The sequence below is a fragment of the Trueperella sp. LYQ143 genome (genome assembly GCF_046599595.1).
Classification (GTDB): domain Bacteria; phylum Actinomycetota; class Actinomycetes; order Actinomycetales; family Actinomycetaceae; genus Trueperella.
On sequence record NZ_JBKIWR010000011.1, the window covers coordinates 1 to 46,791 of the forward strand.

The following is a 46,791-nucleotide window of genomic DNA, read 5'->3' on the forward strand; positions in this document are numbered from 1 at the left end:
GGGGTGCAGGCGGGGCGGCGCGAGTACCATATTTTACTCGCGCCGCCTGCCCGCTATTTCGTAGCGAGCGCTTGCGCGATTGTTGTGACGTTGTGTTCTAGCACGCCGAGGTAGGTGTTCACCGGAGCTGCCTCCCCCAGGGAGTCTGCGTATAGTTCCGCGTTAGAGATCTCTACTTTCCAGCCGCGCGATTCGACGGCTTCTTTCAGCGAGGCAATTGCTTGCGGGTTGGCGAGATTATCCTGGAAGATAACCGGAAGTTTCGCTTTGGCGATGGTATCGGCGAGCGCGGATAATTCGGCCGGATCGAGTTTGGCTTCTGAGGAGACGAAGTCCGTCGCGTGTACTTCTAGGTTGAAATACTTACCGAAGTAGTTGAATGCGTCATGCCCGGTGATAAGTATGCGTTTTTCTGCAGGGATAGCTGCCAATTTTTCTTGTGAGGATTTCGCCAGGGCATCGATTTTGGCGTTGTATGCTTTAGCGTTGTCCTGGTAGGCCTGCGCGTTATCGGGATCGTATTCGGCAAATTTATCGGCAACCATATTCACCACGAGTTGCCAGCCTTCGGGGTTGTTCCAGATATGTGGATCGTGCAGTGGTTTTCCATGTGAATCTGTTTCTGGCCACGGCAGTAGGTACTTTTCGGGCAGTTGATCGCCGACGGCAAGCTGTTTATCTCCGAGGGATTCGAGCTGGTCGATCATCATTGCTTCGAGGTGAAGCCCGTTCCAGAACACGAGGTCGGCGTTGTGGATTTTTTCAATGTCTTGCGTGGAGGGCTGATATGTGTGGGGGTCACCGCCGGGTCCAACCATTGTGGTGACTTCTGCTCCTGGCGCGATATTGGCAACTGCGTCGGCCAAATATCCGGTGGTTGCGTAGACGGAAACTCCTGATCCGACTTCTCCTGTCGTGCTGTGTGAGGAGCTTGAGGTGGTCTGCTGTTGTGATGATTCGTTTTCTGATCCAGAGCACCCGACGAGCGCCCCGAGGGCGAGGGTGACTATTGCGCAGAGTGCGGCAGGTGTGTGACGCGACATGCTTTTCCTTTCGTGAGCTGCGGGGAGCCGCAACCTCTCGTCGTAAAAAGAAAAATCTATCTTTCTTAATTAGGTTAGCCTAACCTTTATCAGAGCGTACTGGATGACAGCCAACTTGTCTACTACGCACCCACAAAACCTTGTCACACGGCGAAAAATCAGGAATTCCGCCGCAAAACCCAACATCACCCAATCGCCGCGTATCGAGAACGCGAGAATAACCCGCACGCCGAAATAGCAACTCAGCCTCTACACACAGCCCTGCCCAAAACCAGCAGGCACAACTAAAACCTGCTCACCCACCGCGCCAATAAGAACACCCAATAAGAACCGACGCCTACCAGCATCTGACTTAGAGCGGCATACAACAATCCCCTACTACCAACTGTTCATCAAATAAAAGTAGCAATGTAACTAATCTTCTACATGTCCTCCGGGTCAACAAGAACATAAGGAGATTCATACGGCTCATCATCTGCTATCTCATCAAGAAACCCCATAACCTCCACCATGTTCGTAGACGTAAACTGTGTGCGCCCCGGATTGGAAGCAAACAAGGCGGCTAACGCACCAATGGGATCGCTTTCACTAGCCTCAATCGCATAGCCAAACACTGGCACAAGATCACCACATAAAGCTGCATATTTTGCCGGTTCAGCAATCTCTCTATCCCCAGTGAAAGACACGTTGCCATTGCCCCTATGACGAGTCCACGCCGCTGTTTTCCCGTCACATTCCACGCAGATAATGTCAAACTCGTCGCTTGCCATGAAAGAGCACTCCTTCTTAACGCTACTTTTCGTTATCTAATACGACATCTTTTAGTAAAAGCAATAACGGAAAGGCATAATCCGTGCCATGAGATTACCAATACATACTCTTATCCACGGCATACCTGGCACTGGCAAAACGGTGAGAATCATAAGCAGTCAAAGCCAATGTCCAACGCTTACGACCATACTTCTTGTTAACCTTGTCGTAGACGACTGACGGATAACCTAAAGAGCGCAGCAGAAGTTGAACATCGTCAATAAGCCCGCGCGAAATAGAACCATAGTTTGCAGTGCCTTTAACCTCAAACCAGCCACCGCCCAATCGCCGCGTATCAAGAACGCGAGAATACCCGGCACGAAAACGCACGCAAAACGCACAGCCAGCTAACAGCAGCGCTGTATAAACCGCCTGTCAACCAGCACACCACATAGCACTAAACAGCCAGCAATACACGAGGCAACTAGCCACCGATGACCACGCCCAATAGCCACAGCGCACCAACAGCAAAAGCAAACCCCGCGCTACGCCCCAGGGCACGCCACCACATCCGCAACTATTAACATCATCCCAATAATTTAATGTGCGCCACCAACCATCCGCGACATCAACGGGCGAACCGGCAGATAGTACGTCCCCACAAACTCTTCGACATAGCCACGCAAAGATCTCTTAAACGCAATCACCGGCGCATCCGGAGCCGAATCATCCCAAATCCCCGAGACGCCAAACGTATTATAAATATCCATCTCCCGCTCACAGGAGTACTTCAAAATCGCCTGCTCAATAGGGTAATCACGAGTGAACTTAAAGAATCGCTTATCCATAGCACCAAGCATCTGGATTACTTCACGATCAACAATAAACGTCACCGAACAAGCAATCGGAATTTCGGCCCCATGCTCCGCCAAAACCTCCTGCGCCTCAGTCTGCTGGCCAACCAACGAATCCCACTGCTTATCCAGCTCACCCAACAAGCGCTCATTCTTTGCACTCGACGGGCGAGCCATAATCTGCTCCCGCTTTGCCGCCAATTCATCCATCAACTGCGCAATTTGCTCCAAATACACCTGAGGACGCAAAAATGCCACCGCAATCATTGATGACTCCGGCCCCATCTCCCGCATAAGCTGCGGATAGAACGTATGCATATCCTCGGTGTATGCACTCATTCCTGTGCGTTCAATCGTCCCGCCCAGTAGCTGTTGAAAAATTGGCCACGCCGCGGCATCTAAGAAACGCACCTCGATACCGTACTGACCTTCCCGTCGGAACCGACGCCGAATACCCTTCGCCAAAGAGGCCACCGCCGCCTCATAATCCATCCCGGAAATATCTTTTGAATAGATAAAACGGATAGGAACAGCCGGATCATCGTAATATTCAGCCGTTTCTCGCTGCGCCCCCAACTGATCCATCACCGCCTGGAAATGCTGAGCCTCCGGCGTGACCTCCTCACTAATGCGCTCAATATCTGCATAGTGATACTTCGCAATAAGCGGGTTGACAATCAACTCCAACACATTGCCTTGGCGGCGCAAATACTGGCGTAACTGGAGGAAAAACTCCCGCACAACATCCGGCTCATTCCACGGAGCAAGCGGACCATACGGCAAAGACGCCCCCCGAAAGAACTTCCGCCAACGCCGGTACGTCACCACACTGGCCGCACGAATCTGCCCAGAAGCATCAACCAGACCCACAACATCAACGTGCGCCCCACATGCCCGACGCGCCCGCACATACGGAATCGTCTGCGTCTGAAACCGCCGCCCATAATGCTGGGCAAACTCTTCGAACTGCGCCTCCGTCAGCTCAACTAACTTCATCTCGCCCACTGCAACGCTCCGCTCCTCATTAGCCTGATACGCCATCGTGATGAATGACCCCTTGAGTTATACCCGACCCAAAGATTGCCGCAACTGCGCAATATGTAATTGGCCGGGAGCCGTCTGTTTATCAATAGCAGCAAAAGTTGCCACTGAGCCATACTGCCACCCTTCCACCCGAGAGCGAACCCCAGCTTCACCCATAGCGATGCCAATTAATGGACGCCCCGAAGCCGCCGCCACCTGGCGTGTAACCTCCAACAACCGCTGAGTATCCTCCGGCGAATGAGCCATCACCGCAAGCTTCACCACCGCATTATCAATGGCCAACATATCGTCATACAAGACGTGCATAACCTCATCATCTGGAGTCTCTCCCCATTCGTGATGTGAAATCACCGGAGTAAAACCCAAGGAATGTGCCCGAGCAGCCAAATCTGGCGTTGCCGCAGAATGAAACTCCAAATCAATTCCGATGCGATCAGCCGGTAATTCTTCTTGCATCATCAGATCAAGCACGGTGGCAAGCATAACCCGATAGCGGAACTCCGACAGATCAACCTCGCCGCCCTCCGGTCCAGTGCGCACAGTAAATAACACCGGAATCTCAATCGTCTCAAACAGATCCCGCAACAGCTCTCGACCCATTGCGGAAAAAGTTGTCTCAGGATGGGCGCCAATCATGTAATCCGCCCGAAACTCCACCACATCCGCGCCAGCCTGCTCAGCCTCCTGCGCCGCCTGCAACAAAGTCTGCGGAGTCGTTGCCGTCAACGGAACAATGATCGCCGGCTGCGAGCCAACCACCCGCTCCTCACACGCATCAGAATCTACGCCGTTTATTACCGAGAAAATCACCAGTTCACCTCAATATCTCCGGTTGTACGCTGGTTAAAATCGCTGTTTACTCGCTGTCGATGTGCGCGCAACGCCTCTTGCGTGCGCCGCTGCAACTCTTGCTGGCGCAACTGTTCATCCGTCATATTCTCCAATGGATTCGGGCGTGCCTGCTGAGGTGATCCATTCGTCGGATTCTGCGAATGCCCTGACGGATTTTCGACATTAACCGACGAGCGCCCCGCATCGCGTTGCCGCTTCTCATCCTCCGTTTGCTGCTGCTTACGATGCGCAGAATCGCGTTGCTCCTGCGCCTGACCGTGTGCCGAGCTGCACTTTTCCACCATAACAGAGGCTTCGCGATAGGTGGAGATAGCCTGGTCTAATCGGCCAGCCGCACGCTGGTCATCACCCAACATCTCCAAACCAATACTGAGATTTATCCGCACCTGACACTGCGCAGGTATCTGCGAAGTATCCTGCGTATCTTCCGAAAGGTGATCGGCTTGCGCGTCCTGCGTCGGTGCAACTGCTAATGCATGGCGCAACGTCTCAACACCAGGCTCTATCGCACCGGCCCGTAACTGTGCCGTCCCATAGCCGAACAACACATCCCATCGGGCATAACGATCCGGAAAAACCATTGCCGCAACTCGGTACGCCTGCGCCGAATCCGAATCCCGCCCACTGCGATAGTAATGCTCCCCCATGTTCATGCCATACACCACGAGAGCACAAAAGACGCTGACACATGCACAAAGCACCGCCAGCACAAGCGACAATACCTGATGCACTTTCATCTGTGCCGCCCCCGCTTCACCCCAGAAGAACGCCCCATACCGCTAGCGCGCAGCCGCGGCATCAAGGAAACCAGCTCCCAGGCCATTAACACAGTAAAAATTGCGGCAATAGGCCAGATAACTGCGGCAGATAGCTCCGAGGTGCTTTCCTGTGTCTCGTAAGAAAACCTCGATAGCGCCTCGGTTACCTCGCTGATCCCCGCCGGAGTGCTCCGATGAATATACGTTCCCCCAAGCTGGCTGGCAATAAGCCGCAAATTCCCCTCATCAATACGGGAAATAGCTGGAGTACCTGCCGGGAACTCTACATAATCTTGCGCGTCAGCCCACGTCTCATTCAGCTTCATCTTCCCGCCAGATTCCGTGCCATAGCCGAGAACAAAAGCACCTTCGATTTTTCCGGCAAGTAAACGATAATCCGGCTCAGTCGCACTAGCTTCCGTGTGATCTGACGCCCCCGTAGTCGCCCTGGTCTGCGTCTCCCCGTCGGACATCACAATCACAACCGGACGATACTGATGCGTACTAGGACCTCGATCCAGTAGATGCGCCACCACGTCCACCGGCAAATTAAGGTTCGAGCCCCGAGAATAGCTGGAAAATTCCCGATCAAAGACGGCTGCCCACGAACGCACCGCATTTCGATCACGAGTCAGCGGTAACTGGACAGACGCCGACGCAGCAAACTCCACAATGGCATAATGCGCCGCCGGCAGATCTTCAACAATTCGCGTCATATCCTCGCGTACCCCCACTAACCGTGGGTGATTCCCGTCGTAATCTTCCGCTGCCATAGAGCCAGTCCCGTCCACCACAAAAATGATGGCCAGATCCGAAACAATATGATTAGCTCCGACCACGATTGCCGGAGTTGCCGCCATAAGACTCGCTAACACCAGCAAGGCTATGCGTCGTATCCACATAATCGGTTGGGTCCGACGAATTAACGCCACAATACCTATTGCGCCGCCAAGGATTAGCACAGTAAAAACAACAACTGGCGGAACGCTCCACATCCAGGTCATATCCGGAACCTCCCCGCCATCACAAGAAAGACCGCCAGTGCCGCTAGCACAATAGCGGGCAGTGGGCCCACCTGGTCAATCTCCACAGTTTGCGACATCGCATCCAGATCAACCGCTTCTTGACGCTGGATCTCATCGACAATATTCGCCGCCGCAGATGACGTCGCCGCCGGATAAAAATGCATCCCTGCGGCTGTCAAACCTCTCTCCATTGCCTGCACATCGGGAGAATCCTTACTGCCAGCCGCAATCCCGTAGAGGTTAATATGATGCTGTTTTGCCAGGTCAACCGCCTGATTGAACGGATAAATCGGAGCCCCAGAAAGCTCATTATCCGTTGCCAAAATAATGGAACGTGAACGCGCCTCTTCCAGCGCATCAAAACTGAAAACACATGAGGCCAAACCGTCACCGATAAGTGAAGAGCCAAACATATTGCTCCCCACCCAAGTTCCCTCAAGCAAATGCAACTCGTCTGCCTGAAGATCATGCGGGCTATGCAATACCTGAGAAAGATACGTCAATCTTTCCTGAATAACCTCATAGTCGTCAGTCAGCGGGAACACCAGCAAAGAATCCGAATTAAAAATCGACAGGGCCACACGTTCCCCTTGAAATTTCTCTGCTATCTGTGCGAACCGATCTAACAACTGCGAATCCACATCCGCCATTGATTCTGAAACATCTAGACACAAGACGATGTCCCGCGTGGCCAAGGGGCTACTGGCCGTATCAAAACGAACTGGGCGACCAGCCAGGATCGCCGCGCTCGCCCCCATCACCACAGCACATCCCACCATCGCCAACAAAGCAATCCGCCAAATCAGCAGCCGCGCGCGAAAACGTGGGTGCCGCTGCGCGGTAGCAGTATGCGCGACCCATGCACCCTCACGTGAGGTGGCTGTGGGCGTCCGGCGCACCCAGCCCAACAGCGCTGCCGCCGCTAAGAGGCACCCTAATACGATGGCGACTATCGGATTCACCATGCGCGGACCACCTCAATCGCCTTATCCCGCGCAGCCCATACATCTGCAATAGCCGAAGCAGCAAAGGACGGTTTCTCCCACTGCGCAATGACCTCAGCCGCCGCAACAAAATCTGGGACTTGGCTCAATGCCGCAACCGACCAGGATTCAACTGAGACGCTACTGCGTTCGGACATCATGCGACGCAATGCAGCCGCTAATTCCAAATGAATCTGACGCCCTTGCGGATCAGCCGGATCGTAGCCATCAACGATTTCACGAATCTGGCGGATCCATCTCTCTCGCTGAGTACGAGCAACTGCAGAAAGGACGACGCTGCGCGGGCGCGGGCGCGATCCGCGACGATACGAAAAGACCGCCCACCACAGGCATACACACATCAAGATCAGCGATACCACCAGCACAATTACCCACAACACCGGCGCTGATGGCGGGGCAATGAGACGATCACCTGGCATGGCGACCTCGCAACAGTTCAAACAAAGCCGGCACGACGTGATCCATCGCGTCAACCCGCACCGAACGCACCCCGAAAGATCGCAACACCACCCGCGTATAGGCTTCCCGCTGGCGCTGATCACGTACCAGATCCTCATGGAGCACCCGATCGGCTCGCAAGAAAGCCGGAACGGAGAAATCGTGGTCAACATCGTGCATGTGCGCAATACTCGGCTGAGTGAGAAGCATATCGGCAACCTGCACCACGATCAGTTCGTGGCGGGTACGAATCCGCCGAATAGCAGCAATATCGAACTGATTAGCTACCGCAGGAAAATACTCATCCGTTATCGCGACCACTAAGGAACGCGGCTGTGGCAAGCGAATCAGCTCATTAAAAAGTACCGCGCACGCACTTTCTCCGGCACTGCCCATCTCCTCAGCGCTATTTGCCATCTGTGCCCGCACAGAATCTAAGGCGTAATCCAGATGTGAATTGCCGTGCCGCGCCGGAATACGCAGATAGCCTCGATTATCGCCCGCCATAACAGCCAGCCGATCGCCGCGCTGAATTGCAAGATACCCCAACAAATCCGCCACACATAAGGCAATATCTGCTTTTCGTGAACCATCGGGAGCATCTGCACACATCTGACGCCCAGTATCGACGACAATCTGCATAATAGTTTCAGATTCGCGTTCAAAACGACGAATAATTGGCATGCCAGCTCGCGCCGAGCTTTTCCAATCAATATCGCTTACATCGTCACCAAAACTGTATTCAACCAGGTCTTTGAAATCGTGACCGTGGCCGGTGAGTACCGAGGTATGGCGACCTTCCAATACCCCCGATGCCCGACGGATGACCGGAAGCGATAGGCGCGCCCGCACCAAAGCCATCCGCGTCACATTCGATCTCATCGTTGTATCCTCACCTGCGTTCGCTTCGCATTATGCCGCACGGGGCGTCTTGTTTGACCACTTTAGGGGATCGGAACAGCGTGAAAAACCGCGTCGATAATAGACTCCACCGACACATCATTCGCCAGTGCCTCGTAAGTGCGCACAAAACGATGGCGCAAAACGTCATAGCGCAACTGCAGCACATCATCTGGGATGACGTACTCACGCCCAGCTTGCACGGCAAGCGCCTGGGCTACCTGCAATAACGCCAAGCCACCTCGCGGTGAGGAGCCGAGCCGCACGTGCCGAGAAAGATCTGGAACCGGCCGCGGCCCACGCCCACGGGTCGTATTGACAATATCCACAATGTATTTCTTGATGGACTCATCGACATATACCCGTCGGGCAACTTCCTGCATAACCATCACATCGCTCGGGGTAATCGGCTCAATGCCGGCAGGAGCAGCAAAGTGCCCCTGAGCAAAGCGGCTGAGAATCTCCAGCTCCTCCGTCGGCTCTGGATAACCAATCACAACTTTGAGCAAAAACCGATCCATCTGAGCTTCCGGCAATATGTATGTGCCTTCTTCGTCAATCGGATTTTGGGTAGCTATCACCATGAACGGCTCTGGAAGACGATAAATCGTTCCACCAATGGAGGTTTGCCGTTCCTGCATAGCCTCCAGCATTGCCGATTGAGTCTTTGCTGACGAACGATTAATTTCGTCAAGCAACACCATATTGGCGTGTACTGGGCCTAACTGGGTGCTGAATTTGCCTGTCTCATACGAATAAATCTGCGTGCCGACGATATCTGAGGGCATCAGATCGGGAGTGCATTGAATCCGCGCAAAGCTGCCAGATATTGCCTGGGCTAAGGTGGTCGCCGCCGTCGTCTTTGCCAATCCTGGCACAGATTCTAGGAGCACATGACCACGGGAAATAAGGCACGTCAGCAGGGCTTGCGATAATCTGTGCTGCCCAACGAGATGACCGCCAAGAATCGCCCGCACCCGACCTAACAGCTCATGAACATGGCAAAGTTCCTCGTCAGAAATCTGACCGCTCGCGGCGCTGCCCATCTGCCCTCCCTGTTTTCCTCGTGCTAGCCCATCGCGTCTCCGCTCACCTCGGGTAATTATCGGGTATGCGCACTGCTTGTTCCGCTATCCTTGCACATACTTTCACGCGATACTGTTCCCAGTTTAGAGAATCGTTGAAATGAATATATCCACCTGCAATGGGAGACAAAGCGAAAACTCCTCCCCTAGGATAGAGAGGCACAGTGAAGTTTCTCCATTTGGTGAACCTTTCATAGATTCTCTGAATAACGATAAGGATCGAGATGAGTGACCAGTGGCTTCCGAACGGGGCGTTCAACACTCCCCCGCGCCCGCGACCAAGCTCCTCACGGGGGCCGCTATATTTTCTTCTTTCTGGCGCGGCCACTCTCTTTATCGTTCTTATCGCCATCTTCTTCTATCTGATGGTCAACCACGGCAAAGAACTCGGAGAGCTTCCTCAACACGAGGCAGAATCAGAGCAGACGACAACGGCCACCGATAAGCCCACCCCGGAGCAATCCCCGGTCGCATCGGATGATTCCAGCGCTGCTGCCCCCAGCGCCGCCCCAGAACCAGCAGCACCGGCACGTCCTGCCCCTGCGGGCGCTCTTCCGGCAACGCTGTTCACCACCCCAGCGCAAAATATTATGTGCCAAATCAACGCCGATAACGTGGAATGCACCATCCACGTCTACGATTACCCCTCTCCGGGTCAGTGCGAGGGAATCGCGGCAACATACGGGGTTAAAGCTGACGGTCATACCTACGCTGGCTGCGATCATCACATCAACCAGGCGCAGGTCTACCCGTATAAGACTGCCGTCGCCAGCAACGGATTTGCCTGCACCTTAGAGGAAAGCTCGGTAACGTGCTGGGAAGAAAAAACTGGTCACGGATTTGAGCTGAAGCGTTCGGCGGAACGTCTGTTTTAACTCATTTTTATGTCTACCTTGGCTTCACGCGGTTGGCTGCCGAATTATCACGGCGCGTGGGCGATGGTCACATTGCCCATTCTTTCCGGCGTCGTACTCGGCGGCTGGCGCTGGCCCCATCTTCTCCTGTTAAGCACCTGGTGGTTGGGATATTTCGCATTCTTTGCCACCGGGCAATGGCTGCGTTCGCGAGGCAAGGCGAGGTATCGACCCGCCATGTTCACCTACCTAGGGATCAGCCTTCCGCTAGGTGGAATGTTACTCTTCCTTGAGCCCTATCTTTTCCGCTGGGCACCTATATATCTGCCACTTATCCTTATCACCGCGTGGTGTTCTTACCGTCGGGCTGATCGTTCCATGACGAATAATACCGTTACGGTTATTGCCGCATGTTTGACGCTGCCTGTTGCCTACGATCTTGCAACGAAAGGAAGTGGGAGCTGGTGGGGGTTAGCATTCATCAGGGATTCGGTCGAGCCAGGTAATATTCCTAGCGCTTGCCCTTGCGAGCACATACTGGGATGGTCTGGGATTTGGCTGATGACGCTCATATACCTCTGGTATTTCCTCGGCACGGTCTTGTACGTCAAAACCAATATTCGCAAGCGTTCCCACTCGGGGTGGCTTCGCGCGTCCGTCGTTTTTCATCTGCTGGGCTGGGCGGGGGTTTGCCTCTGCGCTTTGCGTGGCTGGGCGAGTTGGTGGCAGGTGGGGCTCTGGAGCGTCATTGTGTTTCGCGCATTTTTTGTGCCCTGGTATGGGAAAAGGTACCGCTGGGTAGCGCCGCGCATTATCGGTATCGGGGAGGTTGTTATCAGCCTGTGCCTCGCACTTGATTTGTTGCTCTATTCGTACTAATTCCGGGTTTCTTCGCGCTAGGTTTTCAGTTTTTCGCGACGCGACGTTACACCAGGTAGACGGCGGCGATTCCCACAGCTCATTGCCACTTTGGCTGACGTTATGCCACGTTATTTTTCCACCGGAGCAACCGCATTAGCTCTTTCATACGTCGCAGCGTCACGACCACTAATTTTTCCGTATGCCACTGCTGTTATTTCTGTGAGATTGCCTGACGCGAGTGCATAGCGTTATTTGATCGCCGCAGCTATCTGAGTCACCGATTTTCCTCCGCATTGCTGGCGCGGAATGCCTTGTATGCCCGCACTAACCGCAAGGATGCCTCAGGCTCAGCGACCGTCACTCGTACTCCCTCATCACTGAAGGCACGAACAATAATTCCTTCCGCACGGCACAGCCGCTCAAAGCGAGCAGTTTCTTCACCTGTGGCAAACCAGAGGAAGTTACCCTGCGGCGCCGGACCTTTCCATCCTAAGGCCCGCAAGGCGGCTACGAGCTTATCGCGTTCAGAACATATCACCTCACAGCGTCGCATTACTTCTTCGCGCTGTTGGAGTGCTGCCACCGCCGCGCTTTGAGCAAGCATATTGACCCCAAAGGGCGTACCCACCAGATGTAGCGCTCGGATGAGTTCGTGCGCTCCGACGGCATACCCGACTCGAATTCCTGCTAGCGCGTATGCCTTAGAAAAAGTCCGTAAACTCAGCACGTTTGGCGCATTGCATGCCAGCTCGATACCGCGAACCGGATCATCCATTCTCAGGAAATCACCATAGGCCTCGTCGATAATCACCGGAATATGCTCAGGAACAAGGCGCACGAATTCCGCTAACTCGCTGTGCGTCAGGGCGGTTGACGTCGGGTTATTGGGGGTGCAAACTAACACGGCTCGGGTGCGATCGGTAATCGCCTCAGCCATACGTGGTAAATCTAAACGGCCACCATCTCGTAAAGGCACTCGCACGGCCTGCGCACCGGCCACCTGGATCGCAATCGGATAGGCCTCAAAGGAGCGCCACGGGATAACGACCTCATCGCCTGGCACGCATAGGGCCGTCAGTACGTCTTCAATCAGGGCTGTTGACCCATTGCCCACGACCACGCACTCTATTGACACCTCGTGGTGCGCCGCAATCGCTGAGCGCAGCACCTCGTTAGCCATATCCGGGTAGCGATTCAACATGCCAATTCGCTGGGTAATTGCTGCTGCCACCGCCGGAAGCGTCGGAAAAGGCATTTCGTTTGAGGCAACTTTAATCACCGCAGGATCAAGCGCCGGCTGACCTGCCACGTATGCGGGTAGGGAGCTAAGATCTGGGCGTAAAAATGAATGGCTCATGGCGTTATTGTCCTCCGATTTTGCCACTAGCGCACCCCTTGCCCACAGCCCGAACACTGCCATACCCTCGGCGTATGATCGAGGCATGAAGTTTCTTATCACCTCAGCAATTAACGCGGTTGCCTTGTGGCTCACCACTCTTCTGGTTTCTGGCATACGGCTGCAGGCGCACGGTAATAGTGACTATATTTCCGGGGCACTGGGTCATGACGGTGGACGGATTGTGTACTTCCTGATCGCTGGCGTGGTGCTCGCCCTGGTTAATCAGTTCATCCGCCCGGTCGTGAAGTTCCTGTCTTTGCCGTTTTATTTCTTCACTTTGGGGTTGTTCTTCTTAATCGTCAACGCGGGGATGTTGATGTTGACCTCCTGGATTACTTCCGTCTTTGATATGGGGTTGACGGTTGATGGCTTGGGATGGGCCATCGTTGGCGGGGTGTTCGTCGGATTCTTTAATTTCGTTATTGGTCTGATCGTTCGCCCGTCCCGTTGGGAGCATTAATCCGTCATAGCTACAGCGGGTGTATAGCTTCAGAACGGGTATATATCTTCAGGATCGGGGTTTTTCTTGGCGAACCATACAAAATCTGGATCAGCAGCAGCAATTGCTTTTGAACGTGCTGGTTTGCGCGAGTTATCGCAGGCTGCCCGGCACGGGGGAGCGCCGTGCGTGCAGATCACTGGTTATGGTGCGCACAGCATTTCCACTGCCCATCTGCCCACCCAATATCCGACCGCTCGTGCCGCGTACCTTTTTGGTCAGGAGCTTGCGCTCACCCATGCGTATTGCCCTTCAGGTCAGCGGGTATATGGGCAAGCCCCAGCAGGATATATCGAATCGTGGGGAGCGACGGGGAACATGGGGCAGGCCGCCCTTGGGCTCGTTGCTGCCGATTCTCCCTCTCGTCGTTTTGGCGAGTTCTACGCCGCAGATCGCTTGCTCCCGTATCTGCCTGAGGCTCGGGCTAATGGGTCAATATCGGCGGCGGATGTGCGTTGTATAGAGCGGGTGGCAGAGCGCTTACGCGATGGCGTATTTGATGCGCCGCAACCGCAGGCCGTTCGTACACAAGCCGCCCTTATTCATGGAGATTTATGGTCCGGCAATATTTTGTGGACTCATTCAGATGCTCGCTACGTTCGCTCTGACGCTTCACCGACGTTTCATTGTTCGTCGCCTATCTCTGCCCCACTATCTAGTAATGCTCAGCAATATGAGGAAGTACCGACTGTCAGCGAGCAGGGGAATTCCACTACGTATCCTATAGATCCTCCCGTAGACCCGCATGGTCTATCCTTTGGTACGTGTGATGAGCCCTGCGTCGGGGTGTTGATTGATCCGGCTTGTCATGGTGGGCATGGCGAATCTGATCTTGCACAACTGCACGTTTTCGGCGCCCCGTTTATCCATGAGATATATGCCGGATACCAGGCTGTCTCGCCGTTAGCTTCTGGTTGGCAAGAGCGTATTGGCCTGCATCAGTTACATATGCTTATTGTTCATGCGGCGCTTTTTGGTGGTAGTTATGGTCGAGAGACGGTTGCTGTTGCCCGCGCATACGTGTAATACGTACTGATAGCTGATAAGTCGCTAATACGCGCAATAGTTTACCTCGCTATCGCCCTATATCGTCGGTTTTAGGCAGCATGGGATTTTCTCCGACGCATATTCGGTTACTTCTGGTTATCGCCGGTTATCCGGTAGCTTGCCAGACGGGGCGGCTATTGCGTCAATAATAAATTTTCACCTGCAATCAGCCTTTAGTCCGTGACGGCGTTCCTCTGCGTCCTCACCGTGAGGAATAGTTCTGTTGCCGGCGCGTCCACAATCATTGGCAAGCGGCCGTCGTCTCTTGGAATATGACACAATGACCACATGGCTCACTCTGCTCATCACTCAACATTTGACGCCCCGATCAGTCCGCTTGACGGTCGTTATCGCCATTTCACCGCCGAACTGACTGCGTACTTCTCAGAACCTGCGCTAAATCGGGCGCGAATTGAAATAGAAATCGAATGGATGATCTTTCTGTGTGATCGCCACATTATTGATGGTTTACCGACGTTGAGCCAGGCAGAACAGACCTATTTGCGTTCTCTCGTCGATAACTTTGATACTGCCGCTATTGAGCGGATGGCCCAATACGAACAGCAGACTGTTCATGACGTCAAAGCCGTCGAATATCTCATTAAAGATCACCTGGATGCCGCCGCCGAATATCTGCCCGATACTTGCCTGCCGGCTTTGCGGGAGCTGGTTCACTTATTTGCCACCTCGGAAGACGTCAATAATCTCGCCTATGCCCTGTGTGTCCAGCGCGCTACGCGCCAGTCTTGGCTGCCAGCGGCCCGGAAAGTGACGGAGAAATTGCGCGAAGCGGCACATCAATGGGCACAGGTCGCCATGTTGGCGCGTACCCACGGGCAAGCCGCCACTCCTACTACCGTCGGGAAAGAGCTCGCCGTCTTTGCTAGCCGAATGGAACGTCAGTTGCACCGCATTGAACAGGCGCAATATGCCGGAAAGTTTAATGGGGCGACGGGAACCTTTGGCGCACACAGCATTGCTTGCCCGGAGGTGGATTGGCCGCGAATCGCTCGCGATTTCGTCACTGAACGGGGGCTCGATTACACCGCGTTGACCACCCAGATCGAACCGCATGACTGGATGATTGACTTGTACGCTGATATGGTCCACACCGCGCGGATTGCCCATAATCTTGCCACCGATATGTGGACGTACATCTCTCTTGGATATTTCTCTATGCGAACGGAATCTGCCAGCGCGGTTGGCTCTTCGACTATGCCGCATAAGGTCAATCCGATCCGTTTTGAAAATGCCGAGGCAAACTGCGAACTAGCTTGTGCGGTATATGAGCAGCTAGCTGCCTCACTAAGCACCTCACGAATGCAGCGCGATTTATCCGATTCTTCCGTACTGCGCAATATCGGGGTGGCTTTCGGATACTCCCTGGTGGCTTTCCAGAATTTGGCGCGCGGGCTAGCACAAATAGACGTTAATCTGCCCGCTCTGAAAGCCGATCTTGATAACGCCTGGGAAGTCCTCGCAGAGCCAATTCAACAGGTATTGCGCGTGGCCAGTATTCACGGTCGCAGTGCTGTAACCAACCCGTATGAAAAACTCAAGGAGCTGACTCGCGGCCAACAGATTGACGCCGCCACTTTGCGCCAATTTATTGCCGATCTCGACCTCCCAGAGGAAACAACTCGGCGCTTGATGGATCTCACCCCAGCCAGTTATACCGGCTGCGCAGCGCACCTCGTAGAATAGACCTCTGCGGTGTAATACGGCCGGCATGTGGCGCGCATTCGCGAGCCCAGCCGCCCCTTTCCTGGGCAAGGCAGAAACGATGACTTTACTTCTTAGCGCTGCGCAAAGCAGTGCCGAAATCGGCGGTATAACTGGCTGGGCTGTCGATACCGTCGAGGCTCTCGGCGGTATCGGAGTGGCATTGATGATCGCCTTAGAAAACGTCTTTCCGCCGCTCCCGTCAGAAATCATCTTGCCACTGGCTGGATTTACCGCCTCTTTAGGCACTACCTATTCGCTCGCCGGAGCAATCATCTGGGCGACGTTCGGATCGCTCTTGGGCGCATGGATTCTCTATGGGCTAGGACGTTGGTTTGGCCGCGAGCGCACGCGCGCTATCTTCCAGCGCCTGCCCCTGGTTAAGATTTCCGATGTTGACGCCACTGAAGCCTGGTTTCACAAGCATAATCAGTCCACAGTTTTCTTTGGTCGGATGCTTCCGATCTTCCGATCCCTCATTTCTCTACCTGCCGGCGTCATCAAAATGAACATGGTGTTGTTCACCGTTTACACCGCACTCGGTTCGCTGGTATGGAATAGCGTCCTTATTTGCGCCGGCTATCTGCTGGGAGAAAAGTGGAACGTCGTTAATCAGTACGTCGATATTCTCGTCAAAATCGTTGTTATCGCCGTGATATTAGCCCTTGCCGTGTGGGTGATTATTCGGATTCGTGCGCGGCGCCGCGGATGATTCTCGCTCATAACGAAACCGCTTAGTGTAATGCCGATGTGGCAGCTAGATTGAGAAGTGCTCACATCGGATTTCCGCACACAAACAGGCTGATAAAAAGGCATTTTACCGCCCGTTTATATTGCCGCCCGCACGTCGCGCAATGCGCACTTTTGATTTTTGCGCGGGATGGAATACGCCGATAGGCGCGGGATTCCCAGATGAAAATCGCATACGAGAATCAGAATTGAGGATGCTATGTTCCGTTACACCGTTGACGTCACGGGAATGACCTGCCAGCACTGCGTCAGCCACGTCACCGAAGAACTATCTGCATGTGCCGGTGTGCAAAACGTCAGCGTCGCATTAGAGCCGGCTGGCCTATCGCAGATCACTATTGATGCCGACGCCCCGCTCACCGACGAGGTCATCACTCAAGCTATTGATGAAGCTGGCGATTACCCGGTGCAGGCGATCCGTCAGGCGTAGTTCTCGGTAAAATCTGCACTTAGGTTTCGCTGGGTTCGCCTTTGGATTTCCAGATACAGATACTTAGAACTCGTACTTCTTTGGTGATTATCTAGGTTCTGTTACTCTTTCTGCGCTGGATATGCCGGCTCACTGCGCCTTTGCCGATCCGGCATTTCTTCACTATCAGGCCTGCTCTCGTTCTTGTAATCCTTTCTCCCCGCTTTGTCGGGTGTCCTCGCTAGAAGGGTGCTTATCCCGTGGATTCCTCAGCAAATACCACCTCGCACGAACCCATCACTGCGCGCGTCGATATGGCCGTCCGTGGCATGACGTGTGCCTCCTGCGTAGCCCGCGTGGAAAAGAAATTAAATAAGGTTGACGGGATCGCTGCCGTCGTCAATCTCGCCACCGAGCGTGCTCACGTCGAACTGCGCGGTCCCAGCGGAGATTTAAGCAATGACGATCTCGTCGCTATCGTTAAACGCGCAGGTTATGACGCCTCTATCATCCAACGCACTGAGTTATGTGCCGACGGCAGCCAACAGCAAACCCAAGCGAATGAGGGCGATATTGAAGCGCTTATGGAAGCCGCCGCCCGCGCCCGAGTCCACGATTTATGGCGGCGTTTCCGCGTCTGTGCAGCGATAAGCGTCCCCATTATCGCGTTATCCATGATTCCTGCCCTGCAATTTACCGGATGGCAATATGCCGTCGCACTGGCCTCACTGCCCGTTGCAATATGGGGCGGATGGCCTTTCCATCGGGCTGCTTTCCAAGCTGCACGGCACGGATCATCAACCATGGATACGCTCGTCAGCCTTGGCGTTATCACAGCAATGGGATGGTCGTTATGGACGCTCGCCACCACCCATGCGCGCCACCTGGGATACACCATGCGGATGAGTGGTATCCACGGTATCACTGAGGATCATCACCCTCACCTATACTTCGAATCCGCGGCAATGATTATCACGTTCTTACTCATTGGCCGCTGGCTAGAAGCGCGATCCCGCCGCCACGCCGGCGATGCCTTGCGAGCGCTACTGCGCCTTGGCGTTGCCGAGGTTTATCTCCTCACTCGCGCCGACGGCACAACAGCTAACACCACAATCTCCACTCGCGACCTGCGCGTCGGCGATATTTTCCGAGTATTGCCTGGGCAGAGTATTGCAACCGACGGGGTGGTCGTCTCAGGTGAATCCGCCGTCGATGCTTCCCTGGTGACGGGCGAATCACTGCCCATTAACGTTGCTCCTGGCTCCTCAGTCATCGGAGCGACCATGAACACCCACGGCTCCCTTGACGTTCAGGCAACTCGGGTTGGCGAGGAAACAACCTTGGCACAAATGGGCCGGCTACTCACACAAGCACAGACCGGAAAAGCTCCAGTTCAACGCATCGCTGATCGCATTTCCGCAGTTTTTGTTCCCGGCGTTCTTCTCATCGCCGCAATCACCTTTGCAATCCGGCTCATCCTCATGCATAACTCCGCCCAAGCTGCTGTGGCTAGTGCGATTACCGTTTTAGTGGTGGCGTGCCCGTGCGCATTAGGGCTGGCCACTCCAACGGCTTTACTCGTCGGCTCTGGGCGGCTATCCCGCCTCGGAGTGCTTATTCGGGGCCCAGAGGTCCTGGAAGCGGCACATCATCTCGACACTATCGTCTTTGATAAAACGGGTACTCTCACTACCGGCCAGATGCGCGTTGATGATGTCATGTTCTTCCCGGAATCACCCTCGCAGGATCAGCCGCTTTCTCAGATAGATTCGGCACATACACTCGCGTCTGATCTTTCAGCGCCACTCAATCACACCCAGCTTCTAGCTATTGCCGCTGGCTGCGAAGCCCATTCGGAACATCCACTCGCCCGCGCAATCGTTGAGCACACCCAAGCACAGCACATCAACGTGCAACCAGTAAACGAATTTCGCAACCATGCTGGTCACGGCATAAGTGCCCGCCTTGCGCAGGGGGCGTCCGTCCTCATTGGTCGGTTAGAATGGCTGGCCAGCCAGGGTGTTGATGTGAATTCTGCTGATACTGCCCAGGTACACGAGCGCGCTATCGGGGCAAGCATTGTGGCAATGGCTGTCGATACCCACCTTCGGGCAGTATTCTTCATCCGCGATACTGTGCGCGATCATGCCAATGAGACGATCACCCATCTGGCATCCGCTGGTTTGCGCCCATACCTGGTTACTGGTGACAATCCAGCCAGCGCTCAGGCTGTCGCCGCCAAAGTGGGAATCGAGAATGTTCACGCCGGAGTACTACCGAGCGATAAGGTCCGTATTGTTGACGAGCTACAACGTGCCGGCCTGCGGGTTGCCATGATTGGCGATGGCGTAAATGATGCCGCCGCACTCGCCGCCGCTGATTTATCTATCGCAATGGGTTCTGGGGCTGACGTGGCCAAAGCTGCGGCCGATATTACGATCGTCAATTCCGATATTCGCACCCTCCCAGAATCTCTGCGGATTTCCCGAGCGACCCTGCGCATCATCCGGGAAAATCTTTTGTGGGCTTTCGGCTACAACCTCATCGCAATCCCTACTGCCGCAGCCGGAATTATTTTGCCAGGGTTGGCAGCCCTCGCGATGGCGTCGTCATCTATTATCGTGGTTCTCAATTCGTTACGCTTGCGCTCGATATAACGTTTTAGCTGACGAGAACGCCGAGGCGCTCGGCGGCTATCCATATTGGGTATTGGTAATGCGGATAGCGGGCTGTAGCTGGCTACGGTCACGCCGAGATATTCCCAAATGCTACATACTGCGGTCATTTAGTCTCTGCTCGCGCACCCTCCTTGCCCCGCTCTGCGTGGAATTTGCTACTACGCCGCATAAACGCCAGGTAGTCCCAAGGTTTTAGCTGAAAAGCACGCTCGATAGGTAGGATCAGTGTTGTGAGCACCCACGAAGAACATGACAGCAACGCGAAACCCAGCGATTTCCCACCTGAAGTCGCACTGACTTCCGTGCTCGAATCAGATCATCCTGAGGCTATCCCCAGGTCATCTTCTGTCACCCTCGTCGATAGTGCTCCCCGATGGACGCGCAACCCAGCCGATCTCTTTGGCGCTATCCTGACTCTTATTCTGGCAGTCTTGATGGGCCTTTTTGCGGCGTATGCGCAATCTACGTCCATCGCCGTCGCTTTGGATTTTCAACGAGTAACGGGCACCATTTTCGACACTATTGTGGCTTTGCCAATCAACGCACTGGAGGGCTTACTATCCTTTGTCTTGCCCATCATCCTGATTGGCGAAATGCTGTTCCGACGCCGGTGGCGCACACTACTAACCGCAGCAATTGGTGGTGCACTAGCTATTGCGGTAGCGAACCTCGTCTTAATCGTTATAGATAAGTGGTGGCCCCAATCCACGTTTGCCGACCAACTCTCTAATGCCATTGAACAGCAGTCACATATCGTGCTCGTCCCGTATGTTTCGCTGGTCAGCGCCCTCCTCATTGTCTCCGTCACCTCCCGCGCCTCAAAGATCACCCGCTGGGGTTGGTGGCTCCTCATTCTCGTGTCATTCTTTGCTGTGTTGCAACGCAATCAAACCCTGCCAGCCGCAACCATTACCATCCTTATTGGTATCTGCTGTGGGCTGCTCGCCCGTTACGCCATCGGCGGCTCTCCCGCCCGCGTTATGAAAACCGACCTCATCGCGCTGATTCGCCGCGCCGGAATTGACGCCACCGAAGTCATTCGCACCGACGATCTCAGCGATGACGCCGAACTGCAAGCATGGACGGTATCCAGCCCTGCACCCCTGGGATACTCCACCTTTTCTGCGCTATCTCAGCTCCACAAGCTCATGGCGAATGATTCAAATAAATCGACACCCGCCATTGCTCCGGCCGCGCTCTTAGAACATGAAATATTTCCGCAGGTTGGTCGCCTGGAACGGGCTGATATTGACCCGATGGCCACCTACTATGACGCACGCAAGACGTATCCGGCTACCCAATCCCACCTCGTCTCGCGAAACTATCTCGTCCGAGATGTCACCGGCCACGTCTACCACGTGAAAATGTTAGACAACGACCGTCAGATTCTCTCTTTTATTGACGATTTATGGGCACGGCTGACGCTAAAGCAAACAATCCGCCAAACTCGGCACACCTTGGAAGCCACCGCTGAACAAATGGCGCTATCCGCGTTGCGAGCGGAACAAATCGGCATTAGTGAGCCACTCTTTCACTCTCTTGCCCAGATGGGCCCCTCTATACTCGTCGCCGAAAAAGCAACCCGCGATCCCCTGCTCAGCACCACGGATCCGGCAACCATCAGCGACGACGCTCTGGACGCATTATGGCAAGAGATCGGGCGGGCACACAGCGCCGGTATCTCACACGGAAATATGGATGCGTCATATATCAAGGTCACGCCCACGGGCTTACACGTGACGACCTGGTTCAATGGCTCGGTTATCTCCTCAGCTACCTCCCGCCAGGTCGATCTTGCCCAGACAGTAGCAATGCTTGCGGGATGTGTCGGCGTAGAACGCGCTATCGCTTCCATGCAACGCTCACTATCCGATGAGATGGCCGCATCTGTAGCGCCTTTCTTACAAAATACGATATTGCCGCGGAGCACCCGCGAAGCCTTGAAACCACAACGTCAGCTCGCCACGTTACGATCTGCTCTGACGACGGTGATCCCGGATTCCTCCGATGTGCTGAATGTGGATTACAAACGCTTCTCCATCAAGACGATTATCACCGTCACGATTGGCGTCGTCGCAATTTTCATCCTGCTCGGCTCGCTGAACTTTGACGATCTGCGCGATACGCTACAAGCGGCTAACCCGCTGTGGATGCTCGCGGCCTTCGTTGCTGGTCTTGGCACATACGTCGGTGCGGCTATGACGTTAAAATACTTCACTCAAGAACCGCTACCGCTTATCCAAACCACTGTGGTGCAAGTGGCCGCCTCCGTTGTTACCCTCGTTGCGCCAGCCGGTATCGGACCCGCCGCACTCAACCTGCGATTCCTGCAAAAGCGGGGAGTGGGCACAACTCCAGCAGTGGCAACCGTATCCGTCGTTCAAGTTGCACAGTTTATCGTCACTGTCGCCCTGCTTATTATTCTCTCGCTGTTAACGGGCGATCTTGGAAATCTGTCATTACCCTCCTCAACTATCCTCATTACGCTGGCAATCGTTGCCGTACTCGTTATCGTCGTGGCGGGAATACGCCCACTTCGCCAGTGGATTATGAAGAAGATTCAGCCGACTTTACAGCAGGTATGGCCACGATTTGTTTGGCTGTTTACCCACCCTGGGCGGCTAGCGTTGGGCGCCGCCGGTTCCATATTCATGTCTGTATGCTTCATCGGGTGTTTCGGGTTGTCCTTACAGGCATTTGGGTATCAATTACCGTTGATTACCTTAGCAATCACGTATCTTATCTCTAACTCAGTCGGCTCTATTGTGCCCTCGCCCGGCGGTATTGGTCCGGTTGAAGCAGCCTTAACAGGCGGTCTGGCAATTGCTGGAATTCCTTATTCTATCGCCTTTTCCACGGCAATCCTTTATCGTCTTTTGACGTTCTGGGGGCGCGTGCCGCTGGGCTGGATCGCTCTGCAAGTTGCCCAAAAGAAGAACATGATTTAAGTTGCCGCCCGCAAGATGGGCAGGGTGGGCAAGGGTCAAGGATATGACCCAGCGATAAAAGCTGGTGGATTATCGCCTGCCGTTATGCCCCTCGAGCCGCAGCGTTCCACCATCCTTACCCTGCCCTGCCTGTGCGTTCTGCGTTTTATGAATATTCTGATGTTTGCACGTCATGACGGGCGGCCATTCTACGAGCACCAAAGGCACAACGATCCCTAAAATATGCTCTAAATACGTGCATTTTCCTTGCTGGCTACAGCCACGAATCGTATGTAGGTTGGCTCTATCTAAAGCGTTGATGCGCAGTACATCAACATACCGGCAGTTACCAAAAGTTCGGTTATCACACCGCCTTCACCTATTAACCAGTGTTCTCTCCAGCTCCCCTGCCAAAGAGCGCCTGCCCTTTCGTCTGCTTTTCACCAGCTTTCACTGCTTTTTCATTACGCAACCTGTAACTATCTGCCCGACCTTGTGTAAAGACATGGAGCGTCGCGGGGAAAAATGAGAACATGATTCTATGAACGAACGTGCTGGCAGCCTTGCCCAAGAAGAAGATCTCATTGATGTCGATGCGCTCATCAGCGCCTACTACGATATTGAACCTGATCCTGATAATCCCGATCAGGCAGTTGTTTTCGGTACATCGGGTCACCGCGGCTCGTCTCTAGATGGCGCATTTAACGAGGCACACATTGCCGCAACGACGCAGGCAATTGTGGAATATCGCGCCTCGCAAGGCATTGATGGCCCACTGTATATCGGGCGAGATACCCACGCCCTATCGGAACCGGCTGAACGCACAGCTCTTGAAGTGCTTGCCGCTCACGGGGTTGAGGTCCGAATCGACGCACGCAACTCCTGGACGCCCACTCCGGCCGTTTCCTTAGCAATTTTGACAGCAAATGGCGCAAATACCGCTGCCGGAGTTCGCACCCACGGCCCAGGTTTGGCAGACGGTATCGTCATCACGCCATCACATAACCCACCGCGAGATGGCGGATTCAAGTACAACCCCCCGCACGGCGGTCCGGCAGATACTGACGCAACCTCTGTCATTGCTGCCCGAGCAAACGAGATTCTCCGTCAGGGGTGGAAATCCGTTAAACGGATTCCTTACGAGCAGGCCCGCAACGCGCAAACGACTCGCGGGCATGATTACCTCAGCGCCTACGTTGACGATCTCGCCACCATGATTGATTTCGACGCAATCCGCACCGCCGGAGTGCGCATCGGGGCCGATCCAATGGGTGGTGCATGTGTGGAATATTGGGGCGCAATCGGGGAACGATACGGATTAGATCTGACTGTTGTCAATCCGGACGTCGATCCAACCTGGCGTTTTATGACGCTCGATTGGGATGGAAAGATCCGAATGGATTGTTCTTCTCCATATGCGATGGCATCTTTACTGGAGCGGATGAAGCCCGGATCTGGCACGTCTTTTGATATTGCCACAGGTAATGACGCAGATTCTGACCGGCATGGCATCGTGACCCCAGACGCCGGATTAATGAACCCTAACCACTATCTCGCAGTAGCAATTAACTATCTGTTCTCTCATCGCCCCCAGTGGTTGCCGACGGTCGGCGTCGGGAAAACCCTCGTCTCTTCTTCCCTGATTGACCGAGTCGTGAACGGTATGGGTAAGAAACTCGTGGAAGTTCCCGTCGGATTCAAATGGTTTGTTCCTGGGCTGATCTCTGGGGAGATTGGATTCGGCGGCGAAGAATCCGCCGGTGCGTCTTTCTTACGTAAAGACGGCACTGTGTGGACAACTGATAAAGACGGCATCGTCATGGATCTGCTAGCTTCTGAGATTTTGGCGGTGACGGGGATGTCCCCCTCGGTTTTACATCGGCAACTGACGCAAACCTACGGCGAATCTGCCTATGCTCGTATCGACGCACCGGCAAATAATGAGCAAAAGGCAAAGCTGAAGGCGCTATCCCCGAGTGACGTTGCCGCAACCGAGCTTGCCGGTGAAGCAATCACCGCGCGTCTCGTCGCTGCTCCGGGTAATGGCGCGACCATTGGGGGCTTAAAAGTAACGACGGAAAATGCCTGGTTTGCCGCTCGCCCATCCGGCACAGAAGCGGTCTACAAGATCTACGCAGAGTCCTTTAAGGGCGAAGAACATCTGGCTCAGGTTCAAGCCGAAGCACGTGAGGTCGTCTCGGCAGCATTGGGCGCCTAGCCATCTAACCGGCTACCCGCCTAAATACACGAACTCCTGCCAAGAGCTCTGTCAGTGACGGCTGTGAGAGGGGAGAAATTTTCCCTCTCACAGCCGTCACCTTATCTATCCGCATTTGTCTTTCTTCTCTATCTTTATAGTCTCGCCTCTCGCGTCATCCTCGGTTTCCGTATCTGTCTGCGCCGCCCACAAAACGCACCACAGCTCACCAGGCTTTCCCCAACCGCCCTAACACGGTCACTTCGTCGTCGTAAAATCAACGGCCCCGCACATACTCAACTAACTGGCATACCGGAGTAAAACCCAAAGCATTATTAATCGCAAGCATCCACGGATTATTTACCGCTGTTTCCGTTTCTATCGCCGGATTCTTCACCCCACGCAATAGCAGCTCCCGCGCCAATTGGGCCTTGACCGCCAAACCGAGGCGCTTTCCGCGATGAGATCGTAAAACTCCAGTTCCTCGCACCCGCATAACCCGACGAGAATCTGCCGGCACTTCGACTCCGGTAAATCCCACGACGCGTCCCTCGTGAACAGCAACCGTCTCCAGCAAGGTTGCACCACACCCTACTATGTCTGACACAAATTCTACATAATATTCGCTACTCCACGGCTCGGCACTAAATTCAATCTCGCCGCTGGGCGCTTCCGCGTCCATTTGCCCACGCAACACCCCGAGAGATTCTTGTAATTCCAAGGGCACACCGTTTTCGTAGGTACGAAGTTCATATCCATCAGGAACTGCTAGCATGACCGCGTCCACATCGGCCAGTGCAGGCGGCCACGCTAAACGAAGCGTTTGATCTATCTCCGTCAGTTTCCACCCAGCTTTCTGTGCCCAACGAGTGATCGGATGTGTGGTCACATCTACATCGGCCGGCATATAGCTCTCCATAAAATACTGTTGAGCTGACCAATCTGCCGGGCAACAAGATCGAACCGCCGCCTCTAGCGCGCTACCAATCCCCTGACCACGCACATCTTTCGCCACGCTGATGGTGACGTACATCGGATCTTGCGGGTGCGGCACACAGTAAGACAACATGCCCCAACCGAGAACCTTGCGCTGTTCGTCATCAGTTACTGCCACTACGTAATGGGGGACCCAATTACCTGAGTTATCGCGCAGATGACGTAAGAAGCTCTCTGGACTTCCAGCAACATAATCTGGTTGAACTTCTTGCTGGCATGCTATATCAATCTCCCGGCACGCCAGGGCACGCTCGGTATCGGTGACGTCCAGTGGCTCAATCCGATAGCGCACGGCCTTCTCTTCCTTCGTCATACGCACACCTCTCCCGTATCAACACCTGCCGTAAGGTATTTAGTAATCAATCAACTACAGCTCAACAATAACAACAACGACAACAGATCCCTCAGTCAAAAACCTCAGCAATATCTGGATTTACTTGCAGATAACCAGCCAAAATCTCGTGAGCCACCTCAACGGAATCCACTGTGGGATGCGCCGCGAGCGCCCGCCACGCCAAAGCCTTACTTCGCCGATCTACCGCCTCAATTACCAGTTCTTCACAGGCCTTGACCTGTTGGATAAGCCCTAGCTCTGGCCCGTGAAGCGGGCGTGGGCGTTGCGGATGTACACCCGCCGCATCGACCACGCACGGAACTTCAACAACCGCATCCGCTGAGAGCTGCGGGATCAGTAGTTCCGGGTAAGTAGCCGATGCTCGGCCCTGCGTCTGTAATGCGCTGTGTTCTGCTACTTCGTCACCCGCTACCACTGCCTCCCTCGGGCAACCGACCGATCTATCGGGTAGCATCTTTGAATTCTGCACAGTTGATGCGGAAACGTTCTTTTGGCTATTAATACCCGACGCGAGTACCTCGGCGCCCTGATCGGCGGGCTGTGGGTACGTTAGCTCTCCCACGGTATTTGGCACACCCAAAATCATCCGTGCTGGCACTCCCGTTGCCAAAGCCCGCATGAGATCGTATGCCACCTGTTCGTAGCCACCTGCCAAGCGGTCTTCTTCAGTGCGCTGTTCATCCGCCGCACGGGATTCTGCCATGTAGGTCGCTTCTCGTTCCTCATGGGCCGCCCGCCACAACGCCCCTGCACCGCTCCCATCTTTCGCTTGCGCCACCGCCTGGTAGAACGCGCCTTGTTGTTCATGCAGAAACTCGCCTCGGGTGCGCTCACGGGCAAGTTTTTGCGTGATTTCGCGATTGTGATAGTAGAAAAAGAGATATTCATTGGGGATCGCGCCTACCGCCTGAATCCACTCTGCCCCGATCGTGCGTCCTTCTTCTAATCGTTCCAGCATCTGTGTGTGCCCTAAAATCTCTGGTAAACGGTCCACCCCATCCACCACAAAATTGCGCAACCACCCCAGATGATTCAGACCGGCATAATCATAGGAAATTCGGGCATCGACCTGTGAGACTGCGTTCATGACGTCAGGACCGCCTAAGAGATACCCCACCCGACGAACTAGGCCGATCGGCGTATCACAGATCCCCACCACCCGTGGATGTACTCGACGCATTGCCTGCGTAATAATCCCGGCGGGGTTCGTAAAATTAATGATCCATGCCTGCGGGGCAAGCTCAGCAACCCGCTCCGCCAGGTGCATTGCCCTCGGAATGGTACGGAAGGCGTAAGCGTATCCTGCCACCCCGACCGTCTCTTGCCCCAGCACTCCCCGCGAAAGTGCTTCCCGTTCATCGCATACCCGCCCGCACGTACCCCCTACGCGCATTGCGGAAAAGACGAAATCGGCTCCAGATAGCGCGCGGGAGAGATCCGTCGTGGCACTCATACGCACCCGATCGGCATACCCCAGATCCTGAAGCACCGCGTGCATGGCATCAAGCCGCGCAACATCTACGTCGTATAGGCATACCTCGTCAATCAGCCCGTCATTTGGCTGCACAACCGACATCACCTGCGGAACGCGAAATCCTCCGCCACCAACGATAACGAGCTTCATAAGGGCACCTCGGCTTTCTACGATTTATTTCGGCTGTCTCTTTTTCGCATGCTTTCTTGCTGTTTTACTGTTTTGCGATGCCTTCGCGTCGCCCCGTTGCCGTTAAGCCTACCCCGTGCATACCGATTCCTTGCCCATCTTGGCAAGGAATCGTAGGCTCACTATATGACTCCCCATGACCCTCCTGTAGCCAATCCTCAGCCCACCTCTTTCGACACCCCTGATAACACTGATATTTCTCCGATAGCTCCGCACCCGCGTTCTTCCGCTCCGCTCCCATATTCTGATGTGGCGCCGCTGGGGATTCATGGTGACGGTAGGGAGATTGACGTCTGCGTCGCCGGGCCGGTCTTTCTCGATGTGATTATGCATGGTTTGGCCCATGAGCCGCGCGCTGGCGAAGAACAATGGGTTTCAGGCGCAGACGTGATGGCCGGAGGGGCTGCCAATCAGGCAATCTGCTGCCAGCGTCTCGGATTACACACGGCGTTGTTATGCGAGTTAGGCACTGATCGCGCCGGATCGTGGGTGCGTGAATTACTTGCTGGTGAAGGTCTTGATCTGCGGGCAGCACACGATAGCGCAAAGCAAAATATCACCGTTGCATTAGTCCATGACGGCGATCGTTCTTTCACTACTGCCGGTTCGCCGCATGTGCCACTGCCCTCCCGCGATATGCCTGCCCCTGGCGTGCTCGCCTGTTCTTTAGATTTTTTGGCTACAGCGGCGCAACAGATTTCTCATTGGCGTGCCCGCGGAAGCATCGTCATCGCCGATTCCGCTTGGGATGACAGCGGATGCTGGGCTCACGAGGATCTCCTATCCCTACAATACGCCGATTATTTCGTTCCTAATGACGAAGAAGCCATGCGCTACACCCGCACCACAGACCCGCACGCCGCCGTACTCGCCCTGCGTGCGTACGTCCCCCATGCCATTGTCACCGGCGGGGCAGCCGGAGTGTGGTGGTCAGCCGCTACCGAAGATGTGGCAGGCTCTCCCGTCGTTCATCATCATCCTGCTATCGCCGTTTCTGCCGTGGATACGACCGGAGCTGGAGATTCTTTCACTGCGGGGTTGAGTTTCGGATTGCTCGCTGGAGCTACGCTCGAACGCAGTATTCGCCTTGGCATGGTGGTTGCCGCCTGGATAGTGCAACACCTTGGCGGTTCCGCTTCAGCTCCTCACCGCCGCGAGCTTATCCACTGGCTAACCCACGAGCAGATACTCTCCCCAGCAGAATCTGAACAGCTAGTGGCGATACTCCGCACATGTCTGCCGAATTGCGCATAACCCTATAGAACTATTAGTTCGCATAGCTGCGTCATGTTATACAGCATTTTGGCCGTTAACCCAGAATGTCTGTACGGACGCCCGTCGCTCATCCGAAGAGGTTTCACCAACCATAAGCGCCGGGGATCCTTTTATGCCTGACGATAACCATCAAAGCACATACAGACAGCCCCAGTTTCGCTCCGCTACATCCGGATAATTTTGCTCCGCAATCCCATCTGCGCAATTTAGCTTCCACTAATGTAGCGCCAGGTGATTTCCCTTCCGCCAAGGCAGCACAAGATGCGTATCTTTCCCAGCAGCTCAGGATATGCCCGACTAGGGATTCTGGTATCTCACCGTTATCTGATGCTATATATCGCTATTATTCCTACTCGTACAGGGCTAACTTCACGTCCGGATCATCGAGATTCTTCGCGTCATACCAATAGAAACCCGAATCTATCACCGGCTCAACCTTTTTTCCGGCAATAACATCGAGCGCTGTTTCCACTGCCCGATACCCCATCTGATACGGATTTTGCGTCACAGAACCGGCCATAACTCCGCTGCGAATCAGCCCAATTTGCACAGCACCCGAATCAAAACCGATGATTTTTGCGCTCGACCCCGAACGTTTTGCCGTCTGCGCTGCCGCCACGGCACCGTCATCATCGGTGGCAAAAATACCCGCTAATTTCGGATGCGCCTGGATAATCGCCGAGGCCTGCTGTTCGGCTTTCGCCTGGTCAGAATCGTTGTACTGAATATCGACAACTTTAAGATCTGGAGCATGTTCCGCTAAATAATTGACGAAACCATCACGGCGATCAATACCCGTCACCGATGTTGAAGAGTGGCACAACACCGCCACTTCACCGCTACCGCCCGTCAACTCAATCATGTGCTTAGCGGCTTCAGCTGCAGCAGCCTTATTATTTGTTGCCACCGTCGTCACCGGAATATCCGAACCAGGAACGCCGGAATCAAACGCAATAACCGGAATTCCAGAATCTACGAACTGCTGTAAGGCAATAACTGAAGCAGAGGAATCCAATGCGGCAAACACCAAAGCGTCAGGGTGCTGAACATGCGCTAAATTAATCTGATCGACCTGGCGCACGACATCGGATTCACTATCCGGCCCATGAAAGGAAACGTCTACCCCGAAATCATTTCCGGCAGCCATCGCTCCAGCTTTCACCGTCGCCCAAAACGGGCTGGCATACCCTTTGGCCACCACTGCAATATCAATGCGACCGTCCGAATGGGATACCCGCTCGCCAAGTCCGGCACATCCGGCCAGCACGCTCGCCACCATCCCAATTAGGGCGATGAAACGTAGCCGCGACCTGCGCGCACGCATCATCGTGTCACTATTTCGCATGGTCGTTCTCTTTTCTTTCCGGCTGGATCGGCTCGTCATTTCGTCACTCGCTTGGGGCGGCGACGCACATCCAAATACACCGCCAATAGCACAACAATGCCCAGCAAGATCTTTTGGTTTTGATCGGATACTCCCAGGTGTACTGCGCCGTTGCGGATAGTGGCAATTAAAATTGCGCCAACCACAGAGCCAAATACGCTGGCCCGACCACCAGTGAGCGAAGCTCCACCAAGCACGGCGGCGGCAATGGCATACATTTCGTATGATTGGCCGACGTCAGGCTTCCCAGAGGCTAGACGCGAAGCCATGAGCACGCCCGCTAATCCGGTGAACGTCCCCGCGAGCGCATACACCTTCCACTTCCAGGCCGTGACGTTCACGCCGGAAAGCCGCGTGGCTTCTTCGTTTGATCCCATCGCGAGCGCATAGCGACCAATCAGGGTGTGCTTCAGGAGGAAGTGCGCTGCCACTGCCGCGATGATGCACAAATAAATCGCATTCGTTAAACCGAAGGTCTTACCGTTTCCTAGGGCGAGGAACGGGGTGTAATCGTTGAGTGGGATCGAGGAGGTGCCGGTGATCGACAGGGCCGCTCCCCATGCCACCAACATCATTGCCAAGGTGGCAACCATCGGCTGCATTTTTAGCCGTGCCACTAAGAAACCGTTAACCGTACCCAGTAGCGCCCCAGAGATCACGCCCACTAATACGCCCGCCAGAATCGCCAGCCACATAGCGCTGTGGAGTTTCGTCATGACTAATGCCGTCATCACCCCAGTAAAGGCCATACCAAAACCGGGCGTTAAATCAATCCCGCCGGTTGCGATAACAAAGGTCAACCCGAGCGCCAGCAGAATATAGACGGAGGCGTCCAACAGCAAGGCCGAGATATTCCCCAGATCGAGGAAGTACGGGCTAGCTACCGCGAACACTGCAATCAGGATGATCTCTGAGATGACGATGAGTACCTGGGCCGGATGCTTGCGATACCAGGTGCGCGGGTCAAGGGATACAGATTTAGGCATTGCTCTTGTTCTTTCTCGTGCCAGATTCTTCCTCGTTGCTCACCACGTCAAAGCGGGTCGCAAGATTCATGATTTTTTCTTGGGTAGCTTCCTCATTGCGCAGGATTCCAGTTAAGTGCCCGTGGCACATCACGCCGATGCGATGGCAGACGCGCTGTAGTTCTGCGATTTCTGAGGAAATGACCACCAGTGTTTTGCCGCGGGCCGCCAGATCCTCCATCAGCCGGTAGATTTCATCTTTTGCGCCAATATCGACGCCGCGGGTCGGTTCATCAAACAGTAGTACTTCGCAGTCGCGCGCCATCCATTTGGCGAGGACGACTTTCTGCTGATTTCCACCGGAAAGGAGCCGCGTCTTTTGGAATACCGACGGGGTACGAATCGCCAACATATCGGTGTACCGATCAGCGACTGTTTCCGCGCTGGAATCGTCGATCACGCCCGCAACATTTGACCACATATCAAGTGAGGGCAGCGCAACGTTATCCACCACGTCTTGCTCTAGCAGTAATCCATACTGTTTACGATCTTCGGAGAGGTAGCCGATTCCGGCCTGCACTGCCTGCGTAGGGGTGTCAGTGATAACCGGCTGACCGTTAACTTTAATATCGCCGCTGTCTTTTGGATCAGCTCCGGCCACTGCTCGGGCGAATTCTGTGCGCCCCGCACCGACGAGCCCTGCCAAGCCAAAGATTTCACCGCGATATACCTGTACGGAGACGTCGCGAACGAAGCCTGCACTCAATCCGGTTACTTCTAACCCGAGTTGATCGCTTGGGGTGGATTCGGGACGCTGCGAGGTATCAATAGCCCGCCCCACCATTAAGGAGATCATATCCTCGCGGGTGAGCTCGGCTGCCGGATGTGTTGCCACATGCTTACCATCGCGCAGGACGGTAATGTCAGTACATAGCTCTTGGATCTCTTCTAGCCGATGTGAAATATAGATGACGGCGCGATCTGGATTAATAAAATCGCGCACCACGGCGAAGAGTTTTTCGACTTCATGGGAGGAAATCGCGGCGGTTGGCTCGTCCATGATGAGCACGCGGGCGTTCATTGACAGCGCCTTGGCAATCTCAACCATTTGCTGTGCTGCGACGGTGAGCGAGCCGACTAACGCATCGGGATCAATATCCACATCAAGGCGTTCCAAAATCTCAGCGGAACGTCGGCTCATTTGGGCATCGTTAATATAGCCACGGCCAAGCTCTCGCCCAAAAAAGATGTTTTGTGCCACCGTCAGATCTGGCATGAGGTTGAGTTCTTGGTGAATAACCGCGATCCCCGAGGCGAGCGCATCAAGTGGCCCAGAAAAATGAACTGGCTGACCATCGAGGTACACCTCGCCAGAATCTGGCTGGTAAATCCCGCCAAGAATTTTCATCAGCGTCGATTTACCTGCACCATTTTCTCCGATCAAGGCGTGAATCTGCCCGCCCGATACAGCAAAATCCACCGTATCGAGGGCGCGAACGCCGGGAAATGTTTTCGTGATATGTTGTGCGCGAATCATAGCTACCGTATTTCTTCGAGGCGAACGGGACGATGTTCCTGACGGGAGAGGTCACAAGCAACCGCAACATACAAGGCCGCTAGCGCGTCACGGGCAGTGCAGGGGCTCGGCCCGTGGGTATCGAGCATGTCCAAGAAGGCGGATAGCTCGCGTTCGTAGCAGGGTTGGAATCGTTCGATGAAATCCGTCCACGGGGCGTGCGGCGGAAATTCCACGCCGTCATCCATGACCACAAGGGGGACTCGCGCGTCGTATCCCACGTTGACAGATCCGCGTGTTCCCGCCAGATCAAGGCGAACGTCATAGCCCTGCCCGTTATATCGTGAGGCATGGACGGTGCCAATCGTTCCGTCAGCCAGCGTGAGAATCGCGGCCGCTTCTGAGGGGTCATTGTAGGCGGCGAACACCTCACGCCCTCGGGTGACTCCGGTGGCATAGACCTCAACTACCGGCTGTCCCGTCACCCAGGCGATGATGTCGAAATCGTGAATATTACAGTCGCGGAATATCCCACCAGAGGTAGGAATAAATGCGTCATCGGGTGGGAATTGATCCGCGGTAAGCATGTGGAATCGGTGGACCTCGCCGAGTGCTCCGTCGCGAACTGCTTGGCGGGCACGGCGATATCCGACGTCAAAACGCCGCTGAAATCCAATGTGGTGCGGGAGCTGTGCTGCCTCTACCGCCTGGCATGCCGCTTGCGCTGATTCAATATCCATCGCAAGCGGCTTTTCGCAAAATGTTGGCAAGCCGGCCTGGGCGGCAGCAATTAATCCAGCCGCATGTTCGGATGTAGGAGTGGCAAGAATCAGCGCGTCGATACCCAGCGGATTGCCGGAGGCATACACCTGTTCGCTGGAGGCGACGTCAGCATCGAGTTGAGCAGCTAATAGCTCGGCCTTCTCAGTATTGGTATCGCAGACTACGATGCTTTCTACCCGAGATTGCATGGCGCGCAAAAGAAAACCATGCATTGAGCCAATTCTTCCGGCTCCCATAAGGGCGATCCGGTATCCCATGTTTCTCCTGATATTTCCTCGCTCAACAGCGTCTTCTGATGAGCTGTGCGGTGAGTACATAGCTCATAATATGTCAGGACAAATAGTGGGTCAATGACATTTTCTACTGGGTGACAGGTAACATAGAAACAGAACATAGGGATGTCTGCCCGCACTCGCGGGATGCCCTGGCTGATTCGACATGGAACCCCAGCGCGCTCTGCGCCACGCGATCTTCGATCTTCTTACCAGGCACCTCGCGCATACGGAGAGGCTTCTATATGTATCATCCACGCCAGATATCCGAACCGGCACCATATCCGACGGATAACCCGCCGTATCTCGACCACCGCCGTCAGCACCAACAGAAAAGGAATGACGGCAGATCGCAAAAGCACAGCAAAACACAATAATCTAGTAGGGTATGGACCACCCTAGCGGGGTATATACCGCCTCCACGGCAAATTCAATAAGGAGTAAGCATGGGACTCTTTGAACCTGAGATTACGGTCAATCGCTCAAGCACCGACCCCCTGCACGTACAAATCTCCGCCCCCATCGAACGCGCTATCCTTGACGGCGCTATCACCCCTGGCACTCGCATCGAAAACGAAGTGTCCATGGCTCAGCGCCTGAACGTCTCCCGCCCAACCGCCCGCCGCGCCCTGCAAACTCTCGTCGAAAACGGTCTGCTGTTACGCCGGCGCGGAGTGGGAACCGTGGTTGCCCCGCGCCCTCGGCATCTTCCCGCCAAACTGCCATCCCTACATGAAGATCTCGTTGCCTCTGGTCACACGCCCACCACGGAAGTCCTCCAATACAATTTCAAACGGGCAACGGAAGCAATCGCCGAAAAACTCGACATCCAGGTTGGCGATCAGGTTGTTGAGCTGGAACGTCTGCGTAAACGCGATGGTGTTCCGGTAGCTATTTTGTACAATTGGCTTCCGCTTGCTTACGCTCCCGCCCGAGAGCTTTTGGAAGAACGCGGGCTGTACCAACTGATTCGCGATTCTGGTATCGAAATCGCCGCTACCACCCAATCCGTCGGTGCTGAACGGCCAGACCGACGCGAAGCCCAATTACTTGCCATTTCTACTCGCCAGCCCGTCCTCACTATTGACCGCACTGCATTTGATCCCGCGGGAGCAATCATCGAATGGGGCCTGCACTGTTATCGGGGGGACGCCTACCGCTATGAATCTACCGTCGTTGCCCACGGGCATAAGCCGTGAGAATCTGCGGATAATGCGGGCTGACGGTTAAGCCCGATAGTCATCAGCTAGCTATATAGCGGGGTGGATCTAATAGCTAATATGCCCTGAGGATAGCCCACCCCGACGGCAAATCCCCGAGCGAGCAGCGGCGCCTACAGATTGCGTCGATCTGCCAGTTATGCTCGATTCTGTCAGATCACAATAACTGCCTCCCGCACCTATACAAACGCAGGATAATTGCGTTGATTGCGCTGGCGGAAAACTTCGCTACCGGCTAAGGAAACCCAAGAAACCTGCATAAATCCGCCAGTTTCAGTACGCTGATGTGTATGTCTTTGGCAAATATTGCTCGTGCTACCGAAGCCGCGGTGAACCGGCACAATATCGTGTGCAAACGCCGCGCCGGCTGGCTACCTCGGCTAACCGGCTACGCCGGATACGGCTCGATTCATGCTGCCAAAGTCCTTGCCCGCGCGATTATGGCCGATCCGCAGGAAAACACCAAGCCGTTCCAGCTTCCGTTCCTACCGGCCTCTATGCACTCGCTAACCCCACAAGGCATGCGCGATCTAGCGCAATTTGCTGCGGAACATGCCGCAAAAGCCCAACGCGGCTGGCGGCAATTCTTCACCACCCAAGTCGGCTTTCTGCCCTGCACTGTGGAGTTGGGCCGTCGGCGCTTACACACTCGTACGGATCGTTCCGGATACGTCGATATTCTCGTCGAAGATCACGGGCTAGAACCTGGCTGGCATGAAGCGCGCATCACTCCGGCAGCCGGTGAAGCGATCACCGCTCCCGTCATGATCGTCTCGCCAGAGGCTCACACCGGCCTTGTCTCCGATGTGGATGATACGATCGTCGTTACCTGGCTTCCCCGCGCCATGCTCGCGGCCTGGAATTCTTTTGTGTTGCACACCAATACGCGCCAGCCCGTACCTGGAATGGCAGAATTTTATGGAGATTTGCTCGCTCCTACGCCAGATGCTCCCGTGTTTTATCTATCAACGGGCGCCTGGAACACCTACTCAACCATGTTGCACTTTATTCAACGCAATGCCCTCCCTATCGGGCCAATGTTGATGACGGATTGGGGGCCGACCCCCACCAGCTTGTTCCGTTCCGGTCAAGAACACAAAAAGACGCAGCTACGGAACTTACTGATTATGTTCCCCGATATTAAGTGGTATCTCGTCGGGGATGACGGCCAGCACGATCCTCTTATTTATGACGATTTAGCTCGCGAATATCCGCATCGGGTGCGCGGAATTGCCTTGCGAACACTCAACCCGGTCGAACAGGTCCTTTCGCATGGGACGATGGACGCCACCTCCAGCTTCCGGCAAGATCGAGATATTGAGCAAGGCGGAGTGCCGATTATTCGCGGCGCCACAGGTTTTGATCTGCGCACCCAGATCGACCATATCCGCAGTTCATACGCCGATTAGATCCTGCTGATAGCTAGATCCTGCTGGCGCACTGCGTGCCTCGCTATTGATTGGTAATAACTGATGACCTATTAAGCCAATGATTTGTTACGCCGCGATACGGCTTCTATTGATGCCAATTCGCCGGCTCTTACCCTCTCCGGCAAACACCAATAACTCGTATTCGCCACTCTAACCTGCGATTGTTAGCACTATTGAGCAGAATTAACCGGCTCCCCATCAAGGAAATCTCGCAATCTTACGAGGTTCTCCTCGTTCGGATCATATATACGCGCCGCCACAATCGACCCATCCGTATTTTTATGGAAAGTGGATAATAAAGCGCTAGCCGCCCAGCAGACACCTGCTATCCTGCTGCATTTGCACGCGCTCCCCGTCGCACATCTCCCTTGGGAAATTCTCTCTCCTTTGGAAATCCCCTGGGAATAACATGAATCAGCACGTGAGCAAGCAGAGATTTTCTCTGATTATCTCCACCTGCCTGGCATCGGGTATTTAGAATCCGCGCGGCTTAGATTTGCGCACAATCCGCTCTGCCATATTCGCCAGATCTGCTCCCGTCATCCCAGGCCAGCCGTGTACGTCTGCTTTCCATTGCTCCGGGATTGCTTTTTCTCCCCAACGAGCACCCAAGAGCGCCCCCGCAATAGCCGCAATCGTATCGGTATCCCCTCCGAGCTTAACCGCAGTGCGAATTCCGCTATATACCGCCGCCTCTCCGAGGTATTCCCGAGTGGAGTGAACGGCATACCAGGCACATTGTAAAGCTGAAACGGTATATCCATTCGTATGCGGATCCACTAAGCCGTGTTCCGCATCGGCGATAGCTGTACGCCACAGTGACCGCGACTCATGCAAGAGAAGATCCAATCCCGCCTGAATATCCAACACCTCATCGGTGATGGCGAGTCGGATCGCTTCGCTCCACAATATGCAGGACTCGGCTACAAGGCGATCAGCATGAGTCAATTCAGCCATGAGGCGGGCAGCGTGAGCGGTCTGCTCGCGATCCCACAGGAAACACAGCCCGACGGGTGCCGTGCGCATCAAAGCACCGTTGCCAGCGGCCCGCTGCGTTCGCTCAAGATATTCGCGGGCCGCCGTAGTGAGGCGATCCGAGACGTCTCCCGTCATTCGCGTCGCCGCTGAAATAACCGCGCGCGTTTGCGTGCCAATATCCGTCGCCCCGTTGCGCATCCAGTCAATAAAATTCTGCCCCACTGCGTCACAGGCCGCCGCCGACGTCAAGCGAAGTCCTGAATCAGCAACCCGTGCGATACAGACCATCATCTGCGTATCGTCTGACCATTCGCCTGGCTCATACGGGCCTAAACCGCCGCCAATCATCTGAGGATCGCGCGGGGCATCGTCGAATTCATAGGGAACACCTAGCGCATCGCCGCAGGCACTGGCTAACAAAGCGCCGCGAGCGCGATCTACTACGCCTTCTGTCACTTCCGTATCACACATCGTGCTCCTCCTTGAGCTTCCTAGCTAAACGTATCCTGCTTGTACCCGTGCGAGCGCCGAATTCCTGCCATGTAATGCGCCCTGCTTGACTGTCTTGCCAGGCAGTTCTTCGTTTCAGCCATACTGATAAGGAGATTCATCCTGACGGGGCAAGCAGGTAGTGACGCATAAGCAAAACCTAGCTATCTTGCCGAGACGGCGAGATAGCTAGGGCACGCTATCCCACGAGAGCTAACGCAGATCTGGGCGGGCCTCCACTGGCACAGCCTCGACGCGAATCTCATCAACATCCGGCACTGCCGTACCGCGATCACGCACAGCCCCTTTGACGGAATCCTTTGCCTCGTGGAACTTTGATTTTGCCGCGTCTTGAGCGTTGTGCAGCGTCTGTGACGCCTGGGAACGGACCTTATCCCGCCCCTTTTGTGCCGGCTTGGAGTTCCACACCTTCTTCGAGATTTTCTTGATCTGCTCGTAGCGCTCACGCCCTGCGCGTGAACCGAGTACGTATCCCACGCCAAATGTTGCCAAGGTCCTGAACATTGCCATCGTTATCTCCTTTTGCGGGCAGATAGTCATTCTCTCAGCGATACTCGCCTGCCGAGCCTGCCGCGTGTAGCCGACCTCAACAGGTACGCCAGACGCCGGAATCGCTAAGACCTGGGGCTAGTCTACCGACAGACGCAAGATATATGCGCCGTGTTTCACAGAATGCGCGCTCCGCTGAATCCCTATGTATTCAATGGTTAGGCGTGCGTACCCGCGCTGGCGCACTTTCCAATAATGGCCATACCGGCCTATCACATTCCTAGTTATCGCGTTCGCGCCTATCGCATGCCCAGTTAGGGCGAATCCAGCGATCTATATGGTGTTCACCTATCCGCACCTGTCTTGAATGGCATATATAAACTCGCTATCTATACCTAATGCGCCGCCACCGCTATACCTGGCGCCTTACTGCGAGCGCGGTTCTAAGCGAACAATAATGCCACGATGATCGGATTCGCCGACTCCTATCAGGGTGGCTGCCACTCCCTGATAGGAGTCGTCATGTAACACGCGATCAATCGGCGCCCCCAATAGTGGAGGCAAGGTGCTCGGCCATGTCCCCAAACCCGCCGAACCGGCTTCCGCCATCGCGTCAAAGCAGTTCGCGCCAACCGCCAATTCATGATCTTTCGTCGAGTTAAAATCTCCGGCGATGATATATGGTCCAGGCTGATCGCATAGTGCATAGACCTGACGAATATGCGAGCGCCAAATATCAATTGTCGCTGGCGAGGGGGCAAAGGTGTGTACCGCATAAATCGTCGGCCCAGAACCATTTACTGGCACAATGCGAACCGCAGATTCTTGTGGCAAGCCCGAATCGACGTGGGTGTATTGCCCGAGCGCTGCAGAAACTAAGACAACCGTGGAGCGAAAATCTGGCTGATATTGATCGGTAGCGGTATCAAATTGTTGGAATTCCATTCCCGCCTCAGCCAGGGCAGCATTAATCTCTTTGCCACGTTTCGTTGAGGTTTCGGGCAAGACGAGGAGATCTACCCCATTTTCTTTGACGACCTCACGCAGCGCAGTGACGTCGATACGACCGCCTTGCGTATTGTAGGACAGCACAGTTATTGCCCCAGTTCCCTGACCGCTCGCTGTTATTCCGGTATCTAGGGGAAGCTGGCCAGGATTGGCGATACCGCGCGCCCCGATCAACACCCCGTGGGCGAGTGCGCAACCTCCCAAGATGACTGCTAGCCCCACAGCAATCCGCCCTTTTCGGCATACAGCCCACCGGATAGCTGCCAAAATTGCACACAATAATCCAAGAACACCGAAAACAATGACAAGCCATCCACGCAGTGCGATGATGTTTGCCCAGGGAGCGAGCACGACGATATGTGCCGTCAGAGCGCACACGTCAGGACGTATGGTTACCGCCATCAGCGTGATAACACATACCGCTAGTATGCCCCACACATATTTCATCCCTCGCCGTTGTGAATACCGGCCATTAGATCTGGTTGTGGGATTTATTGGATTTTCCTCGCCCTCGTGCGCCCGTCGGAGCATACTCACCACCTCTCCCGACTATCGCCGTCATTATCTCAAGCACATTCTGCCGTTCATTCTCTGCGGTTGACTCTACGAGATCTACCCGTCGATCCCTGATACCAACCTGCATTACTGCCAGTATCTGGCGGTTAAAAAGAGGGAGAACAATCACAATCGTGCGCCCAAATTGCGGCTTTGTTTATTATTTCCGATTTCGCACAGGGAATACCCTGCTTTTTGCCGCGTTTTACATCTCAGAAAATGAACGTTTCTTTCGTCAACCTGCCGATTCTGGCATTCTTACACCACTCTGGATAAATGGAGGAGCAATGAAAACGTTTAGAAGAGCACTCGTTGCGGGCGCGACAGGAGCACTCGTCCTGTCCGCTGGGATTTTGCCCGCCGCAGCAGAGCCCGTGCCGTTTTCCGATACGGCCGGTACTCCCGCAAAGCCGGGCGCAACAATTAGCGCCAGCGATGCGTTAACCCCGCACAACGAAAAAGTCGTTGTTATTTTGAAAGATCAGCCGACCACTCTGTCCGAATCGGCAGAGTCTTCTCGACTGAGCACCCAACAACAGCTTATTGACCAGTGGAAGAGCGAATACGGCTTGGTCGTTGACCGTCAGTTCGCATACCTCGTCAATGGCTTCTCCGCGACGATCCCCTCGGATAAGCTGCTCGCTTTCAGCCAGCTACCGGAGGTCGAATCCGTCCGTAAAGAACGGCTTTACTATCCCACTCAGACCTCCGCACGCGAGATGGAAGGCGTATCAAGTGCTTTCCACAAGTACGGCGTTGATGGTACGGGAACCGTAGTTGCCATTATTGATTCCGGTGTTGACATCACGCACCAGGATCTGCGACTCGATAACGGAGTCTGTGAAAAATCCAAGCTCAAGCCCGATGCCACCCACTCCATGACCTGTAAAGTTCCCTACGGCTACAACTACGCCGACGATAACTGGGAAATTCACGACACCACCGGCAGTGACCACGGTCAGCACGTCGCCGGTATCGTGGCAGCAAATGGCGCAGAAGGTCCGGAAACCCCGGATACGGCAAAGACGGGTCGCATCGATGGCGTTGCCCCGAATGCCCAGCTACTGGCCATGAAGGTCTTCTCCAACTCGGGTGAACGCGGCGCTTCCGATGCCGATATCGTTGCCGCTATTGAAGATTCGGTCAAACTCGGCGCCGATATTATGAACCTTTCACTCGGTTCGCCAAACGGTCACGCCAACGAATCTGACGGTGTTGCCCGCGCCATTGCTGCCGCACGCGACAATGGTGTTTTGGCTGTGATTTCAGCCGGTAACTCCGGTTTGAACTTCTCCCCCACGGGCGGAATCGATGACATGTTCGGGCAGCTCGACGACGGCACGCTCGGCGCCCCCTCAATCCAGGCAGACTCTTTCTCGGTTGCCTCGATTGATAATTCCCACCGCATCGTCCCCGTCGGTTACTGGAATGACAATGGAAGCCAGAAGGATATGCCGTATGCCTTGGCAACCGGCGAAGCTGACGGCAAGGAATGGCCGCTCTTCGACGCCGGCCTATCCCGCCCCGAGGATTACCCGGCTGGCACCGATCTGACCGGCAAGTTTGCCCTGATTGAACGCGGTGAGATTTCCTTCGCGGATAAGTACGCCAACGCGGTGAAGAACAAGGCCGCTGGTGTCATCGTCTTCAACTCGGAAGCTGGCGGCGATACCTTCCTGTCAATGGGTGGCCTCGATAAGTACACCTTCTTATCAGCCTCGGTTTACCGCTCCCACGGTTTAGCAATGCGGGAAGCCCTGAAGGCCGGCCACACCGTCACGGTGAAGCTGACCAAAGATCAGCAGGTCATCGTCAACGCTGAAGGCCTGCAGGCTTCGGACTTCACCTCATGGGGCCCCTCGCCGACGCTTGATTTCAAGCCAAATATCGCCGGTGTTGGCGGCTCGGTGTACTCGACGATCAACAACAACAAGTACACCACTATGTCCGGTACCTCTATGGCGGCACCGAATGTTTCCGGTCTGTCTGCGCTGGTCGTTGAGAAGTACAAGGATCAGTTCCAGGGGCTCTCCGGTCGGGCACTGACCGATCGCATCGAGATCGCCCTGCAGAACACGGCAATGATCCCGAAGAGCAAAGAAGGGGTCCCGCTTGCTCCACGCCAAGTTGGCGCTGGTTTGGCCAATATTGATCTCGCATTGAGCAATAGCGTCTTTGCTACGGTGAACGGCTCTGGCGATGTGTCCTTGCGCGAAGTCAAGGGGCCGGTGAACTTCACCGTTCAGCTAGAGAACACTGGCACTGCTCCGGTGACGTACAACATCCCCAAGCAAGAGGTCCTCAACGAATCCAACACCAAGGATGCCAAGACGACCACGTCAATCTCCAGCGAAACGCTGACCGCTTCGGCGTCCACCGTGACGGTTGAGCCGGGTGCAAAGGCGAACGTGACCTTCACGCTGACGCCGAACACCTCCACCAACCACTTCATTGAGGGCTGGGCACGCTTCGAATCCGCAACGAAAGACGCGCCAAATATCGCCGTTCCTTATCTGGGCTTCGTTGGCGATTGGAACGCCGAACGGATCATCCTCGAAGAAGGCAAGGTCTGGGCAAAGGACGTCAACGAGTCTGAATCCACTCTGGTCACCACCGTTTTGAGCATGACCGTTCCGGTTAAGGGTCTAGCCGCATTGAGCGGAAAGCCCGACGCGGAATTCTGGCTCTCCCCCAATGGCGATGGCGACGCTGACGTTGTGGCTCCAGCTCTGGTATTCATGCGCAATGCCAGCGAAGTCAAGTACGACGTATTGCACGCCGACGGCACTCCGGTACGCACCATTGGATACGAACAAGGTTTGAGCCGCGTCACCGCTGGCGACGCAATCCAGGCCGGCAAAGAAGGCAATATTGCCCACGTTGCGGAATCCCATGTATTCGATGGTTTAGAGTGGAACGCCGCTCAAGGTAAGTTCACTCCGGTTGCTGATGGTCGTTATATCTACCGCGTCTCCGCTCGCCTCGGTGAGGGATTCGATTGGCAGACCTACGACTTCTCCTTTGGCGTGGACGGAACCCCGCCGCAGATCGTCTTTGAGTCATACGAAAACAATGTCCTGACGGTCAAGATTGTCGAAGAAGGCTCTGGTCTGGCTGCCGCTCCGGATGTGGTTGACGCCGCCGGTAAGGCAATGGAATACACCGATCTGGGTAATAACCGCTACGCCATCAAGGTCAGCTCGCCGACGGATTCCGTCACGGTATCCGCTTTGGATCGTGGCTTCGCCCTGGGGGTTGGATCATACGTTTTCGCTAAGGACGCGATCATCGTTTCCTCTCGCGAGTTCTACAACGACGGTCTGGTTGGCCCATCCACCAATGGCGTTTCCGATGGCAAGCTGCGTATTCAGGGATTCGTCTCTGATTCCGTGAAAGAACTGACGGTCGCTGGTCAGCCAGTTGAAATTACTGCTGGTCGCTTCACCGCTTTCGTTCCGCTTACCGAAGGCCCGAACACCATTGAGCTGGTCGGCAAGAATGCTGAAGGAAAAGAAGTTGCTCACGACACCCTCAAGGTCACGTATGATTCCAAGCCACCGACGCTTGAGATCACTAACCTGACCGCTAAGGGCGGCGTCGCACTAGAAGGTGGCAAGGTCACCGTCCGCGGCAAGGTTGCTGACGAACGTCAAGGGGCAAAGCTGACGGTTAAGGTCAACGATCAGGACGTCACAGTAAATCCTGACGGCACATTCGAATACTCCTTCGCTCCTAAGGACGATCAGGTAGCCGTCCCCGTCGTTGCTGGTGATGGCGTCAATACGACGACTAAGTCCGTCGCCATTGACGATCGCGCTCCGGCAGATCCCAAGACGGCAATCCCGAATATCACCAATGCAAAGTGCTCGAACGGGTACTCCACCTGTCTCGTTCCGGGTGGCTCTCCAGATTACGCAGACGGAGTGTTCACCATGCGCGGCGAAGGTGCGGTTGGCGTTAAGAAGATCATCTTCACTCAGCGCCCACGGGTTGAAAACGGCGGCTTCGTTGCCGGTGATCCGATTGAGGTTACTCCGGATGCTGACGGAAAGATCACCGTCAAACTTCCGGCCAAGACGGGCATCAACCCATTCAAGGTTGAGGTAATTGGCACGGATGATAAGCCGATGTACACCGGCGTTCTGCGCCTGTTCGTCGATGCTGCTGTGCCGAGTATCCAGTTCGATAGCCCGAAGCTGATCGGTGGAACATTGTTCACCAACAAGCCGGACGTCCCCTTCACTGGTAAGGCCTCCGATGACGGCTGGGGTTACACGTTGAAGATCAACGATTCGACCCTAATCGAACTGTTCAACTACACCGGCCACGGGCCAGTATCTAACGAGCGTGCGTTCAACCAGGTTGTCAAGGTTGCCGACGGCAATATCTTGGAAATCCTGCTCACCGACACCCTCGGCAATGCCCTGTTGGCATTCGTTCCGGTGGTGCTGGATGAGGCAGCTCCGCAGATCACCCACTCCGTCGCTGAAGGCGCTGTCGTTCGCGATAAGGCTCCTGTTGTGACGAAGGCAAGCGATCCTAACTTGGCCTCCTTGAACGTCCGGTTGACCGGCAAGGACGGCGAAGTTCTCAACGAGACTCAGCAGACCAAGCTGGTCACGAAGGAAACCCCGGTTGAGGACGCGCTGAAGAACATCAGCGGCGGCAAGGTTCCCGAGAAGGCTGACGTTTCTGGAACGGTCACCAAGCCGGAAGAAACTGAGCTGACCCACACGATCGACACCTCGAAGTTGAAGGGTCAGTACACCCTGACGGCAACGAGCACCGATCTGGCTGGTAACGTCACCACCTCGGCGGTCACTTTCACGGTTAACGCTGATCCGGTTATCACTGCACCAGATCCGATGTCCTTCGAGATGTTCCGTGAGGAACTGGCCGATCAGGATGGCTTGCGCGCCAAGATCCTTGAACAGGTCAAGGTAGAGGACGACGATCCGATCGCTAAGGATTCGGCAAAGCCGGCCGCTGGCGAAACCACCGTGAAGCTCGCTGAGGGCACTGTGTTGGTTCCGGGGGCAAATACGGTGACGATCATCGCCACCCAGGCTGACGGATCCACCGTGGAGAAGAAGATCACGGTCAATATCGCGATCAAGAACGTCACCTTGACGGATAAGGGCGTATCAATCACTGGTCCGTTCCGCTCCGATGACGCTCTGACGGTGACCACCGAAAATAATGGCACCATCGTCAAGCTGTCGAATAAGGATCCCTACGCAACTGAGCGTGGCACGATCTCTATTCCGGCGGCTGAGGGCACGAAGGTTTACCTGGTAACACCAGATGGAAACCGTGTCTTGGTCAATGCCACCTGGGCAGATGGAAAGCTCACTTTCGAGGGCTACTCGCGCTCGACCTACGAGCTGGTTGCCGCTACTAAGCCGGATCCGGGGCCGAACCCGAATCCTGGAACGGATACCTGCACGCCTATTGCTCGCCCAGCTACCCCAGCCACCCCAACCGCTCTGTTGGGTGAAGCAACGGGTGATCGCACTGCCGATCTGTGGTCCGTCGATAACGCTGGTCGCCTCCACTTCTACGTGGGTAAGGCCGATGGTCAGTTGGCATACCGCGGTGTTGTCGGATGTGACATGTCGCAGGTGACGGCGTTGACGCCAATTTCCGACGTCAACGGTGATAACCGCGCCGACGTGCTCGTCCGGTACAAGGATGGTTCGTTGAACTACTACTACTCGGCAGGCGACGGCTTCTTGACCTATGGCAAGAAAGCTGGAAAGAACTGGAACGAGGTTGACAACATCACCTACGTTGGCCGCCTCGGTTCCGACGGGGCACAGTACGTGATCGCCCGCCATGTTGCCACTGGCGATCTGTACCGTTACCTCTTGTCACAAGACGGTCTGTTGAACGGTGTCAAGATCGGTCACGGCTGGTCAGGAATGCGGCAGATCCTCGGTGCCGGTCAACTTGTTGGCGATGGAAATGCTGACGTGATCGGTATTGGTGCTGATGGCGTCTTGTACGCATACAGCGGCACGGATGCACTGACGTTGAAGAATGCTGGCACAGTGGGTCACGGATGGGGAACCTTCCAGATCGCGTTCGTGCCGGGCGACGTCACAGGTGACGGTCTGATGGATCTGTACGGTATCCGAGAAGACGGAAACCTGTTCTTCTACAGCAACGTCGGATCGCAGTATGGCCCTGCCAAGCAGGTTGGTCATAACTGGTCGCCTATGGTTGCCGTTGGCTAATGAGTGACTGCTGGCTAATCGCCTAAGGTGCGCTAACTAGCACAACAATGATTGTGGCGG

General features: G+C 54.9%; 36 protein-coding genes. 14 read left to right on the top strand and 22 right to left on the bottom strand.

What is annotated here, in order from left to right; all coding sequences use genetic code 11:
- Positions 1–53 precede the first annotated feature (53 nt).
- The 11 genes from ACLHIL_RS05135 to ACLHIL_RS05185 form a co-directional block, all read right to left on the bottom strand.
- Positions 54–1,043, bottom strand: a complete 990-nt coding sequence (locus tag ACLHIL_RS05135; protein ID WP_411296881.1) for a metal ABC transporter substrate-binding protein — start codon at positions 1,041–1,043, stop codon at positions 54–56.
- A gap of 422 nt (positions 1,044–1,465) precedes the next feature.
- Complete coding sequence (locus ACLHIL_RS05140) at positions 1,466–1,813, bottom strand: hypothetical protein (protein ID WP_411296882.1); 348 nt, start codon at positions 1,811–1,813, stop codon at positions 1,466–1,468.
- A 94-nt stretch (positions 1,814–1,907) separates the two neighbouring features.
- A complete protein-coding gene (locus ACLHIL_RS05145) occupies positions 1,908–2,183 on the bottom strand; it encodes an LAGLIDADG family homing endonuclease (RefSeq protein WP_411296883.1) in 276 nt (91 codons plus the stop codon).
- A gap of 209 nt (positions 2,184–2,392) precedes the next feature.
- A complete protein-coding gene (locus ACLHIL_RS05150) occupies positions 2,393–3,643 on the bottom strand; it encodes a peptidoglycan bridge formation glycyltransferase FemA/FemB family protein (RefSeq protein WP_411296916.1) in 1,251 nt (416 codons plus the stop codon).
- 66 nt (positions 3,644–3,709) lie between these two features.
- Complete coding sequence (aroD, locus tag ACLHIL_RS05155) at positions 3,710–4,501, bottom strand: type I 3-dehydroquinate dehydratase (protein WP_411296884.1); 792 nt, start codon at positions 4,499–4,501, stop codon at positions 3,710–3,712.
- Positions 4,498–5,280: a hypothetical protein gene (locus tag ACLHIL_RS05160; protein WP_411296885.1), complete on the bottom strand. Its 783-nt coding sequence runs from the start codon at positions 5,278–5,280 to the stop codon at positions 4,498–4,500. The genes aroD and ACLHIL_RS05160 overlap by 4 nt, the downstream gene beginning before the upstream one ends.
- The gene (locus ACLHIL_RS05165) at positions 5,277–6,305 is read right to left on the bottom strand and encodes a vWA domain-containing protein (RefSeq protein WP_411296886.1); all 1,029 of its coding nucleotides are present in this window, start codon (positions 6,303–6,305) and stop codon (positions 5,277–5,279) included. The genes ACLHIL_RS05160 and ACLHIL_RS05165 overlap by 4 nt, the downstream gene beginning before the upstream one ends.
- Positions 6,302–7,291, bottom strand: coding sequence for a VWA domain-containing protein (locus ACLHIL_RS05170; protein ID WP_411296887.1), 990 nt, complete (start codon positions 7,289–7,291; stop codon positions 6,302–6,304). Before ACLHIL_RS05170 ends, ACLHIL_RS05165 begins: the two co-directional genes overlap by 4 nt.
- Positions 7,285–7,749, bottom strand: coding sequence for a hypothetical protein (locus ACLHIL_RS05175; protein ID WP_411296888.1), 465 nt, complete (start codon positions 7,747–7,749; stop codon positions 7,285–7,287). The genes ACLHIL_RS05170 and ACLHIL_RS05175 overlap by 7 nt, the downstream gene beginning before the upstream one ends.
- Positions 7,739–8,650 (bottom strand): DUF58 domain-containing protein, encoded by a 912-nt coding sequence (locus ACLHIL_RS05180; RefSeq protein WP_411296889.1) that lies wholly within the window; start codon positions 8,648–8,650, stop codon positions 7,739–7,741. The genes ACLHIL_RS05175 and ACLHIL_RS05180 overlap by 11 nt, the downstream gene beginning before the upstream one ends.
- Positions 8,651–8,712: 62 nt before the next feature.
- Positions 8,713–9,714, bottom strand: a complete 1,002-nt coding sequence (locus ACLHIL_RS05185) for an AAA family ATPase (protein ID WP_411296890.1) — start codon at positions 9,712–9,714, stop codon at positions 8,713–8,715.
- Between the two features lie 263 nt (positions 9,715–9,977).
- Here ACLHIL_RS05185 and ACLHIL_RS05190 point away from each other — a divergent pair, with 263 nt between their 5' ends.
- Positions 9,978–10,628, top strand: a complete 651-nt coding sequence (locus ACLHIL_RS05190; protein WP_411296891.1) for a hypothetical protein — start codon at positions 9,978–9,980, stop codon at positions 10,626–10,628.
- A gap of 9 nt (positions 10,629–10,637) precedes the next feature.
- The gene (locus tag ACLHIL_RS05195; protein ID WP_411296892.1) at positions 10,638–11,486 is read left to right on the top strand and encodes a YwiC-like family protein; all 849 of its coding nucleotides are present in this window, start codon (positions 10,638–10,640) and stop codon (positions 11,484–11,486) included.
- 256 nt (positions 11,487–11,742) lie between these two features.
- Here the strand turns inward: ACLHIL_RS05195 and ACLHIL_RS05200 are convergent, their stop codons facing one another.
- The gene (locus tag ACLHIL_RS05200; protein ID WP_411296893.1) at positions 11,743–12,825 is read right to left on the bottom strand and encodes a histidinol-phosphate transaminase; all 1,083 of its coding nucleotides are present in this window, start codon (positions 12,823–12,825) and stop codon (positions 11,743–11,745) included.
- An 85-nt stretch (positions 12,826–12,910) separates the two neighbouring features.
- Between ACLHIL_RS05200 and ACLHIL_RS05205 the strand changes: the two genes are divergently transcribed.
- The 7 genes from ACLHIL_RS05205 (at position 12,911) to ACLHIL_RS05235 (ending at position 22,920) form a co-directional block, all read left to right on the top strand.
- On the top strand, positions 12,911–13,327 hold the full coding sequence (locus tag ACLHIL_RS05205) for a phage holin family protein (protein ID WP_411296894.1): 417 nt from the start codon (positions 12,911–12,913) through the stop codon (positions 13,325–13,327).
- Between the two features lie 66 nt (positions 13,328–13,393).
- Positions 13,394–14,392 (top strand): fructosamine kinase family protein, encoded by a 999-nt coding sequence (locus ACLHIL_RS05210; protein WP_411296895.1) that lies wholly within the window; start codon positions 13,394–13,396, stop codon positions 14,390–14,392.
- Between the two features lie 309 nt (positions 14,393–14,701).
- Positions 14,702–16,117 carry an adenylosuccinate lyase gene (purB, locus tag ACLHIL_RS05215; protein WP_411296896.1) on the top strand — a complete coding sequence of 472 codons (1,416 nt, stop codon included), beginning with the start codon at positions 14,702–14,704 and terminating at the stop codon, positions 16,115–16,117.
- Positions 16,118–16,196: 79 nt separating this feature from the next.
- Positions 16,197–16,847: a DedA family protein gene (locus tag ACLHIL_RS05220; RefSeq protein WP_411296897.1), complete on the top strand. Its 651-nt coding sequence runs from the start codon at positions 16,197–16,199 to the stop codon at positions 16,845–16,847.
- A 237-nt stretch (positions 16,848–17,084) separates the two neighbouring features.
- Positions 17,085–17,315, top strand: a complete 231-nt coding sequence (locus ACLHIL_RS05225) for a heavy-metal-associated domain-containing protein (RefSeq protein WP_411296898.1) — start codon at positions 17,085–17,087, stop codon at positions 17,313–17,315.
- Positions 17,316–17,554: 239 nt separating this feature from the next.
- Entirely contained in the window at positions 17,555–19,951 is a 2,397-nt protein-coding gene (locus tag ACLHIL_RS05230; RefSeq protein WP_411296899.1) for a heavy metal translocating P-type ATPase, read from the top strand.
- Between the two features lie 251 nt (positions 19,952–20,202).
- Positions 20,203–22,920, top strand: coding sequence for a flippase-like domain-containing protein (locus ACLHIL_RS05235; protein ID WP_411296900.1), 2,718 nt, complete (start codon positions 20,203–20,205; stop codon positions 22,918–22,920).
- A gap of 361 nt (positions 22,921–23,281) precedes the next feature.
- Here ACLHIL_RS05235 and ACLHIL_RS05240 read toward each other — a convergent pair whose 3' ends face one another.
- Complete coding sequence (locus tag ACLHIL_RS05240; protein WP_411296901.1) at positions 23,282–23,434, bottom strand: hypothetical protein; 153 nt, start codon at positions 23,432–23,434, stop codon at positions 23,282–23,284.
- 6 nt (positions 23,435–23,440) lie between these two features.
- Between ACLHIL_RS05240 and pgm the strand changes: the two genes are divergently transcribed.
- Positions 23,441–25,117, top strand: a complete 1,677-nt coding sequence (gene pgm / locus ACLHIL_RS05245; protein ID WP_411296902.1) for a phosphoglucomutase (alpha-D-glucose-1,6-bisphosphate-dependent) — start codon at positions 23,441–23,443, stop codon at positions 25,115–25,117.
- Between the two features lie 256 nt (positions 25,118–25,373).
- On the opposite strand, the gene ACLHIL_RS05250 is transcribed toward pgm, so the two are convergent.
- Together ACLHIL_RS05250 and ACLHIL_RS05255 are read right to left on the bottom strand one after the other, a co-directional pair.
- A complete protein-coding gene (locus ACLHIL_RS05250) occupies positions 25,374–26,405 on the bottom strand; it encodes a GNAT family N-acetyltransferase (protein ID WP_411296903.1) in 1,032 nt (343 codons plus the stop codon).
- A 91-nt stretch (positions 26,406–26,496) separates the two neighbouring features.
- On the bottom strand, positions 26,497–28,071 hold the full coding sequence (locus tag ACLHIL_RS05255; protein WP_411296904.1) for a 6-phospho-beta-glucosidase: 1,575 nt from the start codon (positions 28,069–28,071) through the stop codon (positions 26,497–26,499).
- A 165-nt stretch (positions 28,072–28,236) separates the two neighbouring features.
- Here ACLHIL_RS05255 and ACLHIL_RS05260 point away from each other — a divergent pair, with 165 nt between their 5' ends.
- Entirely contained in the window at positions 28,237–29,364 is a 1,128-nt protein-coding gene (locus tag ACLHIL_RS05260; protein WP_411296905.1) for a carbohydrate kinase family protein, read from the top strand.
- Between the two features lie 370 nt (positions 29,365–29,734).
- Here ACLHIL_RS05260 and ACLHIL_RS05265 read toward each other — a convergent pair whose 3' ends face one another.
- The 4 genes from ACLHIL_RS05265 to ACLHIL_RS05280 are packed head-to-tail and all read right to left on the bottom strand — an operon-like array spanning position 29,735 to position 34,290.
- Positions 29,735–30,730: an ABC transporter substrate-binding protein gene (locus ACLHIL_RS05265; RefSeq protein ID WP_411296906.1), complete on the bottom strand. Its 996-nt coding sequence runs from the start codon at positions 30,728–30,730 to the stop codon at positions 29,735–29,737.
- Positions 30,731–30,765: 35 nt separating this feature from the next.
- Positions 30,766–31,755, bottom strand: a complete 990-nt coding sequence (locus ACLHIL_RS05270; protein ID WP_411296907.1) for an ABC transporter permease — start codon at positions 31,753–31,755, stop codon at positions 30,766–30,768.
- On the bottom strand, positions 31,748–33,271 hold the full coding sequence (locus ACLHIL_RS05275; RefSeq protein WP_411296908.1) for a sugar ABC transporter ATP-binding protein: 1,524 nt from the start codon (positions 33,269–33,271) through the stop codon (positions 31,748–31,750). Before ACLHIL_RS05275 ends, ACLHIL_RS05270 begins: the two co-directional genes overlap by 8 nt.
- A 2-nt stretch (positions 33,272–33,273) precedes the next feature.
- The gene (locus ACLHIL_RS05280; protein WP_411296909.1) at positions 33,274–34,290 is read right to left on the bottom strand and encodes a Gfo/Idh/MocA family oxidoreductase; all 1,017 of its coding nucleotides are present in this window, start codon (positions 34,288–34,290) and stop codon (positions 33,274–33,276) included.
- Between the two features lie 461 nt (positions 34,291–34,751).
- Here ACLHIL_RS05280 and ACLHIL_RS05285 point away from each other — a divergent pair, with 461 nt between their 5' ends.
- Together ACLHIL_RS05285 and ACLHIL_RS05290 are read left to right on the top strand one after the other, a co-directional pair.
- Positions 34,752–35,504, top strand: a complete 753-nt coding sequence (locus ACLHIL_RS05285) for a GntR family transcriptional regulator (RefSeq protein ID WP_411296910.1) — start codon at positions 34,752–34,754, stop codon at positions 35,502–35,504.
- 311 nt (positions 35,505–35,815) lie between these two features.
- Positions 35,816–36,934: an App1 family protein gene (locus tag ACLHIL_RS05290; protein WP_411296911.1), complete on the top strand. Its 1,119-nt coding sequence runs from the start codon at positions 35,816–35,818 to the stop codon at positions 36,932–36,934.
- 495 nt (positions 36,935–37,429) lie between these two features.
- Here the strand turns inward: ACLHIL_RS05290 and ACLHIL_RS05295 are convergent, their stop codons facing one another.
- The 3 genes from ACLHIL_RS05295 to ACLHIL_RS05305 all read right to left on the bottom strand — a co-directional run bounded on the left by ACLHIL_RS05295 (position 37,430) and on the right by ACLHIL_RS05305 (position 40,471).
- Complete coding sequence (locus tag ACLHIL_RS05295; protein WP_411296912.1) at positions 37,430–38,404, bottom strand: ADP-ribosylglycohydrolase family protein; 975 nt, start codon at positions 38,402–38,404, stop codon at positions 37,430–37,432.
- Positions 38,405–38,635: 231 nt separating this feature from the next.
- Positions 38,636–38,953, bottom strand: a complete 318-nt coding sequence (locus tag ACLHIL_RS05300; RefSeq protein ID WP_411296913.1) for a hypothetical protein — start codon at positions 38,951–38,953, stop codon at positions 38,636–38,638.
- A gap of 405 nt (positions 38,954–39,358) precedes the next feature.
- Positions 39,359–40,471: an endonuclease/exonuclease/phosphatase family protein gene (locus ACLHIL_RS05305; RefSeq protein ID WP_411296914.1), complete on the bottom strand. Its 1,113-nt coding sequence runs from the start codon at positions 40,469–40,471 to the stop codon at positions 39,359–39,361.
- 311 nt (positions 40,472–40,782) lie between these two features.
- On the opposite strand from ACLHIL_RS05305, the gene ACLHIL_RS05310 reads away from it, so the two are divergent.
- Complete coding sequence (locus ACLHIL_RS05310; RefSeq protein WP_411296915.1) at positions 40,783–46,731, top strand: S8 family serine peptidase; 5,949 nt, start codon at positions 40,783–40,785, stop codon at positions 46,729–46,731.
- Positions 46,732–46,791: the final 60 nt, after the last annotated feature.

Coding starts and splice junctions, on each gene's coding strand:
- ACLHIL_RS05300 (WP_411296913.1), bottom strand. CDS start 38,953: ATGGCAATGTTCAGGACCTTGGCAACATTTGGCGTGGGATACGTACTC.
- ACLHIL_RS05295 (WP_411296912.1), bottom strand. CDS start 38,404: ATGTGTGATACGGAAGTGACAGAAGGCGTAGTAGATCGCGCTCGCGGC.
- purB (WP_411296896.1), top strand. CDS start 14,702: ATGGCTCACTCTGCTCATCACTCAACATTTGACGCCCCGATCAGTCCG.
- ACLHIL_RS05285 (WP_411296910.1), top strand. CDS start 34,752: ATGGGACTCTTTGAACCTGAGATTACGGTCAATCGCTCAAGCACCGAC.
- ACLHIL_RS05280 (WP_411296909.1), bottom strand. CDS start 34,290: ATGGGATACCGGATCGCCCTTATGGGAGCCGGAAGAATTGGCTCAATG.
- ACLHIL_RS05170 (WP_411296887.1), bottom strand. CDS start 7,291: ATGGTGAATCCGATAGTCGCCATCGTATTAGGGTGCCTCTTAGCGGCG.
- ACLHIL_RS05165 (WP_411296886.1), bottom strand. CDS start 6,305: ATGACCTGGATGTGGAGCGTTCCGCCAGTTGTTGTTTTTACTGTGCTA.
- ACLHIL_RS05160 (WP_411296885.1), bottom strand. CDS start 5,280: ATGAAAGTGCATCAGGTATTGTCGCTTGTGCTGGCGGTGCTTTGTGCA.
- ACLHIL_RS05240 (WP_411296901.1), bottom strand. CDS start 23,434: ATGTTCTCATTTTTCCCCGCGACGCTCCATGTCTTTACACAAGGTCGG.
- pgm (WP_411296902.1), top strand. CDS start 23,441: ATGAACGAACGTGCTGGCAGCCTTGCCCAAGAAGAAGATCTCATTGAT.
- ACLHIL_RS05310 (WP_411296915.1), top strand. CDS start 40,783: ATGAAAACGTTTAGAAGAGCACTCGTTGCGGGCGCGACAGGAGCACTC.
- ACLHIL_RS05200 (WP_411296893.1), bottom strand. CDS start 12,825: ATGAGCCATTCATTTTTACGCCCAGATCTTAGCTCCCTACCCGCATAC.
- ACLHIL_RS05205 (WP_411296894.1), top strand. CDS start 12,911: ATGAAGTTTCTTATCACCTCAGCAATTAACGCGGTTGCCTTGTGGCTC.
- ACLHIL_RS05225 (WP_411296898.1), top strand. CDS start 17,085: ATGTTCCGTTACACCGTTGACGTCACGGGAATGACCTGCCAGCACTGC.
- ACLHIL_RS05265 (WP_411296906.1), bottom strand. CDS start 30,730: ATGCGAAATAGTGACACGATGATGCGTGCGCGCAGGTCGCGGCTACGT.
- ACLHIL_RS05305 (WP_411296914.1), bottom strand. CDS start 40,471: ATGCTCCGACGGGCGCACGAGGGCGAGGAAAATCCAATAAATCCCACA.
- ACLHIL_RS05220 (WP_411296897.1), top strand. CDS start 16,197: ATGACTTTACTTCTTAGCGCTGCGCAAAGCAGTGCCGAAATCGGCGGT.
- ACLHIL_RS05270 (WP_411296907.1), bottom strand. CDS start 31,755: ATGCCTAAATCTGTATCCCTTGACCCGCGCACCTGGTATCGCAAGCAT.
- ACLHIL_RS05175 (WP_411296888.1), bottom strand. CDS start 7,749: ATGCCAGGTGATCGTCTCATTGCCCCGCCATCAGCGCCGGTGTTGTGG.
- ACLHIL_RS05180 (WP_411296889.1), bottom strand. CDS start 8,650: ATGAGATCGAATGTGACGCGGATGGCTTTGGTGCGGGCGCGCCTATCG.
- ACLHIL_RS05290 (WP_411296911.1), top strand. CDS start 35,816: ATGTCTTTGGCAAATATTGCTCGTGCTACCGAAGCCGCGGTGAACCGG.
- ACLHIL_RS05260 (WP_411296905.1), top strand. CDS start 28,237: ATGACTCCCCATGACCCTCCTGTAGCCAATCCTCAGCCCACCTCTTTC.
- ACLHIL_RS05250 (WP_411296903.1), bottom strand. CDS start 26,405: ATGACGAAGGAAGAGAAGGCCGTGCGCTATCGGATTGAGCCACTGGAC.
- ACLHIL_RS05150 (WP_411296916.1), bottom strand. CDS start 3,643: ATGAAGTTAGTTGAGCTGACGGAGGCGCAGTTCGAAGAGTTTGCCCAG.
- ACLHIL_RS05255 (WP_411296904.1), bottom strand. CDS start 28,071: ATGAAGCTCGTTATCGTTGGTGGCGGAGGATTTCGCGTTCCGCAGGTG.
- ACLHIL_RS05195 (WP_411296892.1), top strand. CDS start 10,638: ATGTCTACCTTGGCTTCACGCGGTTGGCTGCCGAATTATCACGGCGCG.
- ACLHIL_RS05190 (WP_411296891.1), top strand. CDS start 9,978: ATGAGTGACCAGTGGCTTCCGAACGGGGCGTTCAACACTCCCCCGCGC.
- ACLHIL_RS05135 (WP_411296881.1), bottom strand. CDS start 1,043: ATGTCGCGTCACACACCTGCCGCACTCTGCGCAATAGTCACCCTCGCC.
- ACLHIL_RS05185 (WP_411296890.1), bottom strand. CDS start 9,714: ATGGGCAGCGCCGCGAGCGGTCAGATTTCTGACGAGGAACTTTGCCAT.
- ACLHIL_RS05275 (WP_411296908.1), bottom strand. CDS start 33,271: ATGATTCGCGCACAACATATCACGAAAACATTTCCCGGCGTTCGCGCC.
- ACLHIL_RS05140 (WP_411296882.1), bottom strand. CDS start 1,813: ATGGCAAGCGACGAGTTTGACATTATCTGCGTGGAATGTGACGGGAAA.